The sequence below is a fragment of the Flavobacteriales bacterium genome, from assembly GCA_016704485.1.
Lineage (GTDB): Bacteria > Bacteroidota > Bacteroidia > Flavobacteriales_F > PHOS-HE28 > PHOS-HE28.
The window spans coordinates 2,368,187-2,425,857 of the sequence record JADJAA010000001.1 but is presented as its reverse complement, the minus strand read 5'-3'; the positions used below and the strand labels follow the sequence as shown (position 1 = coordinate 2,425,857).

The following is a 57,671-nucleotide window of genomic DNA, read 5'->3' as shown; positions in this document are numbered from 1 at the left end:
ATTCGGGACCTTTACCCCAGCGATATTGGAAAAGGAGTGTTCGGATACGTATGGCCTAATTGAGAAAGGCGATAAAGTTGATGATCTGATCAGTGTGATCGGTTCACTTAGTTCACTAGATCGGGTCGGGGATATTTATCTAATGGGGCATTCGGACGGTGCGGATATCGTGTCCGGAGCTGCACATCGATTAGGCGATAAAAAGCTGAACGATCATCACGTAAAAGCTGTGGCGTTTCTTTCAAGCGGTGGCCCCACGCGAACGTTTGAAAGGATACTGGGCGTAAAAGATTCCGCTGAACTTGTACAGAAGGAATTTGACAAGCTCCTTTGGCTTACGAGCCATAAGAATTCAGGAGACTCCATTGTTGATGGCGACCCGGTGAAGTATCAGACCAGTTTTACGATAGACACAACGCCTTTGGATGAACTGCGGGACCTGAACATCCCGGTATTCATTGCGCACGGGATGAACGATGCAAAGGTCAATATTCTCAGTGATGATCTGCTTGCAGCGGAATTGCTCAGGAACGAAACTAGAAAAGTGAAATATCTACGATTGAAAGGCCTTGATCATTCCTATACTGATGAAAACGGAGAGCCTCATCAAGACCTTGTACTCATCTCCTTCATGAACTGGATCAAAGCAGGATATCCGAGGGAAGTTGAAACCAAATGAACTGCGTTGGTTGGTAGTTGGAAGTGCGTCGCTATGATGTATTAGCAAACGTGTCTTATGAGCGGAACGAAATATTCCGCCCTATTTCAGTTTAATTTCTTGATGCCATTCCAGTTCTTGGGGATCGCTTGTTGCCAGGCGCCAAAGCTTCAGACCAAACTTTATACGAACATCGATAGACCGCTGCGGCGGTTTGCTGAGCCGTGAATAATTAGTCCCAATACTAGCGGTCCGCACCCTACACGCCTGCCCTATTCAGCCACATTTTATAGAGTATCCTGACGATCGTCACCTATTTCGGACATTTTCATCCTTTATTTTGCAACCTAATGATTCGATGTCACTAGGTGAATATCGATCCGATAAACAAAAAACATCCCCGATCATGAAGATCACACTTGACCGTACCATTGGTTCCATTGTAGCAGAAGACTACCGTGCAGCCGCCGTTCTTACATCAAAAGGCATTGACTTCTGCTGCAAAGGCGGACGCAGTGTAGCTGAGGTTTGCGAAAAAAAAGGCCTGGACCCGGCGCTATTGGAAAAGGAGATCCAAGAACTTCTTTCACGCGATACGAAGGAGGGCTCGGATTTCAAGACATGGGCCCTAGCTGACCTCGCGGACCATATTGAAAAAGTACATCACGGCTATATCGAACTACGCGTACCTGTGATCCAGCAATATCTGAACAAGCTCTGTAAAGTGCATGGTGATCGCCACCCGGAACTGTTCGACATTGCGCGTGAATTCAACGAATGCGCTGGTGCCATGGCACAGCATATGAAAAAGGAGGAACTCATGCTGTTCCCGTTCATCAAACAATTGGAGAAAGCGCAACGTAAAGGAACCGTAGCTCCCGAACCTCATTTCGGCACGGTGAACAACCCAGTGCATATGATGATGGAGGATCACGACGCCGAAGGAGAACGCTTCCGCCGGATCGAAGAATTGAGCGGTGGATACATGAATCCGCCGGATGGTTGTGCAACTTATAGCACGGCCATGATGATGCTAAAGGACTTCCAATCCGATCTACATTTGCATATCCACCTGGAGAACAACATCCTCTTCCCCCGCGCAGTGGAACTAGAGACCGTATTGACGACCGCCTAATATGATAAGATCCCTTTTCGGTGTAGCTGGTCTTATTCCTGCTATTGCCTTTGGCCAAGCCATGCTACCAATGGCTATTCCACCTGCACTGGAAACGGACACCTTTCATTTGGATGTGGGCGAACATCAACATCAATTCTATGCTGGTGTAACCACCACCACGTTCGGTGTGAACGGACCCTATTTGGGGCCAACACTGATCATGCACCAAGGTGATTCATCGTGGTTCCGTGTAACCAACAATTTACCCCAGGTAACCAACATGCACTGGCATGGAATGCATGTGCCTGGGGTTGTTGATGGCGGGCCACCGCGAGAGATACTTACCGGAGAATTCTGGGACCTGAAATACAAGGTGGTGAATCCGGCGGGTACCTATTGGTATCATCCACATCCGCACATGATCACCGGAACACAGGCCACCATGGGCATCGCCGGTATGATCATCGTGCAAGATGCCGAGGAAGCCGCACTAAACCTACCCCGCACCTATGGCGTGGATGATTTCCCGGTTGTGGTGCAGGATCGTAGATTCCTTGCGAACGGAAATTTCTCCATAGGCCCATATGGCGATTCGGTACTTGTGAACGGCACACCCCATGCCTACTCGGCATGTCCTGCGCAGGTAGTGCGTTTACGCTTCCTGAACGGATCCAACGCGCGTGTATATCACCTTGGTTTCGAGGATGGGCGTACTTTCCAAGCTTATCGCTGGCGACGGCGGTTTGTTGAATGCACCGGTAGAACTGGATCGTATTTCAATGAGCAACGGTGAACGCTGGGAGATCCTCTTGGACCTAAGCGGAATGGAAGGCGATAGCCTTATGCTGAAGAGTTTCGGTAGCGAACTACCATCAACCGTTCCGGGTGGAATGAACATCCTTTGGGAGAGCAGTGCGTTGAATGGTATCGACTTCGATGTACTACGCATTCGAGTTACGGCACCTACTGCAAACCCTATAACAGCTATACCTGCGAGCCTTGGCAACGCAATTCCGATCCCTGAGTCTCAGGCATCGCAAACGCGGATCAAGAACCTTATGGGCAACGGCATGGTAGGTATGGGCATGTTCACGATCAATGGCCAAATGTTCAACGTGGATGTGGTGAACGACACCGTAACGTTGGGTGCCACTGAGATCTGGACCTTCCAGAATTTCTCCAACATGGCGCACCCCATGCATGTACATGGCACGTCGTTCTTCGTGCTGGATGTTGATGGACAACCACCCACTCCGGAACAAACAGGTGCGAAGGATGTTGTACTTGTCGATGTTGGACAAAGCGTTCGCACCATCATGCAATTCAACCACACTACGGAAGGCTGGCCCTACATGTACCATTGCCATAATTTGATGCACGAGGACAACATGATGATGCAACAGTTCATCGTGGTGGACCCAACATTAAGTGTTGATGCATTGCAAGATGGCCTGTCGATCCTTGCATTCCCGAACCCGGTAACTAATACGTTGAACTTCCGGTCATCATTTCCTGTGAGAACTGTAGAGCTCCGAGATAACCTCGGGCGTATCGTACACACTGGCTTCGGGAATTATGGGCAGAACGGATCCATTGATCTCGGCGGGCTTCCAGAAGGGATCTACTCCCTGACGCTTCGCAACGAAGAACAGGTAGCGCGCACGATGGTAGTGCATGAGTGATCGATCGTGATACACATCACGATCCATGTTGATCGTTACTCGGAACTTTGCATGATCACTCAACGCTTTACTTTATCATGAAATACGCCATAACCCGCACGATAGACAACACCGACATGGCCTCCCTGAAGGAGCGCACCATAGAAGCCTTGAAGAGCGAAGGGTTCGGCGTGCTCACTGAGATCGATCTACAAGCCACGTTGAAAGCAAAATTGAACAAGGACCATCTACCGCATCTGATCCTCGGTGCTTGCAATCCGGGCTACGCCGATCGTGATCACCTTGGAACCGTTGATCAGCACCATGTTGCCGTGTAACGTCACCATCCGCCAATTACCGAACGGTAAGCACGAAATTGCCGCGATCGATCCGGCAGCTGCCATGGGTGCCGTGGACAACCCAGCAGTAAAGCCAGTTGCTACCGAAGTACGGGATGCTCTGCAGCGTGTGATAGAGAAGGTGTAGATGATCACTGGATCGATCAGTTATTCATCGCTCCCTGTTCGATCCAATCGTAGATAAGTTGTAGCTCCTCTGCACTCAATGTGGTTCCATTGGGAGGCATGTTCAATCCGTATGTAGGTGAGCCGGAGACCTTGTGCCACATTACCGATGCTGCGGGATCTCCCGGAACAACACGGATCGCTGGCGCGTGATTAACGCTGGGCACATTCACCAGATTATTGTAAGCCTCTGTGACACCCAGATCCAGTTCGGCCATGGTGGGGTGGCAGTTCCAACAGTGCTCAGTGAATATGGGAAGCACTTCCGTATTGAAGTAGGCGGTATCGATAGGCTCGCCGACAACAGGCGGTGGTCCCGGAACAAAGACAGGCCCTTCGTCCTTGGCACAGCCAACGGTGAATACCAATGCTGCTAACACTAGCCAATGCAATGCGTTCCGCAATTTCATGAGCGCGGTTTCTTAGGTTTTACGTAGAGGGTACGCGCTATGTTGAAGCCGAGCAGAACATAGCCTTCGTCATATGGCGTTACTGGTGTAGTGAATAGGTCCTGTTCAAGGATCTGAGGGCTACTGGCCACTATGATCTGGAATACGTGTCCAAGTGTAGCAACCTCATACGCCAAGGCCACAGGGTTCAACTGATCCACCTGCTGTCCCACCAATACTGGAGTGTATTCGAACAGAATGGAACCCTTGGTGGTGACCTTGATGCGACCACTTATTGGAAAGGCCATGGTGAGGTTGCTCTGGCCCTCGGGCACCAAGTTCCGGTATACCGCAGCAACGGCCAGTTGAGCGGAAAAGACATTGCTGAAACGCCGCGCAACGATCAGTTCCGTGTTGTACGAGAAGCGATGCTTCGTTCTATAGACGAACGGAGTAACCCGGTCTCCAAAGAATCTATTGTCGCCAACAGCCGGAAATTTATCGGTCATAGCGGCCACATTGAAATAACCTGTAAGTGAAATGGGCATGCCTTTATCCACCGTTTGGCGAAGTATCCTGGTCTTGGCCGATAGATCGTAGGTCTTGCCATACTTGCCACGACCGATCTCCAACTGCAACCGGTCTGTGAGCGCGTACTGGAATCCGAATCGGATATTGGCAGGCAGATCGAGACCAAGGAATGAAGTGACCCATTGCTCATCCGGTGGCACTGCCCCGAAACGGTGTTGGATCATGAAACCGAATGAACGTTTGCGCGGTACGACCTCCACGGTCTGCGCATTGATCACTTGTGTCCACGAGAACGTATTCGTGACCAATTCTCTTGCTTCTTGCGCGAATAACGAAGCGCCAATTGCTGCAAACAGCAGACACAGAAGTGCGCGTTGCAATGCGATGAATGTTCGTTTCATTCAACAGGATGTTTGAGTGTGCGCAGGTAATGGACCACGGCCCAGCGCTGTTCCCGAGAGATCACTTGTTCATACGAGGCCATCTCACCACGACCGTGCGTGATCTTCCAATAGATGGCGCCGTTGGTCTGTGCTTGCACAGATGGCGAGCCAAGATCAGCCGGATGTACTTTGAGTGCTTCCGCGTTCGGACCATCGCCTTTACCGATCATACCATGGCATGTCCAGCACAATGAGGTAAAGATCTTTTGCCCTTTCTGCGCCGCTTTCGGATCGTGGGCCAAGGGATCTACCAACGCATCGGCCTCGGGCGGCGCTTTCCACGGGTCGCCTTCCGCTGTCCGTAGCTGAAATGCCAGGATCGGGAACAACAGGAGTAGTAGTGTCAACTTGAGGGTCATGATCCAGATCCGGTTTTTGTTCGTTGCTCCACCAGAAGGTCCAGAGCCTGTTTGGCACGTGCGTGTGTTGGGTCCAAGCGAAGGGCTTGGACCAGGCTTTCCTGTGCGGCCAATGGATCACCGGTGCGCGCTTGGGCCACACCCAACGTATAGCGTACCTGTGCATCGGACGGATGCAATTCCACCAATCGCTGGTATTGCTCCCTTGCTTCGATCCAGCTTCCATCGCGCAGCATGAGACTACCAAGATTATTGCGCACCAGAACTTCATCGGCACCACGTAGCAAGGCTTGTTGAAGCAGCTCAATGGCCTTCTTATCACCACCGGAACGCGCCAACATTCCGGACCATGCCAAGAGCGGTCGCGGGTCGTTCGGGAGACGTGCGGCTGCTTCCTCGTACAACTGTTCCGCTTTCGCTTGATCTCCTTTTCCGGCATGATCATCGGCTACGGCCAACGCGGCCAGTCCGAGCAATTCCTCATCCCTGCTGTGCGGTCGAACTACGCCTAGATCGAGCGTTCGTTCCCACTGTACAAGTGCGGTCTTCCGATCACCCGCTGCGTTCGCTAATTCACCCAAGCGATAGCGTGCCTCCACATGTGCAGGATCATCTGCGATGATGCCGTTCAACAGTTCAACGGACCGCGTATGATCACCCGCAATGAGGTACAAGTTAGCAAGTTCCTTCCGCCGATCGATGGGTGCGATGAGCCCGATCGCTAAAGCGCTTTCGTAATGAGCGATCCCTTCCTGCACATGTTCAGGTGCAGCATTCGCCCCATTAATGGCCGCTAGTTCCGTGAACACGGCTTTGCCTTTCCACGTGCCACTGCACGATGCCGCTGTGAAGTATCAAAATGAACAAGACCACCATCGAAACGCTGAAGACCATTCCGCCTGTGCGAACATGCCCAATATCCTTCAGCATGATCCCGCGTAACTGCATGCTCTTGGAGCGAACGAAGCGCCAACTCAAGACCGACAAATAGGCCGTGCAGACCGCGAGGCCCACAGCAAGCAGGAAGGGCACCGCATCATACAGACCACGGAAGATGAAGACCGAGAAAACGAAGAGCACCAACATGAGAAGATCCTCCTTCAATGAGAAGCTGTAGCGTCCGGAGTAACTTCCCATCGGGTGGCCCTTTCGAAAAAGCGGCGGTTTACGGAATCCGTATTGTACCGCTTCCTCAGGGCATGCTGCGATGCAATCGAGATCCTTCAAACAGCGTGGGTTTGTGACCATGCCGTACATGGCGAGTTCTTTATGAACGAGGATATCCGATGAACAAGCCTTGGTGCATAGACCGCACTGGTTGCAATCCTTAGCGAGTACAATGCGGCCTGGCGCGAGTTGATCAGCTATACTGAACAGTGCACCGTACGGGCAAGCTTGGAAACAGAAACCGCGGCTACCAAGCAAGTACACGATAGCAAATCCGCAGATGAAGAAAGTGAAGATCGCAACACCAGGCGGAGGCAGATTACGCCAGAAATTATCCGTGCTGAATGAGGACCATCGCGAACTTCCGGCCTGTACCACTTCGAGCTGTGGACCTTCAATGCCATGGAACAGACCGAGGATCTGCGGCCATATGAAGAGGTAGAACATGACGACCATCGGGATCCACATCAGCGTACGTGAACGGATCGGCTGCCGACGAATGCGCAACTTATCCATGAGCCAACCGCAACTGTCCTGTAGCGCGAGGATATGACATCCCCACGAACAGAAGAAGCGACCGAAGATCAAGGTGGCCACCATCACCAGCGCCATCAGAATGAAACCGGCGGTGACAATACCTTGGTGAATGGTGTACATCACCTCGTTGAACTCAAGTGGCGCGAGCGTGCGCCCCCTGATCTTCCAGTGGACAAAGTGGGCGATGAAAAGAACATGCACACCGATCAGCGTGGCAATGCGCCACTTCTCGAACGATCTGTACTTCTTCACCTCCATCACTCATCAAACATAAATACCGTTCACTGAACCACCAACCTACGCGCGAATCGTCGCCCTTCAAGATCGATGTTCAACGTGTACAGACCTTTGGCAAGCCCTTCAAGCTCCATCGCATGTCTCCAATTACCATTGGTGGCCATCGCATTCTCAGTGTATACCTGTTTACCTAGCGCATCGAACAAGGTGAGTTGCACGCGTGTATCCGCTAAGAGATAAAGAGATACCGTGAATTGCCCTTGATTCGGGTTCGGGTAGACCTCGATCCCACGAAGGGACAAGTTCTCAGTGACCCCTGTGCAGATCTCCACATCCACCACGACCGGAGTTGGGTCGCTTTCGCAAGACCCACCGCCGACCTCTACTTCCCAATCATAAGTAGTAGTAATAATTCAGACCCGAAGTTGAGGTCGTAATGGTGGCGACACTTCCAATTTGGTATGGATAGGAAACATCACCGAAGTTCCTCCATAGACCGGTAGTTCCAGTAACCATCAGGCGATAGTTGAGTCCCGGAATAATATCGAAATCAAGCGACACTCTGGATGGACCTGCTGGAACGAAGACCGAACGCGTAGCACGCATCACACCGGTCGCATCCACCAATTCAATGGTCCGTATGGCTGCGCTATCCGCATAGACCTGGACCGAACGCAGTTTGAAAGCCGCAAGTGCATCGAATAAGAGGTACTGATCTCCTGCATGATATACGCCGCCACCGGAATCATTCGGCTTTCCACCATAAAGTATAGTACCCTCCTCCGTGCTGCGGTCCGTTACGTAATACGTGGCATCCGTGTACAGTTGTGGCGTAAAGAATTGGGCATTGGTACCTACCACATTACCAACCGCATCGTACCACACTGGGTCAGCCGCACTCACGCTCACTTCGGCGCTGGCTCCCTCACATATAGTGGTACCAAAAGCAATCGGAGCATCTGGTCGCGTTAGTTCTGTCACGGTAAAGGGTGCCGATGTAGCAGAGCCGCAATAGCTTGTCACCTGTACAGTGTAGGTTCCCGGGCCGGCCATGATGGAACTGGTGGTTTCGCCGGTGGACCAGAGATAGGACGAACCAGCATTCGCATTCAAGCGCACCGGCTGATCGGGACAACGGAAAGCCTGTTCATCCGAAGTGATACGCGCTATTGCCGGATCACTTGTACCCTGCTGCGTCAATGTGATCGGTACTGCGGTCCAGTTGTTCCCTTCGTTCTCTTCGCGGACCACATCGAGTGGATCCACCTCATAGACGATCCAGTAATCACCGTTGCAGGTATTGGAAGGAATGTCGATCCACATACCATCCAAGTACTCGCTATAAATATCGGTATAGCCTGATGAAATGCCTTGTTTGACCATACCACAACCGTAGTTCCCGCCACCCAATCCATAGTTCGGGAAAGCCGGCGCGGTCATGTTATTCCCCGCATTGTAGACGGTGTTGTCATCCTTGCAATGGTTTGTTACGGCTCCATCGGAGCAGCTGTTGTAATCCATCAGGCAGAATCCCAATTTGTAGCCTTCGTTGATGATCGGCCATTGGCGTGGATCACTGACGCCTTGTTCCTGCATGCGCAAACTGTAGATGCCCCATTGATCGAAGTGCGTGTGACCATGCGTTGGATGGTAGGTCATACCCTGCGGCATTACCCGCTCAGAAGAGGTCATGGTCGATCCGTTCTTATGAAAGATGCGTTGGGTGGTGAGTTGCTTGGCCATGCCACCGTTGGGGCAGATGAATTGTTGCTGTGCATTTGGATCGTAAACGGTGAACGTATCGACACCGCAAGTGAAGCGACGATAGCCATTCAGATCCACACCACGTACTTCCAGCGGACCATGCCCGATGTTCGGTGTGGAGCCGGTCAAATAGACCCTTCCATTTTCTTCATTGGGGCCATTCAAGTAATTCAGTATGCCGTACCAGGAAAGAGTCATGTCCGGCAAAAGGTCGCAGTCGGATGTACCGTCAGGGCACTGACAGGACGTTGCATTGCTCGTAGTACACTGTGCAACCACCGATCGCATTGGTAACACCAGCATAATTAGCAAGAAAGGGATCGTAAAGCGTGTCTTCATAAGTTGATCAGTTGATGTGTGGATCGATATGTCAGGCCATCCATCGATGGTGCCTAGGTCCCAAATGTAAAGGATCAGCGCTTCTCTTATATGATACATATCATCTTTTTGTTACATTTGATCGTGAATATTTGCAGAACCCACTGACGCCTTATGACACACCCAACCGTTCCATACTTGACCTTCACACGATCTTTGATCGGCGGAACACTCCTCCTATCAACCCTATTAATAGCCTGCAAAAAGGACGAAACGGTCGACCCTGCACCTGCCCCGGCTACTCCGACCGCTTCCGTAACGTTGCGGATCGAGCCACACATCGACGGTATCGATCTTCGCTTTGATACAATGATGTATATCACACCTAATAGCTTAGCTTACAGTGTGACACATGCGGAGTATTACATCAGCAGGATCGTTCTATATGGTGCCAACTCCACTCCGAATGACACCCTACCGGGACCATTCCATGTATCGGATGCATTGCCTACAGAATTCGCTTTAGGAGCAATGTCCGCAGGCACATACTCCGGAGCTGAACTCTTACTTGGTCTTACACCTGATCTGAATGTAACCGGAGGACTTCCGAATACCTTGGACAACATCAACATGGCTTGGCCGGACCCAATGGGTGGTGGATACCATTTCATCAAATTCGAAGGCCATTTTATCGATGGTGCAACACCCGTCGGGTTCGCTATGCACATCGGGAACAACGCGAATTTGCCGGTTTCCAGCACGACCCAGCCCTTTGATCTGGATGGTGGTTACGGTACCATGTCCTTGCGCTTCAACTTGAATGAACTGTTCCGTACCCCGCATGATTACGACCTTCTGAACGGCAACTACTCCATGGGAAGCATGATGCTGATGACCCAGCTCAAGGAGAACGCAGCGGATGCATTCACCCTTGAATACATACCCTGATGCGCAGCAAGATCCTGTTGTGCATACTCCTATCCATCGCGGTTTTTGCTTGCAAGCGTGATTCGATCGAGGAGCTTGGGTCAGGGATCAGGACTACTCCATTCGATCTACATGCACCGCACTACTTCCCGCTATTGGAAGTACCTGCGGATAACCCGCTCACCGTCGAGGGTATCCAACTGGGAAGGTACTTGTACTACGACACATTACTCTCAACGAACGGTCCATTTGCGGGTCGGTCATGCTCAAGTTGTCATTTCCAATCCAACTCCTTCAGCGTTCCGACCCCCGGCGTTGCTGTATTGCCGCACGTGAACCTGGCATGGAGCCGCAACTTTCTTTGGACCGGAAAAGTGAGCGGCACCTTGGAGGACGTCATGCGTTTCGAAGTGGAGGAATTCTTTGAAGTGGATGTGAACGTGCTACAGTCCAGCCCCGACTATCGAGCGCGTTTTCTTGCCGCTTATGGCCAAGAGATCATTACCCAGGAATTGGTGGCGAAGGCATTGGCCCAATGGTTCCGGCGCATGGTTTCAAGCAACAGTAAGTTCGATAGATACTTGTCGTACACGGAAACACTTACTTCGGAAGAGCTGAACGGCATGTCGATCTTTCTCTCCGAGACCGGTGATTGCTTCCACTGTCATGGTATCCCATTGATGTCGGACAATAACTTCCACAATATCGGTCTGGAAGATGAATTCATTGATGCGGACCAAGGTCGGTTCCTCATAACCGGCGACCCCGCTGACCTAGGAGCATTCAAGGCACCCACCCTTCGGAACATCGCGCTAACAGGACCGTACATGCACGACGGACGCTTCGCGACCTTGGAGGAAGTAGTGGAGCACTACAACTCCGGTGTTCACCCATCACCAAGTCTGGACCCCCTAATGACGAAACCGGGACAATTGACCGTGCTTCAATTGACCAATGTGCAAAAAGCCGATCTGGTCAGTTTCTTACACACGCTAACGGATGACGACTTCGTGAGCGATACCGATCTGGCCAGTCCGTTCCATTGAATGCAAGAGGGGCACTCTGTCCATGGCCAACCTGATATCTTCGCGGACCCTATAACGACTTTGATGAGTCCTGCCACCACCAACCATTCCTTTCGTCTTAACGAGCTGATCGAACAGTACTGTACGCCGGAGTGGCGGGAGTTGATGCGCTCCCGTAATACTCGGCAGACCTTCCGCAAAGGAGAAGCGATCTTCAAACAGGGCGAGGTGGCTGACAAGATGTTCATGATCGAGCACGGTCGGGTAAAGGTGGTGGCGAGCTACGTAAAAGGCCGGGACCGCATCGTGCGCTTGGCAGGCGATGGTGAAGTACTAGGACACCGCGGGATCGGCTCGAACCTGATCTACGCAGCGAACGTGATCGCGCTCTCGGAGACCGAGGTCAATATCATCCCGATGTCCTTGTTCATCAGTGTGCTCAAAGCCAACAATCTGTTCTGCTACCACTTCCTGCTCTTCTTCGTTGATGAATTGCGGTTGTTGGATCAACAAGCGCGCGATATCCTGAATATGACCGTGACCCAGCGTGTAGTAAAAGCGCTGCGGATGAACATGGATGCATTCGGTTTCGATGTCACCGATAAAAAGCGACTGGCGTTGACCATTTCGCGGAAACAGATCGCACAGGTAGCGGATACCACGTACGAATCGGTGATCCGCTCTTTGGCGGAATTGCAAGATTCGGGAATGATCGAACTCGTGGGCAAACAGGTGCGGATCTTGAAGAAGAAGGAGCTTTTGGCGCTGCTCGCCGGGTGAGTTAGAGCAAGAGCGGTAATGCTCACCAAGCACCCCACTCCGCCCAACTCGTAGCGGTTTCTTGTAAGCGGACCCGGTGCAATCGCGCTGCTACCGGTGTCACCTTCTGCAATCGCTCCACGATATCCAACAGCACGTTCTCACACGTGGGTTGCCATGGTGTGAAACGTACACGTGCAAATAATTCGTGGCCTTCGGCAACGGAATTTCGATCCTTATCATGCAACACCAACGCATGGTCGTAATGCGCGATCACTGCGGTATGAACCAACTTCTTCAACTCTGCGAAATCCATGACCATGCCGTCCTTCGGATAGCCGGGAACGTTGCTAGGCGTGCCGATCAGTGTTACATCCAACACGTAGGAATGACCGTGTATCTGTGCACACATTCCATCGTGGCAACGCAGCGCATGGGCCATTTCGAAGGTGAAGCGCTTGGTTACGCGCACATGTTGTCCCGAACTACTGATAATCATTAGAGCGGTTCGAAATGCGCGGTGAAGTGCCGTAGAAAATGCGGTTCCTTCGTGATCTTCACTCCGCGCACATTCTCACGACGCTTCATGATCTCGGCGAATGTTTCGATGACGTATTCGATATGGCTTTGCGTATAGACACGGCGCGGTATGGCCAAGCGCACCAGCTCCATAGGTGCAGGGTTCAATGTTCCGTCGGCGTTGTAGGTGCCGAACATTACCGAGCCGATCTCAACAGTACGGATTCCCGCCAACTCGTAAAGTTCGCATACTAATGCTTGGCCTGGATATTCATGTGGCGGAATATGTGGGTACAACTTCTTGGCATCCACATACACAGCGTGGCCACCGATCGGCAGCATTAACGGCACGCCGAGTTCGTCCATTTTCGTTCCGAGGAACAACGTGCTCTTGATGCGATAATCCAAGTAGTGCGGATCGAAGATCTCCTGTAGGCCGATCGCCAACGCTTCCATATCACGACCTGAGAGACCGCCGTATGTCGCGAACCCTTCGGTGATGATCAATAGATTGACGCATGCTTCCGCGAGGGCTTCATCTTTCAATGCAAGAAATCCGCCCATGTTCACTAGGGCATCCTTCTTCGCGCTCATCACCGCACCATCCGCCAGTGCGAACATGCGTTGTGCGATCTCGCGATAGCTTGAATGTTCCATGCCATCCTCGCGATGCTTGATGAACCAACTATTCTCCGCGATCCGGCAACAATCCAATAGGAACAATACGCCGTGCCGCTTGCAGATCGAAGCAACTCCTTCCGCATTGGCCATGCTCACCGGTTGTCCGCCGCCGCTGTTGTTGGTCACGGTGAGTATCACAGCGCCCATATGACCTTTGTGCTCTTTCAGTAACTGGTCCAACGCGGCTACATCCATGTTGCCTTTGAACGGATGTTGTAGTGAGGTGTCCTTGCCTTCTTTGATCGGGATATCGATCGCTGTTGCACCACTGAATTCGATGTTCGCACGGGTCGTATCAAAGTGTGTATTGCTGATGAACACCTTGCCCGCACCGCCCAAGTGCCCGTAAATGATGCGCTCCGCAGCACGGCCTTGGTGCGTGGGCAGGATGTAGCGCATGTTTGTGAGATCACGCACTTCACGTTCCATGCGCTCCCAACTACGCGAACCCGCATAGGCTTCATCACCTTCCATCATACCGGCCCATTGCTTGGCGCTCATGGCGCTGGTACCGCTGTCGGTCATGAAGTCGATGATCACATTATCCGAGCGCAATAAGAAGGGATTGTAGTGCGCATCCTTCAAGTATTGCTTGCGCTCCATTTCAGTGCTTACGCTGATCGGCTCAACGCTCTTGATCTTGAAGGGTTCAATTACGGTTTTGTGTTGCATAGGGGGTCTTGATCAGAAAATCAGACGATCAGCACCGGATGATCACTTCGCGCTCTCCGGGTAACTGATCAGAAAATGGAATTCAAAGTTGGTCGATATGCCCTGAAAAGTATTTGCTCAAAGTGATTCGAAGCGCGCTTGGAAGAAACGCAAATACTTCGGTTCGTAGGTCATACGCAGGCCCTTGATGGTAGCACGGCGCTCGTACACGCGCTGCACGCTCTCAGCGATCACATCCATATGCGCTTGCGTGTATACGCGACGTGGAATTGTTAGACGAACGAGCTCGAGTTCGGGGTAGCAGTGGTCACCGGTTTCCTTGTCGCGACCTGCACTAACGATACCGCGTTCCATGGTGCGAACACCGGCATCGAGGTACAATTCCGCAGCGAGTGTTTGAGCCGGGAAAGCGAGTTGCGGCACATGTGGTAAGAACGCTTTCGCATCCAAGAAAACACCGTGCGTACCGATCGGCTTTACCATGGGAATGCCTGCTGCTTGCAACTTTTTCCCGAGGTAGAACACCTGTCCAACGCGTGCGCGGATATGGTCCTCATCCACTGATTCGGAAATGCCGATCGCCATGGCTTCCATATCGCGACCTGCCAATCCACCGTACGTATGCAACCCTTCGAAGATAACCACTTGGTTGCGTGCTTCTTCGTAAACATCCCACTCGTTGGTTGCTAAAAATCCGCCGATGTTCACTAGCGCATCCTTCTTCGCGCTCATGGTAGCGCCATCGGTGAGCGAGCACAATTCCAACACGATCTCCGCAGTCGATCGATGCCCTTGCCCTTCCTCCAACAGCTTGATCATGTATGCGTTCTCCGCAACTCGTGTCATATCGTGGATGATACGGATCTTGTATTTGTTGGTGAGCTCTCGCAACGCTTTCATATTCGCGAGTGAGATCGGCTGGCCGCCTGCCATGTTAACCGTAGTGGCAATACTGACATACGGGATCTTCTCCGCACCGTGTTCATCGATCAAGGCTTGCAGTTTCTTCAGATCAACATTCCCTTTGAACGGGAAGGTGCTGTTGGCATCATGCGCTTCGTCCACGATGATGTCGGCGAAGGTGCCGCCGGCCATTTCCTGATGGAGCTTGGTAGTAGTGAAGTACATGTTGCCCGGCAGGATATCGCCCGGCTTGATCAAGATGCGCGAGATCAAATTCTCCGCGCCTCGGCCTTGGTGCGTTGGGATAATATGTTTGTAACCGTAGTAGCGCTGAATGGCCGCTTCAAGGTTGTAGAAGTTGCGACTGCCTGCGTAGGCTTCATCACCCAGCATCATGCCCGCCCACTGGCGATCGCTCATGGCGCTGGTTCCGCTATCGGTGAGAAGGTCGATGTACACGTGTTCGCTCTTCAGTAGAAAGGTATTGAATCCTGCTTCCTTCAAGGCCACCTCGCGTTGTTCGCGAGTGGTCATAAAGAGCGGTTCCACCATTTTTATCTTATAGGGCTCGGCCCAGGAAGTGTGTTGTTCAGTCATTGGATGAATTGGTTCATAGCGCCGGGAGTCATTAACGTGATCACCAAGGCACATTTTGTTGCACGGCGCTCTTTTCCCGATCCGGGGCCAAGATCGTATCTCATGAGGAGTTAATACCTGCTCACCGTCATGTTCCTCACAGAAATCCTCACTCTGCTTCGGCCGGATCGATCGGCAAAGCCTAGAAGCAAGGACTCAGAAACACTCAGTGGTTAATTCCTTTCTTGCCGGGGAAGTAGCTCCCTGAAGTTCGGATGGCTTTCCGGCTCCAATTCCAGATCACCACTTGATACCCGCGCCAGATATAATCGATCGGTGCTACGAGGAAGTGGATGAAACGGGTGAAGGGAATGATCGCCACGATGAAGAAGGCTGAGAAGATGTGCATTTTCACCGTCCATGGCAAGGCACTGACCGCAGCCACATCAGGATTGAAGGCAAAGAGGCTACGCAGGAAGGGAGTGATCGACGAAGCGAACCAGGAAGAACCCCAGTTATTAGCAACGGCGACGATCAGTCCGCTCAAGATCTGGACTAGAAGGACCACATATACCAGCATGTCCATGCGGTTGGTCACCATCATGACCTTACGGCTACCGAGGCGGCGACGGATCAAGAGCACTAGTCCTAGTAAGGTGGCAAGTCCGAATGCGAAGGCGCTCATTTCCAAGATCAACAACCGCACAGGTTCACCGTTCCATGCAAGGACGCTCGCAGGAAAGAGGAAAGCGATCAGGTGGCCGAAGAAGAGCCACATCAATCCGTAGTGGAATGGCTGGCTGCCCCAAAAAAGTTTTTTGCGCTCCAGGAATTCCGAGGAGAGCGAGGAGACCTGGAACCCCCGATTCATATACCGGTAGATCGATCCGATCAGGAATACGACCAACGCGATGTACGGGAAGGCGACAAGTGTCAGCGTGTTGATGACCGCACCACCGGCATCCCAACCGAGCTTCAATCCGTAGGACACGGCGACCGCCACCCCGAACATGATGAGGAATACCATAGCATAATTCGGCTTGCTGGTGCGCGGTGCGATCCCGAGTTCCTGGATCGCACGCTGTGCCTTGAAGATGGTCGTGATCACATAGTACAGGACCAGAGCTCCAACAATAAGTACGATCGGCAGGAGCTTGCCGTCTAATACGGAAGTGAGCGTCAACATGGTCAGGTCGTTTTTAAGGTCTTAGGATGTGGGGTACTGCAGGTGCCGCAAGTGGCGACACCGTGAATGAATGCTTGTGAGGCTGGGAGTTCGTCCACGTGGTTCTCTACTTCGATATGTTCACTCTGAAGGAGGATGAGTAAAGCATCCAGTGCGTTGCGGTACACGTTACCGTCCATACGTCCTTGCAGGACGATGGCGTTGTGTTTGCGCAAGAGCATTTTCTCCCGCAGCGCCATGCGAGCCGTCTCGAATTCCTTGAGCATGATGCGGAGCGCGGGCATCACGATGCGAACGCAGAGCTCGTCGCGAACGGCGTGGTCCTTCATCAAGGGCAACAGGGTCAGCACGTTGACCAGGTTGTCCGGCAGTTCGCCTTCGCAATCGTTTTTTGCTTCGGTCTGCTCGCGCTTCATGTTCACGAGGAACTCGCCGCGTTTGTAATCCTCCCCAAAGATCACATACCCGAGATCGGGGAAGCAGATGGCCTGCACGTGGAAGGTCCGTGTAAAGATCTCCTCCTGGTCATATAGCGAGGTCTCGTCCACCCAGGCCGCGAACCGCTCGATATCCGGCACAGCATCCGGACAGGTGGCCTTCAACATTTCACGGCATGCCCGCACAGCACCGGGCAACCCAGAAGTGGGATACCGGAAAAGGTCGGCCATCAGGGTGTAGCGTTCGGCTTGCATGGTCACAGGCCGCGTGCGGGCTTCATTTTGAATCCGAATCCGGTCTCGCCTTTCACATCTGCGGTGGCCTCGATCATTTCAATGCTCTCTTCGCGGTGTGCGGGCGGGATCACGAAACGCTCGTTGAAGGTGGCCAGTGAGGTCAGCCGGAAGATCGCATCCGCTTGGGCCGGATCGGTATGGCCGATCTGCATTGCCTCCTCGACCTCCTCTTTGGGGAGGTCGCCTACGGTGGCATCACGGCGATGGATCTTCACAGCAAGCAATTTGCGCAATACGTTCCGCACCTTCTCCTCATCACCTGCGGTGAACAGGCTGGCGAGGTATTTCATGGGCAGGCGTGAGGTTTCCACCCCACCCCATAAGGACTTAGTGGTGGAATCATATACGCCATCGCTATCCACACTTGCCATGGCCGGAAGCATCGGCGGCACGTAGAATAAATTCGGTAACGTGCGATACTCAGGGTGTAAAGGCAATGCGATACCCCACTCCTTCACGAACTTATACACCGGTGACTGTTGTGCCGAGCGGATCGTGGAATCCGCGATACCATTGGCTTTTGCTGCGGCGATCACTAGTGGGTCGTTCGGGTCCAGGTAGATCGCCATCTGGCGGTCCACAAGTTCGTTCTCCGGACATGAGGCCACGGCTTCGATCTGGTCCGCATCATATAGCATCACACCCAAGTATCGGATGCGTCCTACACAGGAATGCATGCAGGCGGGTGCCTGTCCCGATTCAAGGCGTGGATAGCAGAGGATGCACTTCTCGGATTTCCCGGTGTTCCAATTGTAGTAGCTCTTCTTGTAAGGGCAGGCTGTAACGCACATACGCCATGCACGGCACCGTTCCTGATTGATCAAAACGATGCCATCTTCGCCGCGCTTGTACAGGGCACCCGATGGGCAGGAACCCACACAGGCCGGGTTAAGACAATGGTTGCAGATGCGTGGCAGATAGAACATCATCATCCGTTCCAACTGGAACATGCTCTCCTGCTCCACCGGAGAAAGGTCCTTGAAGTTCACATCCTTGCGAGCGTAGTCCTGCGACCCGCCAAGGTCATCGTCCCAGTTCGGACCGGACTTTACGTCGATGTGCTCGCCAGTCACCAAGGACACGGGGCGCGCCGTAGGCTGGTCATCCCCCTCCGGTGCGGTGAACAGGTCGGAATACTTGTAGGTCCATGGCTCGTAGTAATCCTCCAGCACGGGCATGTTCGGGTTGTGGAAGATGTTCTTCAGCCCCTTCCACTTCCCTGCCCCGCGCAGTGATACGGAGTTGCCGTCCTTCACCCAGCCGCCCTTGTAGACGTCCTGATCCTCCCATTTAGTGGGGTAACCGGTGCCGGGCTTGGTCTCCACGTTGTTCCACCACATGTATTCCGCACCTCGACGATCGGTCCAGATGTTCTTGCAGGCGATCGAACAGGTATGGCACCCGATACACTTATCGAGGTGGAACACCATTGTGATCTGTGATCTAACGTTCATGGTCTTGGCTATTATCGTTGTTCAGAATTCGACCTTATCCATTTTGCGCACCAGCACGTGGGTGTCACGGTTGGCGCCCACAGGACCCCAGTAATTGAAGTGGTAGGAGAACTGGCCATAGCCTCCCATCAGCAGGTTTGGCTTAAGATGTACGCGTGTGAAACTATTGTGTCCACCGGCTCTGCGCCCACCGCGTACCTGCGATTTCGGTACGGAATAGGTGCGTTCAGGTGAGTGGTACACGATGCAGACCCCACGCGGGATCCGCGAACTAACGCAGGACCTCGTGCAGTACACCCCGTGGTCATTGTACACCTCCACCCAGTCGTTGTCCTTGATGCCCAGTTCCTCCGCATCCTTCTCATTGATCCAGCAGGGTTCCATACCGCGCGAGAGGGTGAGCATCCGCAGTGTATCCCCGTAGGTGGAGTGGATGTGCCACTTTCCGTGCGGGGTGAGACAATTGAGCATCCTGGCCTTGCCGTCATTCACCGTTTTGCGTAAGTCGCCATACACCTGAGGTGTCGGTGAAGGCTTGTATGTGGTGAAGTGCTCACCGAACATGATGTAGCCGTCATGGTCGAGGTAGGTGTGCTGCCGCCCGGTCATCGTGCGCCAAGGCATCAATCGATCCACGTTATAGGTGTAGGCTGCATAGGCACGACCATCATTCATGAGGCCGGACCACAATGGTGAGGTATTGTATCGCCGGGGCTGGGCCTGCAGGTCCTTGTAATCGATCCGCACGTCCTTACTGCCTTCACCGAGATCGGCCAACACCATGCCGGCCTTAACCTCCATGTTCTTGTAAGCGCGGTCGTTCAGCATTCCGTTGGTGAGCGTGGAGAGCCTCAATACAGCGTTCACCGCTTCCACATCCTCCTTCAAGGAAGGTAGGTCATGGCCGTCGATCCGCTGCACGTGCCGCTTGTCCTCCTTCATCTCCGCATACACGTCATCGGCCATGTACGAGTTACCGTGCGCGCCCAACGACTTGGTCTTCATATTCCCGCCGAGCGAGATGTACTTGTCATAGATCTTGGTGTAGTCGCGCTCCACCGTCACGATCTTGTGCATCGTCTTGCCGGGGATCGGTTCGCATTCGCCCTTGCTCCAGTCCTGGATATGGGTCTGCGTGATCTCGTCGGCACTGTCGTGTTGCAGTGGTACGTTCACGATATCCGTAACTGGTGTTGGAAGGTGGTGCTTAGCCATTTCGCTGACCTTCTGCGCGATGATCTGGAAGATCTGCCAATCGGTCTTCGCCTCCCATACTGGTGGCACTGCCTCGGAGAGCGGATGGATGAAGGAGTGCATGTCCGTGCTGTTGATGTCCGCCTTCTCATACCAGGAAGCGGTGGACAGCACGATGTCCGAATACAGCGCGGAGGTGTCCATCCGGAAGTTGATGTCTACCACCAGATCCATCTTGCCCGATGGCGATTTGTCGCGATAGACGATGTCCTTTACCATAGGGCCAGCAACCTCATCGGCGATGTCGTTGTGGTGCGTGCCCAAGTAGTGGTTCAGCATGTACTCATGGCCCTTGGCGCTTGACATCAGGGCGTTGCCGCGCCAGATGAACCAATTGCGCGGGAAGTTCACTGGATCATCAGGGTCCACCACGGAATGCAGCAGGTCACCGGACTTCAGACGGGACACCACATGGTCCGCGATCTCTTTGTCCGTGTTCGCACCGGCGGCCTTCGCCTCCTTGGCGATCTCCAAGTTGCTCTTGTTGTATTGCGGGTAGTAGGGCATCCATCCGTTGCGCACGGATTTCACGATCCAGTCCGCCGAGTGCATCCGCGCCAGCGGGTTGGCATCATCGGGGATGCTGTTGTAATCGGCCTGACAGCCGTCATAACGCCATTGGCTCGAATTGATGTAGTGCCAGATGGGACCCTGCTGGAGCCGGTTGGCACCGACCCAATCCTTGGCCGCCATGATGGTACCCCAGGAATCCACGGGTGCGAGTTTCTCTTGACCCACGTAGTGGTTCATGCCACCACCGTTCTTTCCGTTGCATCCGGTGAGCATCTGCGCCATGATGGACGCGCGGTACATCAGGTTGCCGTGGAACCAGTGGTTGATGGCCGCGCCCACGATCACCATACACTTGCCTTCGGTAGCTTCGGCCGTGGAGGCCCACTCGCGGGCGAACTTGATCACTGTCTTCTTGCCGATACCGGTGAAGATCTCCTGCCATGCGGGTGTGTAGGCCTGCTCCTTGTCGTCGTAATCCTTCGGGTACTCACCTGCAAGACCGCGGCCTACGCCATACTGACCCATGGTGAGGTCATAGATCGTGGCCACAGGGATGCGCTTTCCATCCGCACCGGTGAGGTATTTCACCGGGATACCGCGGAGAACTTTCTTCTTCAATCCGTACTCTACGAACTCCACTTGGAGCACCTCTTCGGAATTCTCCAAGAAGGTCAGTTCGGGATCATAGGGTTTGCTGTCCGGGCCGTTCTCGTACTTAAGGTTCCAGTTTCCTGGTTCTTTGTCCCAACGGTAGCCCATAGTGCCCTTTGGTGTCACTGGTTCGCCAGTGCTGGAATCGAGGCAAAGGAATTTCCAGTCGCCGTTGCTGATGTCCTTGAACTTATCCAAGCGATTGGCACGCACCATTTTCATGGGCTTGAAATGCTCGCCGTTCGGCTCAAGTTCTACTAGGAACGGGCAGTCCGTGTAGCGCTTCACATACTCATGGAAGTACGGTGTGCGTTTGTCCGAGTGCCACTCCTTCAGGATCACGTGGGTGACGGCCATCCAGAATGCGCCGTCACTGCCGGCGTGGCAAGGGATCCACTGGTCGGCGTGTTTGGCCACCATGCTGAAGTCCGGCGACATCACCACGGTCTTGGTGCCGTTGTGCCGTGCTTCAGAAAAGAAGTGGATATCGGGCGTCCGGGTCATGCCCAGGTTGGCGCCCATGCTCACGCAGAACTTGGAGTTGAACCAATCGGCACTTTCACAGACATCGGTCTGCTCGCCCCACACTTCTGGGAACGCGCACGGCAGGTCGCAGTACCAATCGTAGAAGCTAAGGTTCACCCCGCCCATGAGCTGCAAGTAGCGTGCGCCGGAAGCGTAGCTCATCATGGACATTGCCGGGATGGGCGAGAACCCGATGATCCGGTCCGGACCGTACTTCTGCACCGTATGGATGTTGGCCGCAGCGATGAGCTCGAGGACCTCGTCCCAGTGCGCCCTGCGGAAGCCGCCCTTGCCACGGGCGCGTTGATAGCGTTGGCGTTTCACCGGGTCGTTCTGGATGTTGGCCCAGGCCTGTACCGGGTCATTCCCAGTCAACTCTTTCTCCTTGCGGAAGAGGTCCATCAAGGCACCACGCATCAGTGGATACTTCACACGGATCGGGCTGTACAAATACCAGGAGTAGGAGATACCCCGTTGGCAACCGCGTGGCTCGTAAGGCGGCAAGCCCTCCTCCAGCAGCGGGTAATCAAGGGCCTGCATCTCCCATACGACGATACCATCCTTCACGTGGATGTTCCAGGAACAGCCCCCTGTGCAGTTCACGCCGTGTGTGCTACGCACCACCTTGTCATACTGCCAGCGGTTGCGGTAGAACTCCTCCCACTGTCGGGACTTGGGCGAAATAATGTCTTCTATCCAGCTCATGGTATTCCGTTTTTTTTCAGATGGATCGCAGTTGCCGATCGTAGATGTCCTTCTTTATTGTATTCTTGATCCGACCGCGCCAGTGGAAGCCGAGCAAGACCAGGAAAGCAAGCAAACCACCGCCGCCATACACTGCGAAAGGCATGTAAGCTGATTTGGTTGTCTGTTGCGCGCTCACCTTATCCGCATTCTCCAGAAATGCTGCAAGCGAAAGGATCTCTTGCTCGGTAAGGGGTGCATTGGCGTATGCCGTCGCCATGGCTGGGAAAGGCGGTGCCCCTAGGATGCCTGCCACACCAGCGTGCCCCATACGACCGAACACACCGGTAAGGTCCTTTGCGAATGCTCCTCCCAATATCAACTGATCATTGGTCACATTATGACATGAAATGCACGCGGCCCCTTTGTTAGAGAATCGTGTCTTACCAACGAACAAAGCCTGTCCTGTTTCGCGATCAGCATCGGTGTATTCAACGGGCACTTCCTCCACTACAGCTACCTCAGCACCGGCAACAGGCGCTGCTACACTGAAACTTTGGATGTACGTAAGGATCTGGTCCACATCTCCGGCACTGAGACTTTGGTCCGGCATTACCATACCGTTGAAAGCTTCGGATAAGGCCACTGCATCCGCATCGCCCGACTTAATGACGGTTTGTGAGGACTTAACAAAGGCGTGGATCCATTCATTCGTACGCCGATCGGTGACGCCTGTGAGATCCGGTCCTACCAACCTCTTACCCATTTGATGACACGATGCACAATTCTGACGGAACAATTGGTTGCCATCTTGTGCCACTGCCGGTAGATGGACCAGCGGTAAGATCAGTAAGAACCAAAGGATCTTGATGAGGTGTCGCATTGGAGGAGTTGATTGATGTTCGGTTGCACGATGTTAGCAGGTCGTCACGATGGCAAATCTTAGAGACCTATGTCGAAACAAATATGATATGCATCATGTATTTACCAAAAGAAGTGATCGACAGGCCAAGAGGTCGATGGAATATCATCGATCCGTTACTTCGTTCTGATCAAGAAATGATCATTTCAGATCTCGCCGAACGCTATCGAGATCAGCTTGAAAGCGGCCATTCAAAAGGTCATTGGCGACATTTACGATCTGGATGACGACATTAGAGCTTGACCATTTTCACCGTACTCAATGAGCCTTGAGGTTATATTGCACCGTTATACCCGATCGACCATGACGCCCCCACGAAAAACATCCAGATCAACTTTTGCCGTGATGGGCAGCATATGGATCGTAAGCGACGGCCACGCTTTCTTGGGCCAAGGGCGGGTCGCACTGCTCGAAGAGATAGGCTCTTCTGGTTCAATAAGTGAAGCTGCTAGAAATATGGGTATGTCCTATAAGAAAGCCTGGCGCTTGGTGGAGGCCATGAACGCAATGGCAGAAGTTCCATTGGTGGTGCGCACCAGCGGCGGGCAGGGCGGTGGTGGTACATTGCTGACGGACAAAGGCCGCCATATGATCCATTCCTTCCGGTTGATCGAATCTGAATTCCGGACTTTTTTGGATGAGATGACGAAACGTACCGAGCTCAGGCAGCCAGCTTCGGCCAAGTGATCTGCAACGGTCGTAGCCCGATCATTTTTTTATGGACCGGACGGTGATCGATGCTTGCATGTTTACATTTGAAAGCGTTAAGGCCCATGTGTCGATCTTTGACTTGGAGCTAATGCAGGTAGTTATTGATGGATACGGTCACTTTCGGTAGTTCGCAGAAACCATGATCGACCTGCACATCGGCATACGCCACAACTGAACGGTTAGATCCCGACCGGATCATGTTCCAATACAACAGCTCACATAAGATCATCACCGGGATCATCATCGTCCTTTGGGCGGCATTCCACTTCACCGCGCGCGACAAGGACCCCAGCCGCTACGAGAACGGTCAGGTCAAGTACAGCGGCAGTGTTGTGAACGACCTGAACCACGGCCGATGGACCTGGTATTATGAAAACGGCAATCGCCGCATGGAAGGTCAATTCAGTAAGGGCAAGCGCCAAGGGATATGGACCACGTGGGGCAACGATGGGACGAAGCTTACGGAAGGCATGTACGTGAACGACCGGCTCAACGGCGATTACGCTCAGTGGAACGCCCAAGGGAGCGAAGTCTCGCGGATCCGGTATTTGAATGACGTGCCGGTGAGCGTGGACACAAGCTTGATACACTGATCACAAAAGCGATCAAGGCAATTCAAACCGAGTGCTCCACTCCTTGCTTGAACCGGTCTCCCGCGCAAGAACCATAAGGAAGCCATCCTTACCTTCCTTCTCTATCTTCCGTGCGATCACCTTGGACTCTGCGCCATCCGATGATGTGATCGGGTCTCCTGGTCTTGGCATGAAGGGATAACGGATGGTGATGCGCTGCTCGACATCGGTCACCAATTCCATAGCGCACGCAAAGATGATCTCCTCGATCTTCTCACCGATCACCTCATCGTCCACTTCGCCCTTGGCCTTTGGATCAAGCAGGTTAACCCATTTGTGGAATTGAACTGCGGCCTTTTCCGTCAATTCCTCTCGGATCTCCGGTGGGAACGGCGATCTCAAATGATCACGATCCGAGAACCAGAACGCTATCGTCTCGTGTAACGCTGGACTCTTACGAATGACCTCCAGGGGAACGTTCTCTTTTATTTCTGTCATGGATGGGTGTTTAGACAATGAATATTCAACCCGAATTTATGCGATAGGGTTCAATGTTAACCACAATTGGTCAGGAACGACCCGACCAAGAATGACACCTGTCGATCGCGTAATCCATTCGGCCCCGAAAGGTACCTCTATTCTAATTTCAATATATGATACACATCATATTATTTCATATCAACACAAATATATTTGCTCCGGAATATGGGATGGTATTACACCGGTCCGACCTAATACCCGACTGGGGGAGCCTTGAACATTGATCCCGCGCCCATTCACTAAATCACTACACGTTATCCCTGCTTTCACTTTGGACTCAACAGAATAATGATCAACTACGCAGAACGATGAACATGATGGAGAAAGCCACGGGCAAATCGCACCGCATGTTGACCTTGAACACGATCGCGTTCACTCTGTGCTTCGCGGCGTGGATGATGAACGGCGTACTGGTCACTTTTCTGGTGGACCATTCGGTATTCCATTGGTCCTCGGTGCAGGTAGGCTGGCTGCTGGGCATACCGGTGCTCACGGGTTCCATTTTCCGACTACCCTTAGGTATTCTCACGGACCGCTTTGGAGGCAAATGGGTATTCATCTTGCTGTTGGTGGTGGCCGCCATTCCATTATTCTTACTATCCTATATGAACTCCTTCGCAGGGTTTGCATTGATGAGTTTCGGCTTCGGCCTCTCGGGAGCCAGTTTTGCAGTGGGGATCGCCAGTGCCTCGGTATGGTATCCTAAAAAACAGCAGGGCCTTGCCATGGGCATCTTCGGAGCCGGCAATGCAGGCGCTGCACTCACCACCCTCTTCGCCCCCACGCTCTTACTTTACTTGACCCATGACGGAGCTGATCTGGAGGGATGGCGCCTGTTGCCCCAACTCTATGCTGCCGTGCTGGTGGGCATGGCCGTCCTCATGGTACTGTTCACCGAGAACCGCAAGCTGGGCGGACCGCCGCGCACTTTAGCTGCACTACTCAAGCCCATGCGGGTTACACGCATGTGGCGCTTTGGCCTGTATTATTTTTTAGTGTTCGGCTGTTTTGTGGCCTTCGCCCAGTGGCTGGTACCGTATTATGTGAACGTGTACGGCACCTCGTTGGTGACGGCTGGTCTGTTCGCGTCCATGTTCAGCCTTCCAGCTGGGCTGACACGGGCCGTGGGCGGCTGGTTCAGCGACAAGTGGGGAGCACGCCGGGTACTATATGGTGTTCTGGGCGCCTCGATCCTGATCAGCCTGTGTCTGATAGTGCCCAAGATGATGGTGGTATCGCCCGGTCGCGGGGTCATGGCCGCAAAAGCAGGCGTGGTGGAGCAGGTGAACGACAGCTTGGTAACGGTAGGTGGAATAGACTATCCGCTCACACGGATACGCCATGACTTTGAAAAGTTGGACAGTAGACAACTCGTTATGCCCACCAAGGCCAGCTGGCAACAGCCGATGGTGAAGATAGGGGACCAAGTGGGAAAGCGACAGCTTCTGGCAAGAGGTATCACGCAGATCTATTTCCAGGCCAATATGCGGGTCTTCACCATCCTAGTGATCCTCATCGGTCTCGTCTGGGGCATCGGCATGGCCGCTGTGTACAAGCACATCTCTGAGTACTTCCCTTCAGAAGTGGGCGTCGTTGGCGGCATGGTCGGGGTTATCGGTGGCCTCGGCGGCTTCTTCTGCCCCATCCTCTTCGGCTACCTGCTGGATGGCTCCGGTCTTTGGACCAGCTCTTGGATGCTCATGCTTGTGCTCTCGATCATGTGCTACTGGTGGATGAGCCGAGTAGTTAGCCGCATGATCCATTGGAACGAATGAACACATCCGGAATAAAACGCCTGATCGGTAAGGTGCGTGCAAATGCGCGTAAGCTTCCTATCAAGTGTGAATTAGTGGGCGGGGTGTTCCTGATCTGTTCCGTTCATGTCATGTAACGCAAAGAACTGGTCGGATCGGATCCATGCGCTTTGCCTGTCCGGTCTGATCACCATACTAATACCTCAACTTGCGTTCCCGCAATTCACCTGGGGCGGACAACTGCTGCAACGCAGTGAGTTCCGCAACGGCTACGGAAAGCTCATGGACACGATCCAGGATCCGGCGTTCTTCATTAGCCACCGCGCCCGCTTGCATGCCTCATTCACCCATAATAAAGTGAGCTTCTTCATGAGCGTACAGGATGTGCGCACATGGGGAAGTACCGCCCAAGCAAACGCCAGTGACGACTTCCTTTCGGTACACGAAGCCTGGTCGGAGATCAAGCTTGATACGAGCTGGACCCTGAAGCTCGGACTTCAGGAACTCAACTATGACAACGCCCGCTTCCTCGGCAATTTGGACTGGGCTCTTCAAGCACGGTCACATGACATCGCATTGCTGAAGTTCGAGAAGAACAAGACGAAGCTGCATGTTGGTGCAGCGTTCAATGCGGCACAGGAATCACTCACCCATTCGCCTTACGCCGTAGCCAACCAGTACAAAGTGGCGCAGATGCTGTGGATCGAACAAGGTTGGACCAAGTTCAAGTTCAGCGCACTGCTATGGAACAACGGGCTGCAGTACACCACTACGGATAGCCTCGGTGCACTGACCGAGCAAGGCGTGCGCTATACGCAGACCATCGGCCTACCGACAATTCGCTATGAGAACGGCGGGCTAACCCTTTCCGGCTTCTACTACCAACAGATCGGCGAGGATGTAGGGAAGCGTGAAGTAGAAGCCTACGACGCCAATGTGCAAGCCTCATACAAATTCGAATTCAACAAGGAAAAGGGATCAGCACTGCTCGTGACACTGGGTGGCGAGTTGCTTTCTGGCACCGCACAGGATGCCACCGACAAAGTGAACCGGTCCTACGCTCCGATGTACGGGACCAACCATGCGCATAATGGCTACATGGATCACTTCTATGTAGGTGGTCGTGGTGCGAACTCGGTTGGCTTGATGGACGTGTACGTACGTGTGAAATACGACCTGAACAAGCGCACCTTCCTTTCAATGAACATCCATGAACTACAGGCTCCTGCCGACGTAGTGAAGGACGGAAAGAAGATGGACAACAGGCTCGGCAACGAGATCGACCTGACCATGGGCCGGATCGTGAACGATGTGGTCTCTGTGCAGGTGGGCTATTCCCAATTATTCGTCACGAAGACATTACAACACTTGGAAGGCGTGCCTGCCATGGCGAATATCCAGAATTGGGCCTATATCGCCATTCTGTACCGACCGAACATCAAAAAACGGTTCACAGGTCTACAGTTCTGATCGGCCGAGTACGGGACCGCCGCACCGGCACCTTGAGTCGCACTTTCGTTCCGTCCACTATCGAAAAAACTGAATTATGACCTGTATCATTTTCTACCTACTCAAGCTTCGCTTAATTCGCGCTATATCCTGCCATACATAACGCTATCATGCATCCTTGCACACGACCGATCCCCACTATCGCCATGGTGCTAATGAGCCTCACGGCTTTAGCCCAGGCCACCACGGACAGCACTTCCACTGTTCAGCCCGGCCGTGTGTATGAACTCGGCGTCGTCACCATTGTAGGCAACTCGAAGCAGGATTCGCTCACCACGGTCACACCAAGAGACATCGAATTGTACAACAGGTTCAATGTGGCCGACGCCGTGAACCTGCTTCCCGGTGTCACGCTGGCCGCATCAGGCTCACGGAATGAAACCATGGTGAATGTGCGCGGATTCGACCTGCGGCAAGTACCCGTGTTCCTGGACGGCATACCGATCTACGTGCCCTACGATGGCTATGTGGACCTGGCTCGCTTCGCCACCATGGACCTCTCGCGGATCGACATTTCCAAGGGTTTTACTTCCATCCTGTACGGTCCTAACACCATGGGCGGAGCCATCAACATGTTAACGCGCAAGCCGGTGGGCAAGTTGGACTACAATGGCAGTCTCGCATTGATCAACACGAACGGGGGCACTGGAAACGTCAACCTCGGAGGGTGGCGCGGTAAGTTCTTTGCGCAGGGCGGGATCGCGTACATGCAACGCGGGGACTACAGCCTATCCAAGGACTTTGTGCCCACCAAGCACGAGAACGGAGGCCAGCGGGATGGTTCGGGCTTCACGGACCAGCGCATCAATATCAAGGCCGGATATGCACCGAACGCGAACACCGAATACGTGGTGGGCTATGTGCAGCAACACGGCGAGAAGGGCGTGCCGATCTATGGCGGCACTGATGAACGTAATCCCTTACTGAAGAAACCGCGCTTCTGGGAGTGGCCTTCGTGGGATAAGCAGAACGTGTACTTCATGTCGCGCAACCGCTTCCGTGGCTCCAAGGACGAGTTGAACGCCAAGGTATACCTGGACCGCTTCCAGAACGCATTGAACAGCTATGACGATAGTACAATGAGCACGATGACGAAGCCCTATGCCTTCGAGAGCCGCTATAACGACCAAGCCTACGGCGGCTCTGTAGAGTACGTGGCACAGGCCGTGAAGAACAATCTTACCAAGGTGGCAGCGACCTACCGTTATGATGAACACCAGGAGCACAACGTGGGAGATCCTGTACAGACATTTCGTGACCGAACGTACTCCATCGGCTTGGAGAACATCCTTTACATCAAGGAGAAATGGCAAGTAACCCCGGGCATCAGCTACAATGCACGTGGGAACATTCAGGCCGATAACATTGACCCGGCCACTGAGCAGATCGTACCCTTCGGCAGTGCCCCCGCGAACGAGGCGGTCAACGCCCAGCTGCTGCTCCAATACAAGCTGCACCCCATGCATTTCCTACGCCTAGCCGGTTCCCGCAAGAGCCGATTCGCTACGGTGAAGGACCGCTATTCCTACCGCATGGGTGCGGCGGTGCCTAACCCCGGCCTCGCCTCGGAGTTCAGCTACAACACCGAGTTCAGCTATACGGGCACATTCGGCAGCAAGCTCCAAGTGGATGCCGCATTGTTCTACAACAGCTTGGACGATGTGATCCAGCAGGTGGACAATGCGGTGGGCAGCAAATGGCAGATGCAGAATACGGGCCGCGCGGAGTTCCTTGGAGGAGAGCTCGCCGTGGCTTATGCTCCGCATGCCAACGTGCGCGTCGGTGCGAACTATTCGTACATCCAGCGGAAGAACCAGGACCGGCCCGAGATCCACTTCACCGATGTGCCGGCCAACAAGGTGTTCGCATACGTGGACTTCCGCCCGTCCAAACTGCTGTACCTGAACGCCAGCACGGAGTACGATGATTTCCGGTATTCCACGAGCTACGGCACGCGCACGGATCCATACACCTTGGTCAATGCGAAGGTCGGCTTCAACATCGGTCCGCGATTCTCCATGGAGGGCAGTGCGAACAACCTACTTGACACCAACTACGCTATCGTGGAAGGCTACCCTTGCGAAGGGCGGAACTTCATGGTGCGCCTGTTGTTCCGTTCCATTGATCCCACCAAACGCAAAACAGTACCAACACCATGAACACGACCATGAAGCACCTACCCATCTTGATACTTTTTGCTCTATTGGCACCTACTCAGGCTTGCCAGCAGGCAGGATCCACAGCTCCTCCGCCGGAACCCATGGCACAGGAGGACCACGCAGACCATACGGCACCGGGACACGTTTGTATGAAGCGTATCGCCCCGGAGGATACTGCGGACCACCGTAGCCACAGTGTTGAGATATACGGGGATGTGATACACCCGATGAAGTTCATGATGAACGACTTGAAGACCCTACCCATGCATGAGGGCGCGGCCTTCGATGTGGTATGCCAGACCGGTACGAAGATGAGTTCCACGAAGGGTTACAAGGGGGTGTTGCTCCGCGACGTTCTGGACAAGGCGGAATTGGCACAGGACGATCACAAGGACCGTAACTTCTACTTCGTGGCCCAAGCCACTGACGACTATATGGCCACCTTCTCCTGGGGCGAATTGTACAACCACGAGATCGGCGACAGCACCTTCATCCTGTTCGAGGAGGATGGCGCACCCATCGGTGCCAAGGGCGAGTTCGTGCTGATCACCGCCACGGACAAAAAAACCGGTCCACGGCATGTATTCTGGCTCAACGGTGTGGGCGTGCATAAAGTGCGCATACCTTCCTGAGTGCGATGACCTGGATGCACACATACATGGGTTCATGCACTGGAGAGGGCTGCTTCCCAATGAGAACGGGGGATACATTCCATGATAAAGATCATGTTCCTTTCTTCCAGAACTTGCGTTCTTTCGCACAAGACGGATCCGCACTGGGATCCCTTTCGCACACGATACCGCAGAACATCGAGTTCATCATCATACCCAGCAGCACATAACGCCATGAAGATCATTGACCCTGTAACCAAGAAACGATTGGATAATAAAGGCCCCAAGCTGGACCCGAGCCTGAAGAAGACCGACCCGCTCCAGAGGAACGTGGAGAAAGGCTTGGAGGACGAGGAGAACTCACCCATGGATCCGCCGGATGCTTACGGTGGCGCAGTGATCGAGGACGTACCTTATGAAGCAATGCATGCCTTGCTCCGGCGCTATATGGACGATCACAAGAATGCGGTGGAAATGATCGAGCGCTTCGATAAGGCGCTAGCGAAATATAAGGACCAGCAATATCGGATGGACGAGACGATCAGCACGGACTTCCATGACTTCTTTGAATACTTCGACGATGGATTGCTCGATCACAACCGTCGCGAGGAAAGACAATTATTTCCGCTGCTGCACAGCAAGCTCGTCGCCTCTGGTGAGCACAGCATCGATAAGACCCCGCGCACAGCGATCGACCTGATGGAGGATGACCATGTGAAATTCATCCAGCTCGGAGCCTTGTGTTTCAACATGCTTGGCCTTGCGGCACACCTTCATGATGCCCGCTCGGCCGCGTTCGTGCTGGACACGGCATGCAACACGGGCCGGGAGCTCACGGAATTACTCCGCCTGCATATCCATCGTGAGGACAACATCCTATTCCCGCTTGCACACAAGCTGATCACCACCAACGAGTTCGATGGCATCGCGAACTGACCGAGCGATGAACGAACAGGGCACGCTGTTGACGGACACTTTCGGAAGAAGGCACGACTATCTCCGGATCTCTCTGACGGAGCGGTGCAACATGCGGTGTTTCTACTGCATGCCGGAGGAGGGGATCGAACTTCGGCCACGGGAAGAGTTCATGCGGCAGGAGGAATTGCTTGCAATTGCCAGCACGTTCGTTTCCATGGGTGTGCGCAAGATCCGCCTTACCGGTGGTGAACCCTTGGTGCGCCGCGATGCCGCAGATCTCATTGAAGGTCTGGCCCGACTCCCCGTGGAGTTGGCGATCACAACCAACGGCGTACTGGTGGACCGGTTCATTGATGTATTCGATCGAGCTGGTGTCCGCAATGTGAACGTAAGCTTGGACACACTGAACGCCGAACGGATGCAACGGATCACGCGACGCGACTATTTCAAGGAGGTGAAGACCAACATCAGCTTACTGATGGAAAAGGGTTACGATGTGAAAGTGAACACGGTGCTGATCCGCGGAACGAACGACGATGAGATCTGTGATTTCGTTCAATGGACAATGGATGAAGGCATCCGGGTCCGCTTCATCGAGTTCATGCCCTTCGACGGGAACAAGTGGGACTGGAGCAAGGGTGTCTCCTTGCAGGAAGTCCTTGACATGGTGGGGACCCGCTTCGGAGCGGACAACATCGAACGGCTCCAGGACGGCCCACATGACACGGCCAAGCACTACCGGATCAAAGGACACAAAGGTTCGTTCGCGGTCATCAGTACGGTGACCAATCCGTTCTGCGATTCGTGCAACCGGCTACGCCTTACGGCGGATGGCCGGATGAAGAACTGCCTGTTCTCGGGCACCGAGACCGACCTGTTGAGCGCCTACCGCAAAGGAGAGGACATCACCGAGTTGATCCGTAGCACCGTACTCCACAAGAAAAAGGCACGCGGAGGGATGGATACCATGGAAGCGTTCAGCGATCCGGTCAACCACACCGGAAATAGAACGATGCAGTCCATTGGCGGCTGAGTCGGGGTGATCCAAGCTTGTTCAAAGCGATCGACCTCGACTTGATATGTGCGTTGGATCCGTATTATTCACCAGAGTTTCTCTTTCCGTTCCCGTTATTGTGCTCCAGCGTAAAAGAGGTCATTCACCAGTTTACGGATCAACCCGATGAACGCCGTGGACCAAGCAAGCAGGGCCACATAGATGAAGTACTTAGGGATCGGCATCAAGAACTCAAGATCCATGGCTTTCGCCGCCATGAACGTGCACGCCGTGTACATGCCCAAGGGGAAGACCGCGCCCCAATAGAGCGGGTCATACGTGAGCGGGAATTTCTTGTAGATATGCCTCCAATAGGCAAGGATGATCAGCATCGGGATCCACCAAGTACCGGTGGCCCAGTAGAAGATCGAGAAGCCCTTGAGGAAGGCCAGTGTTGAGAACAGGAAGGGCGCGTGGGGAGAATTCATAATGAGCAGCGACCCAGCTAGGGTGGAGATCGCCATGGCGCCCATGTTGATCCAATACGGCGGTGAAAGATCGCTCGGGGAGAATTTGAAAAAAGTATACCGGTAGAAGATCAGCGAGATCATCCAGATGTACTGCATGCCGCCCCAAAGCCACATGGAGAACGCGAAGAAATTAATGATCAGCTTGTGCGCTTCGAAGTGCATGGACAGCTGCGCACTGAGGACGGCCAAGGCTTGCGTGGACACCACTGCGAGCAACCACGCACCGTTGATCCCGACCTCCAGTGGAGGCTTGTCCTCCTTGATGGTGAAGGTGATGAACACGGTGTAGGTGACGATCAGCCACAGAACGATCCCGACCACCCATAGGATCAGCGCCATCCCATAATCTCCATTCAGCAACACGGACTGGGAACCTAGCACACAGGTGGCGGTGACCAACGTAAAGAACCCGACGCCGTTGGTATGGCTGAACAGGTCCTTGAAGAACTCAGGCCTATATAAAATGAAGCGCAGGATCGTACACGCCAGCAGGACCGCATAGGCGAAGATGTTCAACATGAACATGGCCCTGGCGATGCCGGTCATCCCCAACAACTGGGATGCGATGGAGACAATACCGGTCGCCATCACCATAGCGAAATAGGCGGGGGACAAGCCTTTGATCATCTCTAGGATACGAGGTGATAGTTTATCCATTGCGTCCTTGCCTTATACTTTATTTCACTTCATTCGGATGAATGCACTTGTAAAAACATTAGGGGAGCAGCATTACAGAGATCCCCAACATGACGGTGGAACCGATCAAACCTGCACAGCCAATGGGATCATTAGCGAACGCAGGTCCTGCGCATGACGGTTCAATTCCGCAGTGAATCCTTCCATATTCGGGAGTCCATGCTCGCGCAGCTTAGGTACCAAGTCCTCGTAGTACTGGATTCCGATCAGCAGATTTGCACGGAACTTCTCGAAGAATTTATGTTGCTTCTCGGTGATGTCTTCCTTCACCTGATCGATCTCACGTTGCAAATACTTCACGTACAGCACCAATTCGTTCACGAACATGTGCGAACGCAGGTTGTCGTTCAGTAGCGATAGGCGACCGTAGATATGATCCACCATGGTTGATAACGGCACAACTTGCGAGAAATATGCCGTGTTCGGACCTGGACAAATGGCCACGGCCTCCATCTTGTGGGCGGGTGTTAAGCCCTCTTTCAGTAATGCACTTGCACCCAGTCCTTCACAGAGACAGTCCTTGGCAGTAATGCGTTCGAGTTCGCGTGCATGACGCTCTTTGCCATACCCCATTGAATCAAGTTGTTTGATCTTCAGGTTCTGGTACTGGCGTGACGCGGTGCAGATCGGGGTGTCAGTGAACTCGGTGTCGGTGGAAAGAAAGTCCTTGTAGCACGGACTGCCCGGACGGTTCTTCTCGATGCGCATCTTCCGCTGCGCCTCAGACGTGCTTGGTCGGAAGTTGTTGAAGGGGATCCCGAGCGGTGATGCCCAGCTCAAGAAGTAATCATCGGGCTTCGCTTTCGTAAGCTGCTCAAGTGTCCTGTCTTCCACGTTGGTGGCTTCTGGCACTAACAGAAATGGACTTCCCCAACCGGTGCCATCCATTTCGTAATATGTGCGTAGGAAATGATCTTCGTATACCGTTCCAATGCCACCTTGCACGGTAACGCGCACCGAAGGCAGAACCGTGAATTCCCGTTGCCCACTTTCCAATAGTGCTTTGTTGCACATCGTTGCGATCTCTTCGCCCATCGCTACGCGTTCGTTCTTGAATTCTTCCAGGATCGGACCCAGCAGAATGCCATCCGTTGCGAAGGCATGACCGCCACAATTCAATCCGCTCTCGATCCGGTACTCCGAGACCCACACGCCTTTCTTCGCGAGGATCTTGCCTTGTACTTTCGCGGAACGCAGATCGCTCACTTTCAGGATCACTTTCTTTTTCAGGCGCCCTTGCGCATCGGGGAGAAAATCCGGGAACTCCGCGATGTAGGCATATAGCCGTGGGTTATAGCCTGCACTGAGCACAACGGAACCTGAAAGCGTGCTCTTCGCGAATCCACGGAATGCGGCCATCGCATCGGCGTACTCAGCGGGAAGTGCTTCGCCCTCTTTGGTATACCGTTGTGGATCGATCTTCGCCATGATGTTCACGTCGATCGCACCTGCGCGTACGGTACGGCGAAGTTCATCTTGATAGCCCTGCTTTTTCGGCCCTTCCTCCATTTGCATCATTTCCTCGTACATCGCTTTTTCAAGGCTGCCCATGGGCAGCATCTCGAAGTACTTGGTGAGATCGGAACCGGGTTCGTAGGGTGCTTTTCGCAGTTGTTCCACATTGCGATCCACGATGCGTTGCATCAGGTCCAAGTATGCCGTGATCCGCAATGCGCGATGGTCAAGCTCCTTTTTCGGGATCGGAACGTATGCTTCACCGAAATTTCCACAATGGAATTCGCGCATGCGTTCCACGAGTTCATCCTCGATGATGGATACTACGGAACTAATGCCGAAGTGTGCCACCTTGACCGGTGTATCTATGGTATAGCCCAGACCCATCACAGGTATGTGAAAGGTGTGGGGCGTGTAGGGAATGGTCGATCGGTTCATTTGTTCAATTATTCTCCATTCAGCGTGGTCATGAAGCACTGAATGTTGTGTCTGTTCGTATGTGTTGAAGCGGCGCAAAGTCGTTGTTCCAATGCGTGCCGGCATTGCGCGGTTCGGCAATGGCTTGTTCGCAAATGGCCCGGCCGACCGAAACCATATCGCGGAGTTCATAGAATGAAAGAGAGCGTTCACCTTCCTTCCAAGCTCGTTCCATTTGTGCGCTCATCGATAACAAAACATGATGGGCGCTGCGCAAACCGGCGTGATCTCGCATGATGCCCACTTGGTCCGTCATCATATCGCGCAATTCAACGACCATGGTATCGATCGCGGAAGAATGTTCCGTATCCACGTAACGCCCCAGCTCGATGTCCTCGAGCATTGAACCTGGCCATTCAGCGATCATGACCGCAGCGGCTGCATGGCGTGGGATCACTAGAGCCTCCAACAATGAATTGCTTGCCAAACGATCGGCACCATGCAATCCGCTGGAAGCACATTCGCCGAGCGCATATAATCCTTGTAACGCGGTACACCCCTTCGCATCGGTTCGAATACCACCGCACAAATAATGCGCGGCCGGCATTACAGGAATGGGTTCCTTGGTGGGATCAATTCCGATCGCTTTGCAATGTGCTAGGATCCTCGGGAACTCGCGTGCAAAACGTTGACCACCGATGCGCGTTGCATCCAGCCAAACATGGGGTACACTTTGTTCGCGCATAACGGTATGGATGGCGCGTGCCACTATGTTGCGTGGTGCCAGATCGGCCATCGGGTGCAACCCTTGCATCAAACGCGTGCCATCGGGATGTAAAAGTACCGCACCAGCACCGCGCACGGCTTCGCTGATCAGGAAAACTCCCTTCCGCCGTGGATCGAATAAGGCTGTGGGATGGAATTGCACAAAGGCCATATCGCGTAACGGCACGCCGGCACGCACGGCCATGGCCACACCACTACCCGTGGCACCAACAGGATTGGTCGTATGCCGATAGACCTGGCCCGCGCCGCCCGTTGCCAGCACTACCACATCTGCGAAATGCTCGCGCACTTGATGGGAATGAATATCGACGGTGCGCACACCGTGACAGCGACGGCCTCGATGATCTTCAGCGATCAGCAGGTCCAGCGCTACGAGTGTTTCCGTGATCGAAATATCTTGTGCGTTACGCACCTTATGTTGCAACACGCGCACGATCTCCGCGCCCGTATGATCGCTATGATGGACCACCCGTGGAGCATGGTGCCCTCCTTCCGAAGCCGCATCCAATCGTCCTTGAGGATCTTTATCGAATCGCGCTCCAATATCCATTAGCTCTTGGATGCACGCAGGTCCTTCACGCACCACACGTTCCACTACTTCCACGTCACATCTGCCGGCACCAACAGCGATCGTATCATCACGATGCTGTTCCCATGAATCGCCCGGATGGATCACAGCCGCTACACCACCTTGGGCTGCATGGGAATTGCTGGTTTCTACGGGTGCTTTGGAGATCAAACGGATATCCACTTCACCCCGGCCCATTAAGTCGATGAGTCGAAGTGCGAATGACATGCCTGCGACACCACCACCAACAACGATAACTTTCAAAGGCCGCTTCATCCCAGTTGCATCATATTCCGCAACGCCAACTCTGCACGTTGACGGACCTGTTCATTCAACACGATCTCCGGCGATCCGTTCAACAAAGCAGAATAGACCTTTTCCACCGTGTTCATTTTCATGTATGGGCATTCGCTACACGCGCAGGTGTTGTTCGCATGAGCCGGTGCCGGGATCAATTCCTTATCCGGTGCCGCAGCGCGCATCTTATGAAGGATACCAGCTTCGGTGGCCACAATAAAGGTACGGGCCGGATCACTCTGCACGAATTCCAGTAATGAGGATGTGGACCCTACATGATCCGCTTCGGCCAAGATCTCCGGCGGACATTCAGGATGTGCGATCAGCTTTGCATCGGGATGTTTACCAAGTAACAACTTCAGTTTGTCTATGCTGATCTCCACATGCACTTCGCATACGCCGTCCCACAGCAGTAGTTCCCGTCCTGTAACGCGTTGTACATAGGCACCTAAATGTTTGTCCGGCGCGAAGATGATCGGCTTTTCCGATGGGATACTGTTCACCACACGCACCGCATTGCTGCTGGTGCAGATGATATCGCTCATCGCCTTCACCTCAGCACTGCAGTTGATGTAGCTCACAACAACATGATCCGGATGGGCATCGATGAACGCCTTGAATTTCTCCGGTGGTGCAGAATCGGCGAGGGAACATCCGGCATCGAGATCAGGTAGTAGAACCGTTCGTTGCGGATTAAGGATCTTAGCGGTTTCCGCCATGAAATGCACACCGGCAAAAAGGATCACATCGGCACCGGTCTTGTCGGCAGCTTTGGCCAACGCTAGGCTATCGCCAACGAAATCCGCCAATTCCTGAATGTCCGGTGTTTGGTAATAGTGCGCTAGGATAATGGCGTTCCTTTCCTTCTTCAGACGCTGGATACCCTCTACGAGCTCGTAGGGGCTAAGGCCCAGCACCTCCGCTCCGGCTATGTTCCGCTCAACGTTCATCGCTGATGTACCGGTGTTTTCGATTCTCCATTCCGTCGGCTCGCATCCACCTTGGCAAGATCAATCCCAATGGTCCCGTTCAAACGTGCTTCTTCCGTGGGACCGGGAGCCAACAACGCCTCCAATGCACCCCATACCAACATGCTCAAGCCCGTGAACAATCCGATCCCGCTTACCGCGAAACCCGCAATGAAGGGCCACGCCTTCTCCATGATAATTTGGAATGGCAGGTCGGTCATCACCGTGAAGTAGCCCTTTACCAAACCGGCGCCGATCAAGCAAAGCCAGAACACGAGCAGCGAGATATTGAAAGTCCAGAACCCTGTGCGAAGTGCACTCGAATACTGTTTGCGTGTGATGAAGAACACCGATGCAAAGAGGATCGTGGTGTTAATTCCGATGGTGCTTCCCATGGCATGTGCTACCGTGATGTGTGTGCCGTGGGTGAAGAGATTTATCGCGGGTATGGAGATGAGTAAAGCGAGTCCAAGATTCAAGAACACCCACGCTTCGCTGGCGAAAAGAAAGCGACCGAAGAGCGTGGAACTACCGCGCTTTCCTTCATCGATCGTAGCTCGCCATTGATGGATCATACGGGCAAGGATGATCCATTCCGTCATGCTGATCGCATAGGCCAGGATGCGGATCCACAACGCCGATGGGACCGGATAGATATGATGCGCCCAACCGAAAAGCAGGTTGGTGAAGCCGAGACCGAACAAAAGGTAAGCGATCTTCGACCGGGCTATAACGGTGTTGCCGGTGCTGCGCTCCATCACCACCATTGCGGTGCCGTACACCAGGAGGTTCCATGAACCCGTGAGCGCTCCATAGGCTTTCCACTGCACGGTGAGCTCGCGCACCATATTGCCCGTGAAGTGCGGAAAGAGGTAAAGGTTCGCTTCGGCAAAGGTGACCAGGAAGAAGACCACACCTGTGGCCCACATCCACAAATACGCAGGCCATGGACCATTGTGCTTTTTCGCTGTTCGGAAGAAGTTGTAGATCAACAGACCCCAAGACAAGGCGATCGGAATACCTAAAGCAGGCGGAAATTCCCAGTATTCTCTACCACCGAAGCGGCCCATGAAGTACGATACAATAACGGCGAAGCCTGTTCCAACGAACACGGCTAAATGCAACCACGCCAGACGCGTAGAATGCAACGGTGCACCAACGATCTTTGGCAGATAGTGGTACACACCACCTACTGCGGTGAGGAAGATCCACGCGATCACTAACGACACATGCAACGGCCTTGACTTCACGAATGGTATGGCATCGATCACGTTCGGCACAACATGTTGCCATGATCCTATGACACCGAACAGCGCGCCGCACCACAAGGCCAGGAGACCAGCAACAATAAATCCCTTGGCGGGTGTGAACTCACTTCGCATTGCTGTGCATTTCGCGGTAGGTGCCCCATGGTGTAAGGTCCACATTCCGGATAGGATAAGTACCTGTAGCAGCCACCGCTTCGAGGAAAGCGACCAGGTCATCGGCCTGCTCCTTCGATACACCTAACGCAGGCATGCGCCCAGAGCCATGGATGATGAAGGCACGTGCGTACTCCGGTCCTTTCCCTTTTGTAATAGTAACATTGGTCAGGTCGGGGCCCATATATCCACCTAGACCGTAGAACTGGTGACAGGCCGTGCAGTTGAATTCGCGGTAAAGCGATTCACCCCGTTGGGCAGATGCGTTGAGTTCAGCCGCAGGTATTGGCGCTTCCGTAGAGACGGTGTAGGTGAGCCCAGTTTGCAGGATGAACAGACCGATCAACACAAAATAGACCGTACGGCGCTGGCGTACACCAACTCCACTCGGGTTATTCGACCCGTTCGGCACAACTTGCTTTTCGGACATTCTAGCTTATACAAACGTACCGGACCATCTTATCCTATTTCATGACATAGGTCATATATTTTGGACTATGACATTCTCCTGACCCGGCACCTTGACATGAAGCCCGGAATTTGGCGGGGTATAAGGACAAGAGGGGGTGTTCGGGTATTGGAATCCAAAGGGCTTACTGGATTGATAATGGGCAGGAAAACATAAGGACGGCAGGACTAAAGGATCAACAGGATTGACATGCGACGTATCCCAAACTTGGTCAAACAAGTAATTCAACAAGAACGAATCCTGTTGATCCTGTAATCCTGTCAAAAGAACCTTCATACAATACCATCAAATAACAACTCAATCCTTCATCATGTGGAACCTCCGGTACTTGCGTTTGAAACCAAGACTGTCCGCTCCGAAATTCAATAGAAGCCCAACGTCGATCCCTGTTGCGGTGAGGTAATTCACCACTTGTACTTCGTGCTTAAGATGGAACACCTGAACCGCCTTGTTCTCGATAAGGACCATCTCATTCACCAACATATCCGCAATGAAATTTCCAACGATAACAGTATCATATTGCACTTGGATACGTTGCTCGCAAGCCACGCGAAATCCTAGTTTCTGCAGCTCATGCGCCAATGCATTCTGATAAACAGACTCCTGAAATCCTGGCCCCAACGCTCGATGCACTGTCATTGCGCATCCGATAAGATTCTCAGTAAGTTCTTTGTGCTGAATCGTTGTCTTGGCGGCAGTCAAAATTCAACGGCCAATGTAATTGACAAGATCCGCATTCCGCCAAAGAGCCGACCAACACTTACGTGTCGTGTCGATCCAAACTCCTATCAAGACAATCCAAAACGATAACGAGTCAATCCTGCTGATCCTGTGATCCTGTCAAATTACCCGCCAACTACCCGCACTTTGAACCACCACAGCTCTTGCACTTCAGGCAGCCTTCTTCATAGTACAAGCCGTCCTTGTCCCCACAATCAACGCACTGGCGGCCCGTTGCTTGCGTACCATCTGCTATGTAGCGTTGCAGGGCTCGTGCCACACCGTTCTTCCATGTGTTCAGGGTGGCGTCATATAGGTTCAAGTTGGTCACCACATCAACCACTTGCGGTAGCGGCATACCTTGGCGCATCATGCCACTGATCAGGATCGCGTAGTTCCAATACTCCTTCTCGAAACTGCGGCTCAACCCTTGCACCGATGCGCGGAATCCTTCGGCATCCGCGTACTCCAGATCGTACACGTTCTTCTTGTTGTTTGGATCGCGTCGCTTTACGACCCAGCCGTTCTTCACCCAACGTGGTAGTTCGAAAACACCTTCCGCCTTTCCGGTGAAGATCTCGTATGGCCTGCCATCCAACTTTCCCACAACAGCCAACCACGGCTCTGTTTCGTTGTTGAACCGCAGGATGTCGGCTTCCAACCGCTCGGGGCGCTTACCGTGGTGTGCGTTCGTCTCGTCTTTCTTTTCAGTTGTCGCCACCAGAACACCGCTTCGGCTTCCATCGCGATACACGGTGATGCCTTTCAACCCATTCTGCCAAGCATCCAAATAGATGTTCCCAACTTCTTCGACCGTGGCCGTGCTTGGAAGGTTGATGGTGCTGCTAATTGAATGTGTAGTGTACTTCTGCACCACAGCCTGCATGCGCACGCGCCGCTTGTGATCAATGTCGTTCGCGGTAGATCCTTGGTATGGACTTTCCGAGGTATTGGTCTTCCCTGTAACCTTCATCCACTCCAACAAACGCGGGTGGTGTACGGTAAATTCCTCCCACTGATCACCTTGCGCATCGGTGAAGTTGGCCTCGACGCTTGGATCGTTGCCCATGATCTTGCGTCTACGGGTATAGCTCAACATGTAAACGGGTTCAATGCCACTGCTGGTGCGCGTAAGCAGGCTCAACGAACCGGTAGGTGCAACCGTGCTCAAACTGATGTTGCGGCGACCATACTTCATCATGCGATCATGCACTTCGGGTAGTTCCTCGCTCAACATCTGTACGAATTCCGAAGTGCGTTCAACAGCCGGATCAAAGGCTTGGAACGCGCCACGTTCGATCGCCATATCGATGCTGCTGTCGAATTCCGCGCGGCATTTGGTCTTCATAATATCCTCCACAGCCTCCCGTGCACCGTCGCTGTCGTACTTTAGACCTAGCGCAGCAATGGCATCCGCAAGACCGGTAAAACCGAGGCCTGTTCGACGCCCTTTCTTACCCGTATCACGTAACAGTTGCCAGGTAGAGCGCTCAACAAGTTTCACATCATCGGGTTCGGGATCGCTATCGATCTTGGCCAGGATCCGGTCCACGGCTTCCAATTCAAGGTCCACCAGGTCATCCATCAAACGCTGCGCTTCATAGGATACTTCAGCGAAACGATCATGATCGAACCAAGGGTTGGATGTGAATGGATCCTTGACGAAACTGTGCATATTGATCGCGATCAACCGGCAGCTGTCACCGCCTTGCATGGCGATCTCGCTACATGGATTGGTGCTCGCATTCCGGAAATCCGGATAAACCGATGAAGTGGAATAGTGATGTTGACGATCCCAAAAAATGATACCCGGTTCTGCGGTGTTGTGAGCGCAAGTGACCAACGTGTTCCACAGTTCGCGCGCCTTTATGGTCTTGGTGATCTTCGGGTCCTTGGAGTCCACCGGCCACTGCTGGGTGAACTCGGTATCTTCCTCTACTGCTTTCAGGAACGCATCGCTCACGCGCACGCTCACATTCGCTCCGGTGACCTTCTGTAGATCCTGTTTCATGGTGATGAACTCCTCCACATCCGGATGAGCGATGTCCATGGTCAACATCAACGCACCTCTCCTACCCTTCTGTGCAACTTCCCGCGTGGTGTTGCTGAAGCGTTCCATGAACGAAACGGCACCCGTGCTGGTACGTGCTGCATTGCTCACCGCCGCGCCGGCTGGCCGCAGGGTGCTCAGATCAAAACCCACGCCACACCGCCGTTTGAAGAGCTGCGCGAGTTGTTGATCGTTCCGGAAAATACCTCCATAAGAATCCTGTGGCGACGGAAGTACAACGCAATTACTCAACGATGCTAGGCGATATGGATCACCCAATGAAGCCATTACGCTACCCTGCGGAACGACGTCCCGAAAACCATCGAAAAGTTGGAAAATGTGCTCTTCGGCCATTGGCTTGCGCTTTTGACCATAAGCCGAAAGTTGCGCACGTTGTATTGGTTCCACTTTCGGGTACTTCGCTTCAATGCGGGCGAATTCCTTGGCCATCCTGCGGTGCATATCAATTGGTGAAGATTCCACCAGATCGCCTGTTACATTGCGCAAGGCATACTTGTTCATCCAGGTGGTCGCAGCCAACTCATCACCATGGAAATACTCCATCGCATTGGCCAGTACCTCATCCTTACCAAAGACCAGAGGACGTTTCTTCGTTTCGCTATTCGTTTGGTTCTTCACGTTGGTCTCGAACAAGGTAAGTGCTGACATGCTGATCTGTTTTTAGAGATCGCAAATCTTCCTTTTGTGACTCCTCATTTTTATGACTTAAATCATTTTTGATACCTAACGATCAACGATCTTATTAACCATTCCAAGGAAGGTGCGACAGTTGCGCCTTTGGTGATGGGCTTATGCGATCGTGCATAAAAAAAAAGAGATTCTGTGGTTACCGTCTGGTCGATCGGCAGCACGGAAATTATGCTCTCGGCACATTACACTCAGCGATGGGTCCAAGACGTTGAACTCCTCCAACACATCGCTCCAAACCTGTGCTAAATTTGAACACCTCTGGTTCATGACTTCACCCCTGCAAAAGTGATCAGCTCCAATGCCGGCGACCTTTCTCTTCAGAATATCACAAACCGAATGGTTCCTCCCAACAGCTGACTATCCATGCTGAAAAAGCTGAACAATAAGTATTTCCTCCTTGCGGGTATCGTGTTACTAACGTTGACCCACATGACCATCAATATCGGGTACTTCGCGTGGATAGCGTACACACCCTTTCTTGTTTATTTGAAAAGAACCGATGGTTTCCGGGCACAGGTTTGGTTGTTGCTGGCACTGATCATTGGATGGTCGTTGGTCGTTGCAAAGATCATTACACCGCCGATGCTCTATGCCTTTGTTTTCATGTATTCTGTGCCTATTGCGTTGATCCATTTACCCGCATTTCTTCTGTGGAATAAGTACAGTACTAAGAAATGGGCGTTCTTCGTATTTCCCGCGGTCCTTACGACCATGGAGTGGCTGCAATACACCTTTACTCCCTTTGCCAGCTGGGGCGTGGCCGCCTATACGCAAGGCGAATTCACGTCGATCATTCAGGTAGTATCACTCTTCGGAATGCCCGGCCTTAGTTTTCTGATCTATTGGGTGAATGTGAGCGTGGCCGATGTGATCACCGATCCTTCAACTGGAATAAGAAGGTTGTACGCACCTTTCCTTTTGCTGACGCTCACCGTCATCTACGGAGAAGTTCGACTGGACCTGAACAAAGCTACCGGTAAAGAAACGGTCAAGGTCGCTGCTGTTGGAACCGACTCTGAAGTGAGTGGCTTACCACTTCCTAGTAAAGACGAAGCGCAAAAAGTAACGGATCAGCTATTTACGCGCACTGCCGCTGTTGCCAATTCTGGAGCCAAAATTGTCGTGTGGAACGAAGCTGCCAATTTTGTTTTACCGGATGATGAAGATCAATGGTTGGGATCGATCAAAACCCTTGCATTGGAGAACCAGATCTTTCTGTTTGGGTCTTATGTTATGCCGACCTCGATGGAACCATTCCGTTACGCGAACAAGTATGTTATCGCAGATCCCTCCGGAGCAATTCCATACACCTATTACAAACATCAGCCTGTCCCGGGTGAACCTGCACTAAAAGGAACGGAAGCGTTGCAAACGTTTGATATGTTCGGATCACAGGTCGGTGGTGCCATTTGCTATGATTATGACTTTCCATACTTGGCAGCAGGCTTCGGCAAACTGAAGGCAGATATTGTGGCCGTACCCTCTTCCGACTGGCGGGGCATAGATCCGATACACACAGAAATGGCCGCATTCAGGGCGGTCGAACAAGGGCAATCCGTCATTCGCTCAACACGGTTCGGCCTTTCCGCAGCAATAACACCCTACGGAGAAATGGTCGCCAAACTGAGCAGCTTCGACACCAACGACAAAATGATGATCGCTACTTTACCAATGAAAGGCACCACCACTGTTTACTCCAACATCGGCGACCTTTTCATCTACCTCTGCATGGGGTATGTGTTGGTCTTTTTGATAATGATCGTGAAGGTGAATGAGACCTAGCTCCTGGCACAATGCTTCCATCACAACTGGCTCAGTTACCTATCCATGTCCGCGTACACGAAGGCCGTAACCCAGACCAACGCGACACAGGTTCCGTAACTCTGTATTATGTCTTGCTATGACTTGGCCCAAGGAAACAGGCAACTGTATAATGCTGCATTATGCAGACCTTTGCAACGGAAACCCCTGCTAAAGGGATAAAGCACAACACCATCTACAAAATTGATCAGTGTATACCCGCCAATTAGGCCGAGCTACGGTAGAGAAGGAACATGAACGCATAAAGGCTATCTACCCATGAACCCCAAAAAAGCCTTATTGATCATTGATATGCAGAACGGCTGCTTTACGCCTGACGCTCCCAAGCTTGATGCTGATGGAGTTCTTGAACGGATCAATTCACTCTCCACGCAATTCAGGGCGATCGATGCGCCTGTGATACTGATCCAACAAGACAGTTCGAAATGGAAGCGGTTTGTCCCGAATACACCCGAATGGGAGACCATCCCGGAACTAGAAGTTAGTCCGAATGATATTTCGATCAATAAAACAGCCAATGATGCCTTCTACCGCTCAACCCTACACGCAACGCTAAAGAAGCTCAAGGTCAAGGAACTCTACATAACCGGATCTGCAACTGAGTTTTGTGTGAATGCAACTGTGCTCTCGGCATTGACTAAAGACTATTCAGTAACTGTTGTGAAAGATGGCCACACAACCGGTGATAAACCGCATATCGATGCCAAGCGAATTGTCGAACATTACAACTGGGTTTGGCAGCATATGATCCCGACAAAAGGAAGCATAAAAGTGCTGGATTTTGAAGCGTTGGACAGATCAACACCACTACTTTAGCGGCAAGAAATTCGAGAGCACGCTACAAAACAACCAACCTACTATCAGCATGAAAAACCAATCGAATTGGAAACAAAAAATAGGTTCATGGCCCCTGATCCTAGTGGTACCTGCATTGCCTTTTGCGCTGTGTACCTCGTCATGTAGATCGCCAACAGAAAGCGAAGAACAAACAACGGCTCTCAGCGCAACCGAGCAGGAGTCGCTAAAACTCGAGCCTGACTCGATCGAAAATTTACTCCGATCGGTGATCGACATTTCGGCTAAGGATTTTAACGCGAATCAAAAGCCACTGCCTACCGCATTTAGAAACGTTCAGTTCAAGTATATTATAAAACCGAACAACGAAACCTTGTACATTCTATGTGGCCAATTTCAAGTAGCCAACGAAGGCAAATGGACACCGTTTACTACCATTAAGAACTATGACTACGAGCAGTGGATCGGCAACAGTGGCTTGCATTTCTGCCAAGATGCTATCGAAATTCCGCACAATGAAACAGACCTTTCACTGGCGCTGAAACAGAAACTTAGTTCTCTCGGAAATTAGCACTGCGATGGCGGTGGCAGTTCAATGGACCGTTCCTACATGCTTCTTCACCCCCTAATACCTCCATCTATTCGCCAATGCAACCAGCGAAAGCATAACGGGGACCTCGATCAACACCCCTACTACGGTTGCTAATGATGCGCCGGAATTCAGTCCAAATAATGAAATGGCAACTGCTACGGCCAGCTCAAAGAAGTTGCTCGCGCCGATCATTGCAGATGGTGCGCAGATGCTGTGCTGCAGCCTCAAGTAGCGACCGATGAACCAGGTCAAAAAGAAAATGAAATAGGTCTGGATGGTCAGCGGAACGGCGATCAGTAAAATGTCCAACGGCTTGTCGACGATCTTGTCTCCTTGGAACGCGAAGAGCAATACCAACGTGGTCAGGAGTGCGGCGATCGAAACGGGTTTGAGTCGGGTGAGGAATTCATCTTTGAACCATTGTTCCCCTTTGCTTTTGATGAGGTACTTATTGCTCAAGTAACCCGCTGTTAACGGGATCACCACGAAGATGATCACTGATGAAACCAGGACATCATACGGGATGTGGATATCGGTAACGCCGAGTAGGAAACGGACGATCGGAATGAATGCGACCAACAGGATCAGGTCGTTGACGGACACCTGGACCAAGGTGTAGTTGGCATCGCCTTTGGTCAAATACGACCACACGAAAACCATTGCGGTACAGGGCGCGGCACCTAGTAAGATGGCACCAGCAAGGTACTGCTGCGCTTGTTCAGGATCCAGCCACGCTTGAAAGATCTTCGTGAAGAAGATCCACGCAAAAAAGGCCATGGTAAACGGCTTTACAACCCAATTGATAAAAACGGTCAAGCCCAGACCCTTCCAGTTGCTGGACACATTCTTGATCGACGAAAAATCGATCTGCACCATCATGGGATAGATCATTAACCATACCAAAATGGCGACAGGTACATTCACGGATGCTATTTCCCACGTACTTAAGAACAGGATCGAATCCCCAGCAAATTTTCCGATCGCGATCCCCACCAGAATGCACGCGAACACCCAAACGCTCAGATACCTTTCAAATTTTCCCATTATGATCTTATTCTATCAAGTGTCGCTATTCAACCAAATAGGTCCATAAACCTTGCCTCTTGTATTGATCAGAAATACGTTCGAGCAAAAAGGAGCACGTAGTAAAACCCTACCGCGATGAATACCACGCCCACGGAAGTGCGCATCACTTTTTCGAACTTGCTCACTGTGGTGAACACGCCGCCGATCCGCGAAACTGCGAACGCCAATAAGTACGTGAAGACCATCACCGGAAGTCCTGTTCCAATGGCGAACACCACCGGCAAGTACAACCCCGATGTACTTGAAATGGTCATCGGTATCAGGACCCCGAAATAAAGCGCGCCGCTATATGGACAGAACGCCAGTGCAAAGATCACACCGAGCAGGAACGAACCCAATAACCCTTTGTCCTTGAACCGCTCCGCAAGACGATCCTGTACGCTGCTACCCTCAAGGAATTTCAACCGGATCACATTGAGCATCATCAAGCCGATAATGATGAGCAACGGCCCGAGATACTTCTCACCGTTCTGCTGAAAGAACCGGGCAACATGGAATTTGCTCGCCCCGAAATACAGCATCAGTCCGATGACCGTGTAGCTGAATGCGCGGCCCAACGAGTAGAGCAGACCGCTCAACAACACCTTCGGCTTACTTTGAATATTCTTAGCAATGAAGGCCGTTGCCGTGATGTTTGTTGCCAATGGACACGGGCTGATGGCGGTCATCAGTCCGAGAATGAATGCCGAAAGTATCGGCAGTTCATAGTTGTCCAATATGGCTTGCAAATACTCGATCACAACATTCCGAGTTGTTCTTCCAACTTCGCTTTCAACTCCGTGGAAAAGGCTTCCTTATCTTTCCCTTTCGCGAATGCGAATTCGGTGAGGTCGATGTGATGCTCGGTGCCGTCCTTGATCACGTTGATGAACAAGGCAGTTCCCGTGGCTTCGAATTTCTCGGCCATGTCGTAGTTCTTTTCTTCATCCACATTCACCGTTTTAAAACTGAGTTTTCCAGCGCTGACGGCTTCACTGAAAAAGTGTTCTACGGTATACTTTGCGTTGGTCTCAATGGCTTCGCAGGTTACACAGCGATGCGCGCCGTAGAAATCGATCAACTCCACTGTGTTCGTTGTGGCCGTATTCACTGGCGTTTTAGCCGTTTCTGGTTGTGTGCAGGCCGATAAGGACAAGAGTCCGGCGGCTAGAAAAATGAGCGCTCTCATGGTTGTTCACGTGTTGAATTATTCTACTTTTTTGTTCCACTACAGCAAGCTTTTTCCTTGGCCTTTGCTCCGGGCTTACACGTGCCATCGGGGTTGCAGTCCTTGCTTTTCGGGTCTGCGCAACAGGCTTTTTTATCCGACTTTCCGTCTGCGATCACTTCTAGCCCCTTTTCTTGCCATGCATTCATGCCACCCTCCATGTTCACCAGATCGGTATAGCCATTTTCCAAGAGGATCATCGACGCTTGTTCGCTCCGACTTCCACTTTGGCAAGCGATCACCAAGGGTTTGTCTTTGGGTACTTCGCTCATCCGCGCTTGCAATTGGCTAAGCGGGATATTGATCACATTCTCCACATCATATGCCACTTCGGCTACCTCTTCCTTCTCGCGCACGTCGATCATGGTAGAGCCGTTGCGGAGCATGAGCTTCGCACGGATCACGCTCACATCCTTTGGTGTTGCGTCTTGGGCGCTGCTGCTTAATGGTGCTATAGCAAGCAGTAAAAAAGCCAGTGTTGTAAACTTCAGGTAGTTCATTGTTGGTAGGTTGTTTTTAGCGTTCCGTTCAATTGAGTTGATCTTGCAAGCGTATTGGTTATCGTGCCGAATTTCAGAATGTTCCGATGGAGCAGATCCTTTGTCCGCTCTTCCATATCGGAGGTTATTGTGAGTGTGTAGGTGATCTCGGAGATGAAGGGTGGTGAGTCGTTGCGCACACCGTAGATCTCAATATCAGCGGTCTCGTAATCGAATTTGAGGATCTCTGAAAAACGTTCTACGTTCTTCAGCATACAGGCTGCCAACGCGGTCAACAGCAATTCGGTCGGGTTCGGTAAACCGTCCTGCCCACTAACGGAAGCATCGAATCGCACCGCGCCGTTATTTGCAACTCCATGCGCTTCTCCTCCTTTTGCACTGTGCGCCGTTATGGTGTAGTTGAGCATGCGGTTACAAGATCAAGTTGAATACGTAGCCAGAGATGATGATGCAAAGCGTGACCACTCCAAAGAAGATCCCGATCAATTTCACCGTCATTACCTTTTTAAGGAGCATCGCTTCGGGCAATGAAAGACCGACCACACCCATCATGAATGCGATGGCCGTACCCAGCGGAATTCCTTTGGCGACCAGCACTTGTACCACGGGTAGAATTCCAGCTGCATTGCTGTACATCGGTACCGCAAGAATGGTCGCGATCGGCACGGCGAAAAGGTTTTCTTTGGCCATGTACTGCTCAAAGAATCCCTCTGGAATGTAGCCATGCATAAGGCCGCCAATGGCAATGCCCACGATCACGTAAGGGGTTACACCTTTCAGGATCATCATCACTTCTGCCCAAATAACAGGCAACCGCTGCATCAGTGTTTGATTCTCGGCTTGGAATACTTCTTGGTCCCGTTGCGCAGATGCCAGCACCTCTTTCACCCAAGGAGTAAGCAGGCCTTCCAGCTTCAAGCGTTGTAGTATGTATCCACCAACAGAACCCAGAATAATTCCGCTGATCACATAAATGATCGTCGTCTTTGCGCCGAAAAGACCAATGAATAAACCGATCGCGATCTCATTCACCAGTGGCGATGTGATCAAAAACGAAAACGTAACGCCGAGCGGAATACCGCCGCGGACGAAGCCAATGAAGAGCGGAACGGAAGAGCACGAACAGAACGGCGTGATCACTCCGAAAATACTTGCCATCAGGTATTCCGCGCCGTAGAGCTTGTTGCGCGAAAGGAAATTTCTCACCTTCTCGATCGGAAAATAACTATTCACGATCCCCATCAAAAAGATCACTATGAACAGCAGGATCAGGATCTTCACCGAATCGTAAATGAAGAAATTCAGCGCTTCGGCCAGGTGCTCACCTCGCTCCAATGCGAAAAGTTCAAAGACCAAATAGTCCGCTATATTCTGGATCCAATCGAACATCTAGTCCCTCACGATCACTTGATCTCGTTCCGGTAATAAGCGTAAAAACCCACAAGGATCTCATCCCGGATCCGCTCGAATTCGGCACGTATTTCTGCAACTGTTCCCGTGGCATGCGCAGGATCTTCGAAACCGATGTGCGTGCGCTTACGCACCTGTCCAGTAAACATCGGACAACTCTCCTTGGCCCCGCCACACACGGTAATTACGTGGTCGAACGAACGATCCAAATAGTCATCTACCGATCGCGGCCTGTGCGTGCTGATGTCGATGTTGTACGCCTTCATCACCTCGATCGCCATGGAATGAACCGCCTTTGCGGGCTCCGTTCCGGCCGAAACAACTTCGAGCGTAGGATCGAACGCATTCAAGAAACCATGGGCCATCTGGCTCCGACAGGAATTGCCTGTGCAGAGGATCAGGATTCTCCGCTTGCTCATCTTAGGCCGTGGTCCTGGTCAAAAGATCAAGCACCTCCGCCTTGGATGGTACCCTGCCTTTAACGCATATCTGTTCATCAATGACAAGCACAGGAGTGGATATGACATTGTACTCCATGATCTTCATGATGTCTTCCACCTTTTCGACCGAAGCATCAAGTCCGTTCTCTTGGATCACTTGTTCTACAATGGCAGTGGTCTGTTTGCATTTGGGGCATCCTGTACCAAGGATCTTCACGTGTTTGCTCATGGTTCCATATGTTGATCGAAGAAGACATTGAACAGTGTCTTAGCCTTCTTCCAATTTTCCTTGTTCACACAGTACTTGATCCGAGGAGGGTTCAGCTCACCTTGAATAAGTCCAGCATTCTTCAGCTCTTTCAAGTGCTGAGAGATGGTCGATTGCGCCAACGGGATGACTTCGACCAGGTCTCCGGTGTAGCAGCATGACTGCTTTTCCAAATAATTCAGAATTGCTATGCGGGTCGGATGCCCCAATGCCTTCGCGAAGACCGCCAATTGCTCAGCATCCTCATCATGTACCTGTTGTTCAAGCGTTCTCTTCATTGTTCATCGCAAATGTACGATTGATATTGGAACGCGTAACTGATCGTTCGAGTTATGTGACGAAAGTCACGTAAGGAGGGGTTTATAAAATGCGTTAGAAAGAAAGTCAATCCATTCTATTGGTTTTGGGCGTTCCCCGGTTGTTCCCGCTTGAAACAGCGGGAACAACCGGGGCGGGCTTGGAATTTACCCTGAGCGGAGTCGAAGGGCTCCAAGTCCTCACTCGTACCTCGCTCCGGGCCTGCCTACCGGACAGGCAGGCTTTCCGTTACAATCCCTAACGCGCTAGCGCATGGTCAAATGATCACGAACTAACTCTGGAAATTGTTCAACTACGTATTGAGTTGGCTACTGACCAAGGTTGGTTGGATCCAGATATGCGCCAAATCATGAACTAGTGTGAAGAGCTGCGCCGTGGTCCAATCCTCTTTGTTGATGGATACGAAGGGCGCATCCACAATACCAGACCTTGGAACTCGTCGCTGTCCAACTTCATATGCGAGTGAATAACGCTGCTGCGGGATATGAGGATCCGTTCACAGCGGCCCCGGAACCGCGCTATATTTGAACCAGGCCGGGTCGCTAATTCCTTATTTGCCGTTTCAAAATCTCTTGTGGCATATCGACCTTGACCTTCTTACAACATTACCCATACTATGTACAAATTAGTCCTTTGCTATCCCTCGTTCGATAAAGAGAATGAAGGAACGGAGATGCTTTACAGTCCATTGGCACTCGCTTATTTGGCTACACACACACCAGGCCATTGTGAGATTCCTTGTGGATATTATACACGGCAAATACTTATTCAACGTTGAACTTCCCTTTCATCATTGAATAGTGCCCAGGGAATGAACAGATGAAATCATACGTGCCCTTTTCGGGAGCCTGAAAGGTGATCGTGGTGCTTTCTCCGCCACCGACCAATTTTGTATGTGCTATCACGTTGCTTTGGTCTTCCGGTATGTAATCGGTCGCTTTGGCTTTAAGTGCTTCTTCAGCAAACACGGAAACGGTCGTCCCTTTGGCCAAGAGCACAAAATTGTGTCCCATAGCATCAACTGGCATTTTTCCAGTATGGGTCAAGGTCAGCACAACTGTTTGGCCTTCCAATACATCAATTTCTGATATGTCATACTGCATCTGATCGTTTCCGCTTATCGCGACCTTCATAGTATCCTGCTTTGGCACTGTTTCCGGAACATCAGTATTTATGACAGTCTCCTTAGCTGGTTTCTTGGGTTCACTTGTGCATGAAGTGATAGCTGTTATGCCGAATGCGAACATCAGCAGAAAGGAATATAGTCGGATCTGTTTCATCGTTCTGTGGATTTACTACAAAGGTAGTCCCTCAAGCTCGCAACATCAAAGGACGGATCAGCCAAGACCATGGTAGATCGATCATTTGCGAAGTGCTGCTGTTCGGCATGTGAGCAAATGATCTTGGGCATTAGTTTTCGTGCGAATCACCTTTGGGTTGAATTTTTATTCAAACCCAGAACATAAGTCGAAACCTGATACCCGCGTGAGGGATAGAAGCGGCACCCCGCATCCGCCGCTTGGCGGAGTGGAGTACAGCGCATAGCCCGACCTCGGCTGCATTTGAGCCGGGGACACGCCCCAATCCATATTCAAGAACCAGTTAGAACGATCTCTCCTTCTACCACTTTCGGTTTCGTGAACCGCTCCTTCACCGCATCCACTGCATAGTAAACCACAGGTACTAGGAATACGGTTAGGAACATGCTGCTTGTGAGGCCGCCGATGAGGGCCCAGGCGAGGCCGTTTTTCCATTCCGCGGCGGTGCCGGTGGCGAGGGCGATGGGTAGCATGCCGAAGACCATGGCCACTGTTGTCATGAGGATGGGGCGCAGGCGTGTGGTGCCGGCTTCGAGGAGGGCATCGCGGTAGTGCATGCCTTGTTCTTTGAGCTGGTTGGTGCGGTCTACGATGAGGATGGCGTTCTTACTGACGAGGCCGAGCAGCATGATCATGCCGAGCAACGTGAAGAGGCTGAGTGTCGACATGGTGAGGTTGAGCGCGAGGAATGCGCCGATGATGGCGACGACGATGCTGAACAGGACTACGAAGGGATAGATGAAACTGTCGTAGAGCGCAACCATGATGAGGTATACGAGGATGAGGCTTGCGAGGAGTGCGCCGCCCAACGAGCCGAAGCTGTCGTTCTGCCGTTTGATGTCGCTGCCCCAGGCCATGTAAACGCCATCGGGCAACGGGTTCTGCTTTACGTAGGCCACGACTTCATCCGCCACGGTACCACTGCCTCTGCCGAGCGCATCGGCGGTGAGGGTTACTGCGTTCATGCGGTCCATGCGTTCTACCATGGCCGGTGGTTCGCGGCGCACTACGGTGGCGAATTGATCGAGCTGTACGGCCAGACCGGCGGGTGTTACGAAGCGTGTGCGCGCAACGTCCTCCGCGCTCCTACGATCAACATCATCCAGCCGAATGCGGATGGGATATTCGGTGCCGTTCTCGTACAAGAGGCCATCGTCGTTACCGGCCAATGCATTGCGCAAGGTGGCACCGACAGCGGCGGTGTTCAAGCCGTACATGGCCATGCGATCACGATCCAATTCTACTTGCAGTTCGGGGCTTCCGGCTTCGATGCTTAGGCGCACGTTATTGGCGCCCGGTACGCCCATTAGTGTGTCTTTCAGCAGTTGTGCGGTGTGCATAACGAGTGCGTGATCGGCACCGCTGAGTGTGATCTCAACGGGTGCTGTGCGTGGGATCAACCGATGGCGGCCATGGTGAAGTCGATGGCCGGAAAACTGTCTTGCAAGGCTTGGCGCACGTGCTTCATGTACGCATCGGTGCTGATGCCGTTGCGCTGGTCTTTGGGCAGGAGCGCGATGGTGAGTTCGGTCTTGTTCTCTGAGCCCACACCCATGCTACCAATACCGGTGCTGGGGCCGCCAACGTTGGCGAATACGCTATTTACTTCGTGTTGCGCGAGCAGGAAACGTTCCACTTCGAGGGAGCGCAGATTGTTCTCTTTTAGCGCGGTGTTCTTGTCGAATTCCAACGCGAGACGGAACTTTCCTTGGTCGCCCGTGGCGATCAGTTCTTTGCCCATGATGCCTTGTTTCATCATGATCCCGGTGCCCGCGAAAAGTGCGAGCAATATGCCGACGAACGCGAGCTTGTGGCTGAGCACCCAACGCAGCGCGCCGGTGTACCAGTTGGTAAGTCCTTCGAGCCAATGTTCAAAACGGATCAGACTGCGCGTGTAGATATTCGTGGGTTTCAGATCTTCTTTCTTGCCCAAGCGTGAGGCGAGCCAGGGCGTTAATGTGAAGCTGACGAACAGCGACATCAACGTGCTGACGACCACGACCACACTGAATTGTTTGAGCAGGTCGGCGACGAATACTTGCAGGAAAATGATGGGGAGGAACACCACGACATCGACCAGTGTGATGGACAATGCACTGAAGCCGATCTCTGCGCGGCCTTCGATAGCAGCGGTGACTTTGTCGTGCCCTTTGTCGAGGTACCGTTGGATGCTTTCCAGCACTACGATCGAGTCGTCCACGAGGATGCCGATGATCAACGACATGGCGAGCAACGTCATCAAATTGAGGGTGTATCCGAAGAGGCCCATGGCCACGAATGCACTCACCAACGATGCGGGTATCGCCACCAGAATGATCAGCGAATTGCGCAGGCTGTGCAAGAAGAGCAGCATGATGAACGATACGAGCAGCACGGCCAATCCGAGGTCTATGAGCACACCGTTCACGGCTTCGATGGTGATGTCGGTGCTGTCGTCCGCGAGGATGAAGCGCGTGTTGTTCGCCCCTGGTCTTCCTTTTCGATCCGGGCGAACTCTGCACGCAAGGCGCGGCTCACTTCCACTGCGTTGGCATCGCCCTGCTTCTTGATCAATAGACCGATACCGCTTTCGCCATTGTACCGGCTCACGGAACTGATCTCTGCAATGCCATCAACGACGGTTGCGACATCTTTAACACGCACTACGGAACCTGGCGCGGGTTGCGCTACCACAACGTTCGCCAACTCGGGTAACGTGGTGATCTTGCCTGCCAATTTCACGGTGGTCCGCTCGTGTTCGGTGCGCACATCGCCAGCGGGGATCTCCCGGCCAGCGCGGAGAATGGCTTCGGTTACCTGCGGAAGTGGAACGCGGTGATGCACCAGTTTTGCTTGATCGACTTTTACTTGGATCTCGCGTTGTTCACCACCGAGCAAAGTGATCTCGGCCACGCCTTTTAGTTGTTGGAAACGCGGCAAGAGTTCGTCTTGCATGCGTTGGTAGAATTCTGGTGCGGGTAGATCGCTCAACGCACTTACGCTGATGATGGGCAAGTCATTCGGGGAAACTTTCGACATCACCGGTGGCTGCAGTCCTTCGGGTAGATCTTTTCGGATGTTGTCGATCTGGCGTTGAGCATCCTGCATAGCCAGATCCAAGTTCGCACCGTACTTGAAGTTGACGATGATGATGGACGCGTTGGCCAACGATCGGCTTGCGATGTAATCCACATGCTCCAGCGAACTGAGCGCATCTTCAACGGGACGTGTAACACTGTTCGCCACTTCTTCCGGTGCCGCGCCGGGATACATGGTGCGCACGGTGATCACTGGCTGATTGAAATCGGGCATCAGCTCCACACCAAGACCGCGATAGGCCACAATGCCGCCCAAGAGCAGTACACCGAAGATCACAATGATCAGCGATGG

52 protein-coding genes and 2 pseudogenes (2 of these 54 running past the window's edge) are annotated in these 57,671 nt (G+C 52.7%); 19 read left to right on the top strand and 35 right to left on the bottom strand.

The features are described 5' to 3' along the window. The 5 genes and pseudogenes from IPF95_10330 to IPF95_10310 form a co-directional block, all read left to right on the top strand. Positions 1–679 carry the 3' portion of a hypothetical protein gene (locus tag IPF95_10330; protein ID MBK6475089.1) on the top strand. Its footprint begins 344 nt before the window's first position, so the window shows 679 of its 1,023 coding nt (coding positions 345–1,023); its start codon lies off the left edge, out of view; it ends in the stop codon at positions 677–679. Between the two features lie 385 nt (positions 680–1,064). Further along, positions 1,065–1,793: an iron-sulfur cluster repair di-iron protein gene (gene ric / locus IPF95_10325; protein MBK6475088.1), complete on the top strand. Its 729-nt coding sequence runs from the start codon at positions 1,065–1,067 to the stop codon at positions 1,791–1,793. 1 nt (position 1,794) lies between these two features. After that, positions 1,795–2,568, top strand: coding sequence for a multicopper oxidase domain-containing protein (locus IPF95_10320; GenBank protein MBK6475087.1), 774 nt, complete (start codon positions 1,795–1,797; stop codon positions 2,566–2,568). Continuing rightward, positions 2,480–3,457: a multicopper oxidase domain-containing protein gene (locus IPF95_10315; protein MBK6475086.1), complete on the top strand. Its 978-nt coding sequence runs from the start codon at positions 2,480–2,482 to the stop codon at positions 3,455–3,457. Before IPF95_10320 ends, IPF95_10315 begins: the two co-directional genes overlap by 89 nt. A 77-nt stretch (positions 3,458–3,534) precedes the next feature. Continuing rightward, positions 3,535–3,922 (top strand): annotated as a pseudogene (locus IPF95_10310) (DUF302 domain-containing protein). Between the two features lie 16 nt (positions 3,923–3,938). Here IPF95_10310 and IPF95_10305 read toward each other — a convergent pair. Genes IPF95_10305 through IPF95_10275 form a run of 7 tightly spaced genes read right to left on the bottom strand, consistent with a single transcriptional unit; the run spans position 3,939 to position 9,726 of the window. Beyond that, entirely contained in the window at positions 3,939–4,370 is a 432-nt protein-coding gene (locus IPF95_10305; protein ID MBK6475085.1) for a hypothetical protein, read from the bottom strand. Continuing rightward, positions 4,367–5,281, bottom strand: a complete 915-nt coding sequence (locus tag IPF95_10300) for a hypothetical protein (protein ID MBK6475084.1) — start codon at positions 5,279–5,281, stop codon at positions 4,367–4,369. Before IPF95_10300 ends, IPF95_10305 begins: the two co-directional genes overlap by 4 nt. Further along, on the bottom strand, positions 5,278–5,682 hold the full coding sequence (locus IPF95_10295) for a cytochrome c (protein MBK6475083.1): 405 nt from the start codon (positions 5,680–5,682) through the stop codon (positions 5,278–5,280). Before IPF95_10295 ends, IPF95_10300 begins: the two co-directional genes overlap by 4 nt. Next, on the bottom strand, positions 5,679–6,491 hold the full coding sequence (locus IPF95_10290; protein ID MBK6475082.1) for a tetratricopeptide repeat protein: 813 nt from the start codon (positions 6,489–6,491) through the stop codon (positions 5,679–5,681). The genes IPF95_10295 and IPF95_10290 overlap by 4 nt, the downstream gene beginning before the upstream one ends. Next, positions 6,466–7,644 carry a 4Fe-4S binding protein gene (locus IPF95_10285; protein ID MBK6475081.1) on the bottom strand — a complete coding sequence of 393 codons (1,179 nt, stop codon included), beginning with the start codon at positions 7,642–7,644 and terminating at the stop codon, positions 6,466–6,468. Before IPF95_10285 ends, IPF95_10290 begins: the two co-directional genes overlap by 26 nt. A 23-nt stretch (positions 7,645–7,667) precedes the next feature. Next, positions 7,668–7,961, bottom strand: coding sequence for a T9SS type A sorting domain-containing protein (locus IPF95_10280; GenBank protein MBK6475080.1), 294 nt, complete (start codon positions 7,959–7,961; stop codon positions 7,668–7,670). Positions 7,962–8,016: 55 nt separating this feature from the next. After that, positions 8,017–9,726, bottom strand: coding sequence for a hypothetical protein (locus IPF95_10275; GenBank protein MBK6475079.1), 1,710 nt, complete (start codon positions 9,724–9,726; stop codon positions 8,017–8,019). Between the two features lie 153 nt (positions 9,727–9,879). On the opposite strand from IPF95_10275, the gene IPF95_10270 reads away from it, so the two are divergent. From IPF95_10270 to IPF95_10260, 3 genes are all read left to right on the top strand, one after another. After that, complete coding sequence (locus IPF95_10270; GenBank protein ID MBK6475078.1) at positions 9,880–10,653, top strand: hypothetical protein; 774 nt, start codon at positions 9,880–9,882, stop codon at positions 10,651–10,653. Beyond that, on the top strand, positions 10,653–11,678 hold the full coding sequence (locus IPF95_10265; GenBank protein MBK6475077.1) for a cytochrome-c peroxidase: 1,026 nt from the start codon (positions 10,653–10,655) through the stop codon (positions 11,676–11,678). The genes IPF95_10270 and IPF95_10265 overlap by 1 nt, the downstream gene beginning before the upstream one ends. Before the next feature lie 63 nt (positions 11,679–11,741). Next, positions 11,742–12,437 carry a Crp/Fnr family transcriptional regulator gene (locus IPF95_10260; protein MBK6475076.1) on the top strand — a complete coding sequence of 232 codons (696 nt, stop codon included), beginning with the start codon at positions 11,742–11,744 and terminating at the stop codon, positions 12,435–12,437. 22 nt (positions 12,438–12,459) lie between these two features. Here the strand turns inward: IPF95_10260 and IPF95_10255 are convergent, their stop codons facing one another. From IPF95_10255 to IPF95_10220, 8 genes are all read right to left on the bottom strand, one after another. Then, on the bottom strand, positions 12,460–12,915 hold the full coding sequence (locus IPF95_10255) for a 6-carboxytetrahydropterin synthase (GenBank protein MBK6475075.1): 456 nt from the start codon (positions 12,913–12,915) through the stop codon (positions 12,460–12,462). Continuing rightward, positions 12,915–14,288 carry a tryptophanase gene (locus IPF95_10250; GenBank protein MBK6475074.1) on the bottom strand — a complete coding sequence of 458 codons (1,374 nt, stop codon included), beginning with the start codon at positions 14,286–14,288 and terminating at the stop codon, positions 12,915–12,917. The genes IPF95_10255 and IPF95_10250 overlap by 1 nt, the downstream gene beginning before the upstream one ends. A gap of 117 nt (positions 14,289–14,405) precedes the next feature. Continuing rightward, entirely contained in the window at positions 14,406–15,842 is a 1,437-nt protein-coding gene (locus tag IPF95_10245) for a tyrosine phenol-lyase (protein ID MBK6475073.1), read from the bottom strand. A 151-nt stretch (positions 15,843–15,993) separates the two neighbouring features. Next, on the bottom strand, positions 15,994–16,953 hold the full coding sequence (narI, locus tag IPF95_10240; GenBank protein MBK6475072.1) for a respiratory nitrate reductase subunit gamma: 960 nt from the start codon (positions 16,951–16,953) through the stop codon (positions 15,994–15,996). Between the two features lie 2 nt (positions 16,954–16,955). Then, the gene (locus IPF95_10235) at positions 16,956–17,645 is read right to left on the bottom strand and encodes a hypothetical protein (protein MBK6475071.1); all 690 of its coding nucleotides are present in this window, start codon (positions 17,643–17,645) and stop codon (positions 16,956–16,958) included. A 2-nt stretch (positions 17,646–17,647) separates the two neighbouring features. Next, positions 17,648–19,141 (bottom strand): nitrate reductase subunit beta, encoded by a 1,494-nt coding sequence (narH, locus tag IPF95_10230; protein ID MBK6475070.1) that lies wholly within the window; start codon positions 19,139–19,141, stop codon positions 17,648–17,650. Positions 19,142–19,162: 21 nt separating this feature from the next. After that, on the bottom strand, positions 19,163–22,789 hold the full coding sequence (locus IPF95_10225; GenBank protein MBK6475069.1) for a nitrate reductase subunit alpha: 3,627 nt from the start codon (positions 22,787–22,789) through the stop codon (positions 19,163–19,165). 16 nt (positions 22,790–22,805) lie between these two features. After that, complete coding sequence (locus IPF95_10220; protein MBK6475068.1) at positions 22,806–23,651, bottom strand: c-type cytochrome; 846 nt, start codon at positions 23,649–23,651, stop codon at positions 22,806–22,808. Positions 23,652–24,035: 384 nt separating this feature from the next. Here IPF95_10220 and IPF95_10215 point away from each other — a divergent pair, with 384 nt between their 5' ends. Together IPF95_10215 and IPF95_10210 are read left to right on the top strand one after the other, a co-directional pair. Beyond that, a complete protein-coding gene (locus tag IPF95_10215; GenBank protein MBK6475067.1) occupies positions 24,036–24,377 on the top strand; it encodes a LysR family transcriptional regulator in 342 nt (113 codons plus the stop codon). Positions 24,378–24,598: 221 nt separating this feature from the next. Beyond that, on the top strand, positions 24,599–24,994 hold the full coding sequence (locus IPF95_10210) for a hypothetical protein (GenBank protein ID MBK6475066.1): 396 nt from the start codon (positions 24,599–24,601) through the stop codon (positions 24,992–24,994). 12 nt (positions 24,995–25,006) lie between these two features. Here the strand turns inward: IPF95_10210 and IPF95_10205 are convergent, their stop codons facing one another. Beyond that, a complete protein-coding gene (locus IPF95_10205) occupies positions 25,007–25,471 on the bottom strand; it encodes a hypothetical protein (protein MBK6475065.1) in 465 nt (154 codons plus the stop codon). A 356-nt stretch (positions 25,472–25,827) separates the two neighbouring features. On the opposite strand from IPF95_10205, the gene IPF95_10200 reads away from it, so the two are divergent. From IPF95_10200 to moaA, 6 genes are all read left to right on the top strand, one after another. Continuing rightward, complete coding sequence (locus tag IPF95_10200; GenBank protein ID MBK6475064.1) at positions 25,828–27,288, top strand: NarK/NasA family nitrate transporter; 1,461 nt, start codon at positions 25,828–25,830, stop codon at positions 27,286–27,288. 171 nt (positions 27,289–27,459) lie between these two features. After that, entirely contained in the window at positions 27,460–28,737 is a 1,278-nt protein-coding gene (locus IPF95_10195) for a hypothetical protein (GenBank protein ID MBK6475063.1), read from the top strand. Between the two features lie 149 nt (positions 28,738–28,886). Continuing rightward, the gene (locus tag IPF95_10190; GenBank protein ID MBK6475062.1) at positions 28,887–30,935 is read left to right on the top strand and encodes a TonB-dependent receptor; all 2,049 of its coding nucleotides are present in this window, start codon (positions 28,887–28,889) and stop codon (positions 30,933–30,935) included. Further along, entirely contained in the window at positions 30,932–31,567 is a 636-nt protein-coding gene (locus IPF95_10185) for a molybdopterin-dependent oxidoreductase (protein ID MBK6475061.1), read from the top strand. The genes IPF95_10190 and IPF95_10185 overlap by 4 nt, the downstream gene beginning before the upstream one ends. Positions 31,568–31,780: 213 nt before the next feature. After that, positions 31,781–32,482: a hemerythrin domain-containing protein gene (locus tag IPF95_10180; protein ID MBK6475060.1), complete on the top strand. Its 702-nt coding sequence runs from the start codon at positions 31,781–31,783 to the stop codon at positions 32,480–32,482. 7 nt (positions 32,483–32,489) lie between these two features. Beyond that, positions 32,490–33,497, top strand: a complete 1,008-nt coding sequence (gene moaA, locus IPF95_10175; GenBank protein MBK6475059.1) for a GTP 3',8-cyclase MoaA — start codon at positions 32,490–32,492, stop codon at positions 33,495–33,497. Between the two features lie 95 nt (positions 33,498–33,592). On the opposite strand, the gene IPF95_10170 is transcribed toward moaA, so the two are convergent. The 8 genes from IPF95_10170 to IPF95_10135 form a co-directional block, all read right to left on the bottom strand. Beyond that, positions 33,593–34,645 (bottom strand): tellurite resistance/C4-dicarboxylate transporter family protein, encoded by a 1,053-nt coding sequence (locus IPF95_10170; GenBank protein ID MBK6475058.1) that lies wholly within the window; start codon positions 34,643–34,645, stop codon positions 33,593–33,595. Positions 34,646–34,750: 105 nt separating this feature from the next. Further along, complete coding sequence (locus IPF95_10165; GenBank protein MBK6475057.1) at positions 34,751–36,577, bottom strand: hypothetical protein; 1,827 nt, start codon at positions 36,575–36,577, stop codon at positions 34,751–34,753. 28 nt (positions 36,578–36,605) lie between these two features. Then, positions 36,606–38,186 (bottom strand): L-aspartate oxidase, encoded by a 1,581-nt coding sequence (nadB, locus tag IPF95_10160; protein ID MBK6475056.1) that lies wholly within the window; start codon positions 38,184–38,186, stop codon positions 36,606–36,608. Next, entirely contained in the window at positions 38,183–39,157 is a 975-nt protein-coding gene (gene nadA, locus IPF95_10155) for a quinolinate synthase NadA (protein MBK6475055.1), read from the bottom strand. The genes nadB and nadA overlap by 4 nt, the downstream gene beginning before the upstream one ends. Continuing rightward, positions 39,154–40,557, bottom strand: a complete 1,404-nt coding sequence (locus IPF95_10150) for a cbb3-type cytochrome c oxidase subunit I (protein ID MBK6475054.1) — start codon at positions 40,555–40,557, stop codon at positions 39,154–39,156. Before IPF95_10150 ends, nadA begins: the two co-directional genes overlap by 4 nt. Further along, positions 40,547–41,026, bottom strand: a complete 480-nt coding sequence (locus IPF95_10145; protein MBK6475053.1) for a cytochrome c — start codon at positions 41,024–41,026, stop codon at positions 40,547–40,549. Before IPF95_10145 ends, IPF95_10150 begins: the two co-directional genes overlap by 11 nt. Before the next feature lie 336 nt (positions 41,027–41,362). Continuing rightward, entirely contained in the window at positions 41,363–41,746 is a 384-nt protein-coding gene (locus IPF95_10140; protein MBK6475052.1) for a GxxExxY protein, read from the bottom strand. Positions 41,747–41,921: 175 nt separating this feature from the next. After that, positions 41,922–44,504, bottom strand: a complete 2,583-nt coding sequence (locus IPF95_10135) for an adenosylcobalamin-dependent ribonucleoside-diphosphate reductase (GenBank protein ID MBK6475051.1) — start codon at positions 44,502–44,504, stop codon at positions 41,922–41,924. A gap of 471 nt (positions 44,505–44,975) precedes the next feature. Between IPF95_10135 and IPF95_10130 the strand changes: the two genes are divergently transcribed. The 3 genes from IPF95_10130 (at position 44,976) to IPF95_10120 (ending at position 47,733) form a co-directional block, all read left to right on the top strand. Continuing rightward, positions 44,976–46,328, top strand: coding sequence for a hypothetical protein (locus IPF95_10130; GenBank protein MBK6475050.1), 1,353 nt, complete (start codon positions 44,976–44,978; stop codon positions 46,326–46,328). 297 nt (positions 46,329–46,625) lie between these two features. After that, positions 46,626–47,183, top strand: a complete 558-nt coding sequence (locus tag IPF95_10125) for a cysteine hydrolase (protein MBK6475049.1) — start codon at positions 46,626–46,628, stop codon at positions 47,181–47,183. Next, the gene (locus IPF95_10120) at positions 47,149–47,733 is read left to right on the top strand and encodes a hypothetical protein (protein MBK6475048.1); all 585 of its coding nucleotides are present in this window, start codon (positions 47,149–47,151) and stop codon (positions 47,731–47,733) included. Before IPF95_10125 ends, IPF95_10120 begins: the two co-directional genes overlap by 35 nt. A 54-nt stretch (positions 47,734–47,787) precedes the next feature. Here the strand turns inward: IPF95_10120 and arsB are convergent, their stop codons facing one another. From arsB to IPF95_10065, 11 genes and pseudogenes are all read right to left on the bottom strand, one after another. Next, positions 47,788–48,798 (bottom strand): ACR3 family arsenite efflux transporter, encoded by a 1,011-nt coding sequence (arsB, locus tag IPF95_10115; protein ID MBK6475047.1) that lies wholly within the window; start codon positions 48,796–48,798, stop codon positions 47,788–47,790. 68 nt (positions 48,799–48,866) lie between these two features. Beyond that, positions 48,867–49,577, bottom strand: coding sequence for a sulfite exporter TauE/SafE family protein (locus IPF95_10110; protein MBK6475046.1), 711 nt, complete (start codon positions 49,575–49,577; stop codon positions 48,867–48,869). After that, a complete protein-coding gene (locus IPF95_10105) occupies positions 49,577–50,008 on the bottom strand; it encodes a hypothetical protein (GenBank protein MBK6475045.1) in 432 nt (143 codons plus the stop codon). Before IPF95_10105 ends, IPF95_10110 begins: the two co-directional genes overlap by 1 nt. Positions 50,009–50,031: 23 nt before the next feature. Continuing rightward, positions 50,032–50,547 carry a rhodanese-like domain-containing protein gene (locus IPF95_10100; GenBank protein ID MBK6475044.1) on the bottom strand — a complete coding sequence of 172 codons (516 nt, stop codon included), beginning with the start codon at positions 50,545–50,547 and terminating at the stop codon, positions 50,032–50,034. Next, entirely contained in the window at positions 50,544–50,954 is a 411-nt protein-coding gene (locus IPF95_10095) for an OsmC family protein (protein MBK6475043.1), read from the bottom strand. The genes IPF95_10100 and IPF95_10095 overlap by 4 nt, the downstream gene beginning before the upstream one ends. 4 nt (positions 50,955–50,958) lie before the next feature. Continuing rightward, on the bottom strand, positions 50,959–51,936 hold the full coding sequence (locus IPF95_10090) for a permease (GenBank protein MBK6475042.1): 978 nt from the start codon (positions 51,934–51,936) through the stop codon (positions 50,959–50,961). 14 nt (positions 51,937–51,950) lie between these two features. Then, a complete protein-coding gene (locus IPF95_10085; protein ID MBK6475041.1) occupies positions 51,951–52,376 on the bottom strand; it encodes an arsenate reductase ArsC in 426 nt (141 codons plus the stop codon). Between the two features lies 1 nt (position 52,377). Then, entirely contained in the window at positions 52,378–52,626 is a 249-nt protein-coding gene (locus IPF95_10080; protein MBK6475040.1) for a TM0996/MTH895 family glutaredoxin-like protein, read from the bottom strand. Beyond that, positions 52,623–52,943 carry a winged helix-turn-helix transcriptional regulator gene (locus IPF95_10075; GenBank protein ID MBK6475039.1) on the bottom strand — a complete coding sequence of 107 codons (321 nt, stop codon included), beginning with the start codon at positions 52,941–52,943 and terminating at the stop codon, positions 52,623–52,625. Before IPF95_10075 ends, IPF95_10080 begins: the two co-directional genes overlap by 4 nt. 804 nt (positions 52,944–53,747) lie before the next feature. After that, on the bottom strand, positions 53,748–54,263 hold the full coding sequence (gene azu / locus IPF95_10070; GenBank protein MBK6475038.1) for an azurin: 516 nt from the start codon (positions 54,261–54,263) through the stop codon (positions 53,748–53,750). A 311-nt stretch (positions 54,264–54,574) separates the two neighbouring features. Further along, positions 54,575–57,671, bottom strand: a pseudogene (locus IPF95_10065) (efflux RND transporter permease subunit) (it continues 30 nt past the right edge of the window).

Excerpts from the sequence above, each read along its gene's own strand:
- ric (MBK6475088.1), top strand. The coding sequence starts at position 1,065 with ATGAAGATCACACTTGACCGTACCATTGGTTCCATTGTAGCAGAAGAC.
- IPF95_10320 (MBK6475087.1), top strand. The coding sequence starts at position 1,795 with ATGATAAGATCCCTTTTCGGTGTAGCTGGTCTTATTCCTGCTATTGCC.
- IPF95_10315 (MBK6475086.1), top strand. The coding sequence starts at position 2,480 with ATGGGCGTACTTTCCAAGCTTATCGCTGGCGACGGCGGTTTGTTGAAT.
- IPF95_10305 (MBK6475085.1), bottom strand. The coding sequence starts at position 4,370 with ATGAAATTGCGGAACGCATTGCATTGGCTAGTGTTAGCAGCATTGGTA.
- IPF95_10300 (MBK6475084.1), bottom strand. The coding sequence starts at position 5,281 with ATGAAACGAACATTCATCGCATTGCAACGCGCACTTCTGTGTCTGCTG.
- IPF95_10295 (MBK6475083.1), bottom strand. The coding sequence starts at position 5,682 with ATGACCCTCAAGTTGACACTACTACTCCTGTTGTTCCCGATCCTGGCA.
- IPF95_10285 (MBK6475081.1), bottom strand. The coding sequence starts at position 7,644 with ATGGAGGTGAAGAAGTACAGATCGTTCGAGAAGTGGCGCATTGCCACG.
- IPF95_10275 (MBK6475079.1), bottom strand. The coding sequence starts at position 9,726 with ATGAAGACACGCTTTACGATCCCTTTCTTGCTAATTATGCTGGTGTTA.
- IPF95_10270 (MBK6475078.1), top strand. The coding sequence starts at position 9,880 with ATGACACACCCAACCGTTCCATACTTGACCTTCACACGATCTTTGATC.
- IPF95_10265 (MBK6475077.1), top strand. The coding sequence starts at position 10,653 with ATGCGCAGCAAGATCCTGTTGTGCATACTCCTATCCATCGCGGTTTTT.
- IPF95_10260 (MBK6475076.1), top strand. The coding sequence starts at position 11,742 with ATGAGTCCTGCCACCACCAACCATTCCTTTCGTCTTAACGAGCTGATC.
- IPF95_10255 (MBK6475075.1), bottom strand. The coding sequence starts at position 12,915 with ATGATTATCAGTAGTTCGGGACAACATGTGCGCGTAACCAAGCGCTTC.
- IPF95_10250 (MBK6475074.1), bottom strand. The coding sequence starts at position 14,288 with ATGCAACACAAAACCGTAATTGAACCCTTCAAGATCAAGAGCGTTGAG.
- IPF95_10245 (MBK6475073.1), bottom strand. The coding sequence starts at position 15,842 with ATGTGCCTTGGTGATCACGTTAATGACTCCCGGCGCTATGAACCAATT.
- narI (MBK6475072.1), bottom strand. The coding sequence starts at position 16,953 with ATGTTGACGCTCACTTCCGTATTAGACGGCAAGCTCCTGCCGATCGTA.
- IPF95_10235 (MBK6475071.1), bottom strand. The coding sequence starts at position 17,645 with ATGCAAGCCGAACGCTACACCCTGATGGCCGACCTTTTCCGGTATCCC.
- narH (MBK6475070.1), bottom strand. The coding sequence starts at position 19,141 with ATGAACGTTAGATCACAGATCACAATGGTGTTCCACCTCGATAAGTGT.
- IPF95_10225 (MBK6475069.1), bottom strand. The coding sequence starts at position 22,789 with ATGAGCTGGATAGAAGACATTATTTCGCCCAAGTCCCGACAGTGGGAG.
- IPF95_10220 (MBK6475068.1), bottom strand. The coding sequence starts at position 23,651 with ATGCGACACCTCATCAAGATCCTTTGGTTCTTACTGATCTTACCGCTG.
- IPF95_10215 (MBK6475067.1), top strand. The coding sequence starts at position 24,036 with ATGGGCAGCATATGGATCGTAAGCGACGGCCACGCTTTCTTGGGCCAA.
- IPF95_10210 (MBK6475066.1), top strand. The coding sequence starts at position 24,599 with ATGTTCCAATACAACAGCTCACATAAGATCATCACCGGGATCATCATC.
- IPF95_10205 (MBK6475065.1), bottom strand. The coding sequence starts at position 25,471 with ATGACAGAAATAAAAGAGAACGTTCCCCTGGAGGTCATTCGTAAGAGT.
- IPF95_10200 (MBK6475064.1), top strand. The coding sequence starts at position 25,828 with ATGATGGAGAAAGCCACGGGCAAATCGCACCGCATGTTGACCTTGAAC.
- IPF95_10190 (MBK6475062.1), top strand. The coding sequence starts at position 28,887 with ATGCATCCTTGCACACGACCGATCCCCACTATCGCCATGGTGCTAATG.
- IPF95_10185 (MBK6475061.1), top strand. The coding sequence starts at position 30,932 with ATGAACACGACCATGAAGCACCTACCCATCTTGATACTTTTTGCTCTA.
- IPF95_10180 (MBK6475060.1), top strand. The coding sequence starts at position 31,781 with ATGAAGATCATTGACCCTGTAACCAAGAAACGATTGGATAATAAAGGC.
- moaA (MBK6475059.1), top strand. The coding sequence starts at position 32,490 with ATGAACGAACAGGGCACGCTGTTGACGGACACTTTCGGAAGAAGGCAC.
- IPF95_10170 (MBK6475058.1), bottom strand. The coding sequence starts at position 34,645 with ATGGATAAACTATCACCTCGTATCCTAGAGATGATCAAAGGCTTGTCC.
- IPF95_10165 (MBK6475057.1), bottom strand. The coding sequence starts at position 36,577 with ATGAACCGATCGACCATTCCCTACACGCCCCACACCTTTCACATACCT.
- nadB (MBK6475056.1), bottom strand. The coding sequence starts at position 38,186 with ATGAAGCGGCCTTTGAAAGTTATCGTTGTTGGTGGTGGTGTCGCAGGC.
- nadA (MBK6475055.1), bottom strand. The coding sequence starts at position 39,157 with ATGAACGTTGAGCGGAACATAGCCGGAGCGGAGGTGCTGGGCCTTAGC.
- IPF95_10150 (MBK6475054.1), bottom strand. The coding sequence starts at position 40,557 with ATGCGAAGTGAGTTCACACCCGCCAAGGGATTTATTGTTGCTGGTCTC.
- IPF95_10145 (MBK6475053.1), bottom strand. The coding sequence starts at position 41,026 with ATGTCCGAAAAGCAAGTTGTGCCGAACGGGTCGAATAACCCGAGTGGA.
- IPF95_10135 (MBK6475051.1), bottom strand. The coding sequence starts at position 44,504 with ATGTCAGCACTTACCTTGTTCGAGACCAACGTGAAGAACCAAACGAAT.
- IPF95_10130 (MBK6475050.1), top strand. The coding sequence starts at position 44,976 with ATGACCATCAATATCGGGTACTTCGCGTGGATAGCGTACACACCCTTT.
- IPF95_10125 (MBK6475049.1), top strand. The coding sequence starts at position 46,626 with ATGAACCCCAAAAAAGCCTTATTGATCATTGATATGCAGAACGGCTGC.
- arsB (MBK6475047.1), bottom strand. The coding sequence starts at position 48,798 with ATGGGAAAATTTGAAAGGTATCTGAGCGTTTGGGTGTTCGCGTGCATT.
- IPF95_10105 (MBK6475045.1), bottom strand. The coding sequence starts at position 50,008 with ATGAGAGCGCTCATTTTTCTAGCCGCCGGACTCTTGTCCTTATCGGCC.
- IPF95_10100 (MBK6475044.1), bottom strand. The coding sequence starts at position 50,547 with ATGAACTACCTGAAGTTTACAACACTGGCTTTTTTACTGCTTGCTATA.
- IPF95_10095 (MBK6475043.1), bottom strand. The coding sequence starts at position 50,954 with ATGCTCAACTACACCATAACGGCGCACAGTGCAAAAGGAGGAGAAGCG.
- IPF95_10090 (MBK6475042.1), bottom strand. The coding sequence starts at position 51,936 with ATGTTCGATTGGATCCAGAATATAGCGGACTATTTGGTCTTTGAACTT.
- IPF95_10085 (MBK6475041.1), bottom strand. The coding sequence starts at position 52,376 with ATGAGCAAGCGGAGAATCCTGATCCTCTGCACAGGCAATTCCTGTCGG.
- IPF95_10080 (MBK6475040.1), bottom strand. The coding sequence starts at position 52,626 with ATGAGCAAACACGTGAAGATCCTTGGTACAGGATGCCCCAAATGCAAA.
- IPF95_10075 (MBK6475039.1), bottom strand. The coding sequence starts at position 52,943 with ATGAAGAGAACGCTTGAACAACAGGTACATGATGAGGATGCTGAGCAA.
- azu (MBK6475038.1), bottom strand. The coding sequence starts at position 54,263 with ATGAAACAGATCCGACTATATTCCTTTCTGCTGATGTTCGCATTCGGC.